55 protein-coding genes, 1 tRNA gene and 1 pseudogene (1 of these 57 only partly in view) are annotated in these 54792 nt (G+C 70.5%); 29 read left to right on the top strand and 28 right to left on the bottom strand.

The window, feature by feature from the left end:
- Positions 1-44 precede the first annotated feature (44 nt).
- Positions 45-380, bottom strand: coding sequence for a hypothetical protein (locus ACN6LD_RS15260; RefSeq protein ID WP_266718199.1), 336 nt, complete (start codon positions 378-380; stop codon positions 45-47).
- A gap of 365 nt (positions 381-745) precedes the next feature.
- On the opposite strand from ACN6LD_RS15260, the gene ACN6LD_RS15265 reads away from it, so the two are divergent.
- Both ACN6LD_RS15265 and ACN6LD_RS15270 read left to right on the top strand, forming a co-directional pair.
- Positions 746-3097 carry an immune inhibitor A domain-containing protein gene (locus tag ACN6LD_RS15265; RefSeq protein WP_445043450.1) on the top strand — a complete coding sequence of 784 codons (2352 nt, stop codon included), beginning with the start codon at positions 746-748 and terminating at the stop codon, positions 3095-3097.
- 180 nt (positions 3098-3277) lie between these two features.
- A complete protein-coding gene (locus ACN6LD_RS15270) occupies positions 3278-3634 on the top strand; it encodes a hypothetical protein (RefSeq protein ID WP_057574442.1) in 357 nt (118 codons plus the stop codon).
- A 24-nt stretch (positions 3635-3658) separates the two neighbouring features.
- On the opposite strand, the gene ACN6LD_RS15275 is transcribed toward ACN6LD_RS15270, so the two are convergent.
- From ACN6LD_RS15275 to clpS, 4 genes are all read right to left on the bottom strand, one after another.
- A complete protein-coding gene (locus tag ACN6LD_RS15275) occupies positions 3659-4081 on the bottom strand; it encodes a M67 family metallopeptidase (protein WP_057574443.1) in 423 nt (140 codons plus the stop codon).
- Positions 4082-4224: 143 nt separating this feature from the next.
- Positions 4225-5658: an amino acid permease gene (locus ACN6LD_RS15280; protein WP_319192575.1), complete on the bottom strand. Its 1434-nt coding sequence runs from the start codon at positions 5656-5658 to the stop codon at positions 4225-4227.
- 407 nt (positions 5659-6065) lie between these two features.
- A complete protein-coding gene (locus tag ACN6LD_RS15285; protein WP_319192577.1) occupies positions 6066-6674 on the bottom strand; it encodes a DUF2017 domain-containing protein in 609 nt (202 codons plus the stop codon).
- 11 nt (positions 6675-6685) lie between these two features.
- Positions 6686-7003, bottom strand: a complete 318-nt coding sequence (gene clpS / locus ACN6LD_RS15290) for an ATP-dependent Clp protease adapter ClpS (protein ID WP_057574446.1) — start codon at positions 7001-7003, stop codon at positions 6686-6688.
- Between the two features lie 56 nt (positions 7004-7059).
- Between clpS and ACN6LD_RS15295 the strand changes: the two genes are divergently transcribed.
- The 5 genes from ACN6LD_RS15295 to ACN6LD_RS15315 all read left to right on the top strand — a co-directional run bounded on the left by ACN6LD_RS15295 (position 7060) and on the right by ACN6LD_RS15315 (position 10778).
- Positions 7060-8406, top strand: a complete 1347-nt coding sequence (locus tag ACN6LD_RS15295; protein WP_445043451.1) for a nicotinate phosphoribosyltransferase — start codon at positions 7060-7062, stop codon at positions 8404-8406.
- A gap of 157 nt (positions 8407-8563) precedes the next feature.
- Entirely contained in the window at positions 8564-9148 is a 585-nt protein-coding gene (locus tag ACN6LD_RS15300) for an isochorismatase family protein (protein ID WP_319192581.1), read from the top strand.
- A 199-nt stretch (positions 9149-9347) separates the two neighbouring features.
- Entirely contained in the window at positions 9348-9443 is a 96-nt protein-coding gene (locus ACN6LD_RS15305) for a putative leader peptide (protein ID WP_319168103.1), read from the top strand.
- Positions 9444-9532: 89 nt separating this feature from the next.
- Positions 9533-9811 carry a MoaD/ThiS family protein gene (locus tag ACN6LD_RS15310; protein WP_057574449.1) on the top strand — a complete coding sequence of 93 codons (279 nt, stop codon included), beginning with the start codon at positions 9533-9535 and terminating at the stop codon, positions 9809-9811.
- Between the two features lie 16 nt (positions 9812-9827).
- Positions 9828-10778 (top strand): PLP-dependent cysteine synthase family protein, encoded by a 951-nt coding sequence (locus ACN6LD_RS15315; RefSeq protein WP_319192584.1) that lies wholly within the window; start codon positions 9828-9830, stop codon positions 10776-10778.
- Between the two features lie 186 nt (positions 10779-10964).
- Here the strand turns inward: ACN6LD_RS15315 and ACN6LD_RS15320 are convergent, their stop codons facing one another.
- A complete protein-coding gene (locus ACN6LD_RS15320; RefSeq protein WP_445043452.1) occupies positions 10965-11531 on the bottom strand; it encodes a type II toxin-antitoxin system PemK/MazF family toxin in 567 nt (188 codons plus the stop codon).
- 260 nt (positions 11532-11791) lie between these two features.
- Here ACN6LD_RS15320 and ACN6LD_RS15325 point away from each other — a divergent pair, with 260 nt between their 5' ends.
- Complete coding sequence (locus ACN6LD_RS15325) at positions 11792-12544, top strand: MBL fold metallo-hydrolase (protein WP_319192587.1); 753 nt, start codon at positions 11792-11794, stop codon at positions 12542-12544.
- A gap of 85 nt (positions 12545-12629) precedes the next feature.
- Here ACN6LD_RS15325 and ACN6LD_RS15330 read toward each other — a convergent pair whose 3' ends face one another.
- Together ACN6LD_RS15330 and ACN6LD_RS15335 are read right to left on the bottom strand one after the other, a co-directional pair.
- The gene (locus tag ACN6LD_RS15330; protein WP_319192590.1) at positions 12630-13937 is read right to left on the bottom strand and encodes a PTS transporter subunit EIIC; all 1308 of its coding nucleotides are present in this window, start codon (positions 13935-13937) and stop codon (positions 12630-12632) included.
- A 236-nt stretch (positions 13938-14173) separates the two neighbouring features.
- A complete protein-coding gene (locus tag ACN6LD_RS15335) occupies positions 14174-15472 on the bottom strand; it encodes a PTS transporter subunit EIIC (protein WP_445043493.1) in 1299 nt (432 codons plus the stop codon).
- A 179-nt stretch (positions 15473-15651) separates the two neighbouring features.
- Here ACN6LD_RS15335 and ACN6LD_RS15340 point away from each other — a divergent pair, with 179 nt between their 5' ends.
- The 4 genes from ACN6LD_RS15340 to rdgB all read left to right on the top strand — a co-directional run bounded on the left by ACN6LD_RS15340 (position 15652) and on the right by rdgB (position 17917).
- Complete coding sequence (locus ACN6LD_RS15340; protein ID WP_057574455.1) at positions 15652-15885, top strand: glucose PTS transporter subunit EIIB; 234 nt, start codon at positions 15652-15654, stop codon at positions 15883-15885.
- Positions 15886-16011: 126 nt separating this feature from the next.
- Complete coding sequence (rph, locus tag ACN6LD_RS15345) at positions 16012-16749, top strand: ribonuclease PH (RefSeq protein WP_057574456.1); 738 nt, start codon at positions 16012-16014, stop codon at positions 16747-16749.
- Positions 16750-16860: 111 nt separating this feature from the next.
- Positions 16861-17277, top strand: coding sequence for a hypothetical protein (locus ACN6LD_RS15350; protein WP_319192592.1), 417 nt, complete (start codon positions 16861-16863; stop codon positions 17275-17277).
- Between the two features lie 37 nt (positions 17278-17314).
- Complete coding sequence (gene rdgB, locus ACN6LD_RS15355) at positions 17315-17917, top strand: RdgB/HAM1 family non-canonical purine NTP pyrophosphatase (protein ID WP_319192593.1); 603 nt, start codon at positions 17315-17317, stop codon at positions 17915-17917.
- 55 nt (positions 17918-17972) lie between these two features.
- Here the strand turns inward: rdgB and ACN6LD_RS15360 are convergent.
- The 3 genes from ACN6LD_RS15360 to bcp all read right to left on the bottom strand — a co-directional run bounded on the left by ACN6LD_RS15360 (position 17973) and on the right by bcp (position 19352).
- A tRNA-Leu gene (locus tag ACN6LD_RS15360) sits at positions 17973-18055 on the bottom strand.
- Between the two features lie 10 nt (positions 18056-18065).
- Entirely contained in the window at positions 18066-18641 is a 576-nt protein-coding gene (locus ACN6LD_RS15365; RefSeq protein ID WP_445043453.1) for an HNH endonuclease, read from the bottom strand.
- A 243-nt stretch (positions 18642-18884) separates the two neighbouring features.
- A complete protein-coding gene (bcp, locus tag ACN6LD_RS15370; protein WP_057574458.1) occupies positions 18885-19352 on the bottom strand; it encodes a thioredoxin-dependent thiol peroxidase in 468 nt (155 codons plus the stop codon).
- A gap of 93 nt (positions 19353-19445) precedes the next feature.
- Between bcp and ACN6LD_RS15375 the strand changes: the two genes are divergently transcribed.
- Positions 19446-19775, top strand: a complete 330-nt coding sequence (locus ACN6LD_RS15375) for a DUF3618 domain-containing protein (protein ID WP_319192597.1) — start codon at positions 19446-19448, stop codon at positions 19773-19775.
- A 120-nt stretch (positions 19776-19895) separates the two neighbouring features.
- On the top strand, positions 19896-20198 hold the full coding sequence (locus ACN6LD_RS15380) for a GroES family chaperonin (protein ID WP_398430467.1): 303 nt from the start codon (positions 19896-19898) through the stop codon (positions 20196-20198).
- Positions 20199-20355: 157 nt separating this feature from the next.
- Here ACN6LD_RS15380 and ACN6LD_RS15385 read toward each other — a convergent pair whose 3' ends face one another.
- On the bottom strand, positions 20356-22791 hold the full coding sequence (locus ACN6LD_RS15385) for a transglycosylase domain-containing protein (protein WP_319192599.1): 2436 nt from the start codon (positions 22789-22791) through the stop codon (positions 20356-20358).
- 295 nt (positions 22792-23086) lie between these two features.
- On the opposite strand from ACN6LD_RS15385, the gene ACN6LD_RS15390 reads away from it, so the two are divergent.
- The 4 genes from ACN6LD_RS15390 to ACN6LD_RS15405 are packed head-to-tail and all read left to right on the top strand — an operon-like array spanning position 23087 to position 26497.
- Entirely contained in the window at positions 23087-23821 is a 735-nt protein-coding gene (locus ACN6LD_RS15390; protein ID WP_445043494.1) for an ABC transporter permease, read from the top strand.
- 49 nt (positions 23822-23870) lie between these two features.
- Complete coding sequence (locus tag ACN6LD_RS15395) at positions 23871-24635, top strand: ABC transporter permease (RefSeq protein ID WP_445043495.1); 765 nt, start codon at positions 23871-23873, stop codon at positions 24633-24635.
- Entirely contained in the window at positions 24632-25660 is a 1029-nt protein-coding gene (locus ACN6LD_RS15400) for an ABC transporter ATP-binding protein (RefSeq protein WP_445043454.1), read from the top strand. The genes ACN6LD_RS15395 and ACN6LD_RS15400 overlap by 4 nt, the downstream gene beginning before the upstream one ends.
- 9 nt (positions 25661-25669) lie before the next feature.
- The gene (locus tag ACN6LD_RS15405; RefSeq protein WP_445043455.1) at positions 25670-26497 is read left to right on the top strand and encodes a DUF1707 SHOCT-like domain-containing protein; all 828 of its coding nucleotides are present in this window, start codon (positions 25670-25672) and stop codon (positions 26495-26497) included.
- Positions 26498-26657: 160 nt separating this feature from the next.
- On the opposite strand, the gene ACN6LD_RS15410 is transcribed toward ACN6LD_RS15405, so the two are convergent.
- A complete protein-coding gene (locus tag ACN6LD_RS15410; RefSeq protein ID WP_445043456.1) occupies positions 26658-28019 on the bottom strand; it encodes an SGNH/GDSL hydrolase family protein in 1362 nt (453 codons plus the stop codon).
- Positions 28020-28204: 185 nt separating this feature from the next.
- Here ACN6LD_RS15410 and ACN6LD_RS15415 point away from each other — a divergent pair, with 185 nt between their 5' ends.
- Together ACN6LD_RS15415 and ACN6LD_RS15420 are read left to right on the top strand one after the other, a co-directional pair.
- Positions 28205-29557, top strand: a complete 1353-nt coding sequence (locus tag ACN6LD_RS15415) for a DUF445 domain-containing protein (RefSeq protein WP_445043457.1) — start codon at positions 28205-28207, stop codon at positions 29555-29557.
- A gap of 65 nt (positions 29558-29622) precedes the next feature.
- Positions 29623-31146: an MFS transporter gene (locus ACN6LD_RS15420; RefSeq protein WP_445043458.1), complete on the top strand. Its 1524-nt coding sequence runs from the start codon at positions 29623-29625 to the stop codon at positions 31144-31146.
- A 273-nt stretch (positions 31147-31419) separates the two neighbouring features.
- Here the strand turns inward: ACN6LD_RS15420 and ACN6LD_RS15425 are convergent, their stop codons facing one another.
- The gene (locus tag ACN6LD_RS15425; RefSeq protein ID WP_445043459.1) at positions 31420-32955 is read right to left on the bottom strand and encodes an alginate lyase family protein; all 1536 of its coding nucleotides are present in this window, start codon (positions 32953-32955) and stop codon (positions 31420-31422) included.
- Between the two features lie 242 nt (positions 32956-33197).
- On the opposite strand from ACN6LD_RS15425, the gene ACN6LD_RS15430 reads away from it, so the two are divergent.
- Positions 33198-34289, top strand: coding sequence for a hypothetical protein (locus tag ACN6LD_RS15430; RefSeq protein ID WP_445043460.1), 1092 nt, complete (start codon positions 33198-33200; stop codon positions 34287-34289).
- Positions 34290-34500: 211 nt separating this feature from the next.
- On the opposite strand, the gene ACN6LD_RS15435 is transcribed toward ACN6LD_RS15430, so the two are convergent.
- Entirely contained in the window at positions 34501-34803 is a 303-nt protein-coding gene (locus ACN6LD_RS15435; RefSeq protein ID WP_445043461.1) for a hypothetical protein, read from the bottom strand.
- A 113-nt stretch (positions 34804-34916) separates the two neighbouring features.
- Here ACN6LD_RS15435 and ACN6LD_RS15440 point away from each other — a divergent pair, with 113 nt between their 5' ends.
- On the top strand, positions 34917-35774 hold the full coding sequence (locus ACN6LD_RS15440; protein ID WP_445043462.1) for an alpha/beta fold hydrolase: 858 nt from the start codon (positions 34917-34919) through the stop codon (positions 35772-35774).
- A 43-nt stretch (positions 35775-35817) separates the two neighbouring features.
- A complete protein-coding gene (locus ACN6LD_RS15445) occupies positions 35818-36156 on the top strand; it encodes an HAD family hydrolase (protein ID WP_445043463.1) in 339 nt (112 codons plus the stop codon).
- Positions 36157-36235: 79 nt separating this feature from the next.
- Here the strand turns inward: ACN6LD_RS15445 and ACN6LD_RS15450 are convergent, their stop codons facing one another.
- From ACN6LD_RS15450 to ACN6LD_RS15460, 3 genes are all read right to left on the bottom strand, one after another.
- Positions 36236-36991, bottom strand: coding sequence for an HNH endonuclease (locus ACN6LD_RS15450; protein WP_445043464.1), 756 nt, complete (start codon positions 36989-36991; stop codon positions 36236-36238).
- 111 nt (positions 36992-37102) lie between these two features.
- Positions 37103-37867 carry a GIY-YIG nuclease family protein gene (locus ACN6LD_RS15455; protein ID WP_445043465.1) on the bottom strand — a complete coding sequence of 255 codons (765 nt, stop codon included), beginning with the start codon at positions 37865-37867 and terminating at the stop codon, positions 37103-37105.
- Positions 37868-38034: 167 nt separating this feature from the next.
- Entirely contained in the window at positions 38035-39252 is a 1218-nt protein-coding gene (locus ACN6LD_RS15460) for a DNA cytosine methyltransferase (RefSeq protein WP_445043466.1), read from the bottom strand.
- Between the two features lie 99 nt (positions 39253-39351).
- Here ACN6LD_RS15460 and ACN6LD_RS15465 point away from each other — a divergent pair, with 99 nt between their 5' ends.
- Positions 39352-39864: a very short patch repair endonuclease gene (locus tag ACN6LD_RS15465; protein WP_445043467.1), complete on the top strand. Its 513-nt coding sequence runs from the start codon at positions 39352-39354 to the stop codon at positions 39862-39864.
- A 9-nt stretch (positions 39865-39873) separates the two neighbouring features.
- Here ACN6LD_RS15465 and ACN6LD_RS15470 read toward each other — a convergent pair whose 3' ends face one another.
- The 4 genes from ACN6LD_RS15470 to ACN6LD_RS15485 all read right to left on the bottom strand — a co-directional run bounded on the left by ACN6LD_RS15470 (position 39874) and on the right by ACN6LD_RS15485 (position 44860).
- The gene (locus ACN6LD_RS15470; RefSeq protein WP_445043468.1) at positions 39874-40815 is read right to left on the bottom strand and encodes a protein NO VEIN domain-containing protein; all 942 of its coding nucleotides are present in this window, start codon (positions 40813-40815) and stop codon (positions 39874-39876) included.
- The gene (locus ACN6LD_RS15475; protein ID WP_445043469.1) at positions 40812-42695 is read right to left on the bottom strand and encodes a DEAD/DEAH box helicase; all 1884 of its coding nucleotides are present in this window, start codon (positions 42693-42695) and stop codon (positions 40812-40814) included. The genes ACN6LD_RS15470 and ACN6LD_RS15475 overlap by 4 nt, the downstream gene beginning before the upstream one ends.
- Positions 42692-43906, bottom strand: a complete 1215-nt coding sequence (locus ACN6LD_RS15480; protein ID WP_445043470.1) for a hypothetical protein — start codon at positions 43904-43906, stop codon at positions 42692-42694. The genes ACN6LD_RS15475 and ACN6LD_RS15480 overlap by 4 nt, the downstream gene beginning before the upstream one ends.
- 105 nt (positions 43907-44011) lie before the next feature.
- On the bottom strand, positions 44012-44860 hold the full coding sequence (locus ACN6LD_RS15485; RefSeq protein WP_445043471.1) for a hypothetical protein: 849 nt from the start codon (positions 44858-44860) through the stop codon (positions 44012-44014).
- A gap of 220 nt (positions 44861-45080) precedes the next feature.
- On the opposite strand from ACN6LD_RS15485, the gene ACN6LD_RS15490 reads away from it, so the two are divergent.
- Positions 45081-45860: an SDR family NAD(P)-dependent oxidoreductase gene (locus tag ACN6LD_RS15490; RefSeq protein ID WP_445043472.1), complete on the top strand. Its 780-nt coding sequence runs from the start codon at positions 45081-45083 to the stop codon at positions 45858-45860.
- 56 nt (positions 45861-45916) lie between these two features.
- On the opposite strand, the gene ACN6LD_RS15495 is transcribed toward ACN6LD_RS15490, so the two are convergent.
- Positions 45917-46945: an SEC-C domain-containing protein gene (locus ACN6LD_RS15495; protein ID WP_445043473.1), complete on the bottom strand. Its 1029-nt coding sequence runs from the start codon at positions 46943-46945 to the stop codon at positions 45917-45919.
- A 98-nt stretch (positions 46946-47043) separates the two neighbouring features.
- Positions 47044-48519, bottom strand: coding sequence for a glycoside hydrolase (locus ACN6LD_RS15500; protein ID WP_319193188.1), 1476 nt, complete (start codon positions 48517-48519; stop codon positions 47044-47046).
- Between the two features lie 265 nt (positions 48520-48784).
- Here ACN6LD_RS15500 and ACN6LD_RS15505 point away from each other — a divergent pair, with 265 nt between their 5' ends.
- On the top strand, positions 48785-49672 hold the full coding sequence (locus ACN6LD_RS15505; RefSeq protein ID WP_445043474.1) for a class E sortase: 888 nt from the start codon (positions 48785-48787) through the stop codon (positions 49670-49672).
- A gap of 45 nt (positions 49673-49717) precedes the next feature.
- Here ACN6LD_RS15505 and ACN6LD_RS15510 read toward each other — a convergent pair.
- From ACN6LD_RS15510 to ACN6LD_RS15520, 3 genes and pseudogenes are all read right to left on the bottom strand, one after another.
- Positions 49718-50479, bottom strand: a pseudogene (locus tag ACN6LD_RS15510) (DUF817 domain-containing protein); the annotation flags it as partial.
- 62 nt (positions 50480-50541) lie between these two features.
- Positions 50542-50925 (bottom strand): GntR family transcriptional regulator, encoded by a 384-nt coding sequence (locus tag ACN6LD_RS15515; protein WP_266718127.1) that lies wholly within the window; start codon positions 50923-50925, stop codon positions 50542-50544.
- Positions 50918-51676 carry a hypothetical protein gene (locus tag ACN6LD_RS15520; RefSeq protein ID WP_445043475.1) on the bottom strand — a complete coding sequence of 253 codons (759 nt, stop codon included), beginning with the start codon at positions 51674-51676 and terminating at the stop codon, positions 50918-50920. The genes ACN6LD_RS15515 and ACN6LD_RS15520 overlap by 8 nt, the downstream gene beginning before the upstream one ends.
- 438 nt (positions 51677-52114) lie before the next feature.
- Here ACN6LD_RS15520 and ACN6LD_RS15525 point away from each other — a divergent pair, with 438 nt between their 5' ends.
- The 3 genes from ACN6LD_RS15525 to ACN6LD_RS15535 all read left to right on the top strand — a co-directional run bounded on the left by ACN6LD_RS15525 (position 52115) and on the right by ACN6LD_RS15535 (position 54222).
- The gene (locus ACN6LD_RS15525) at positions 52115-52432 is read left to right on the top strand and encodes a DUF6412 domain-containing protein (protein ID WP_319198385.1); all 318 of its coding nucleotides are present in this window, start codon (positions 52115-52117) and stop codon (positions 52430-52432) included.
- Positions 52433-52528: 96 nt separating this feature from the next.
- Entirely contained in the window at positions 52529-53227 is a 699-nt protein-coding gene (locus ACN6LD_RS15530; RefSeq protein ID WP_445043476.1) for a YidC/Oxa1 family membrane protein insertase, read from the top strand.
- 137 nt (positions 53228-53364) lie between these two features.
- Positions 53365-54222 (top strand): fumarylacetoacetate hydrolase family protein, encoded by an 858-nt coding sequence (locus tag ACN6LD_RS15535; RefSeq protein WP_445043477.1) that lies wholly within the window; start codon positions 53365-53367, stop codon positions 54220-54222.
- Positions 54223-54458: 236 nt separating this feature from the next.
- On the opposite strand, the gene ACN6LD_RS15540 is transcribed toward ACN6LD_RS15535, so the two are convergent.
- Positions 54459-54792 carry the 3' portion of a heme-degrading domain-containing protein gene (locus ACN6LD_RS15540; RefSeq protein WP_445043478.1) on the bottom strand. 173 nt of this gene lie beyond the right edge of the window, so only the last 334 of its 507 coding nucleotides appear in the window; its start codon lies off the right edge, out of view — the gene reads right to left on this strand; its stop codon occupies positions 54459-54461.

Raw genomic sequence — 54792 nt, forward strand, 5'->3', positions numbered from 1 at the left:
CACGACCGAGGTCGTGGGCCCTTCACCGTGCCGCCGGGTACGGGTCAGGGAGCTGTGGGCTCCCGGACGGGCTCGGGCGCCGAGGCGACCGAAGCCGGGACGGGCAGGGTCACGGACCTGGTCGCGGACGGGTGCGCGGGAACCGCGACGGGCGCGGGCCGGCTCGCGGACCGGTTCGCCGTGGAACGGGCGACGGGGGCTCGCGGGGGCTTCGGCGTCGGCACCGTCATGGCCACGAGCACCCCGAGGGCGACCGCGGCGACGACGACGACGGCGATCCCGGGGCCCGAACTGGTCTGCGACAGCAGCAGCATGGCGAGCGTCGAGAAGATGACGGTGCAGGAACCGTACGTGAGCTGTGCGACTGTCGGACGAGGCATGGCAATCGTGTCCTCGGGAGCGGGGGCGGTCTCGACTCTATTCGGCTGCATGCCCGAGCGGAACGAACGGTAAGCGTGACCTAACCCACGGTGCCGGAGCACAGGGGGCGCACGGAGTCATGACGTCCACCAGGTGGACTGCCCCGCGCGCCTGCGGGGGGCCATGTCAAGAAACCGTCACATGTCCGCAATACGAACACCGGCTCCTAATAATGCACTTGACCTGTCCAAGTCAAGGTCTGTCTTTTCTTCTAAACCAGTAGTCAAATAGCGTCACTTGACTACACGCGTATAACAGCGCGCGGACTTTCCTTGACAGGAATCCCCCTACCGCGCGGGCTGACGCGTGCGTGGGAGGACATCAAGTGACCAGTAGATCCTGGACGTTCCGCACGGCCGCCACGGTCGTCGCACTCGCGGCGGCCACGGCGACGTTCACGACGTTCGCCGTGGCGCAGGCCGCCGAGAACAACTCGGCGCAGTCCCCGGCAGCGGGCCGGCACGACCCGCAGCCGGCCAAGGCTCGCCAGCACGACTTCGACGGGCCGCTCAGCAAGACGCAGGAGGCGCAGCGCGAGGAGGCGCTCAAGGAGGTCATAGCCGGCCGGACGTCGGTCAAGGACCGCGACGGCTCGAAGGTCGTCCAGCTCAAGAGCAAGAAGGGCGACGGCAAGTACGTCGAGCTCGGCCGCGAGAAGACCGACAAGATCTTCACGATCCTCGTCGAGTTCGGCGACCAGGTCGACAACCGCTACGGCGGCACGCCCGGCCCGCTGCACAACAAGATAGCCAAGCCGGACCGCAAGCAGGACAACTCCACTGCCTGGCAGGCGGACTACGACCAGAAGCACTTCCAGGACCTGTACTTCGGCACCGGCAAGAAGGCCGAGTCGCTCAAGAAGTACTACGAGAAGCAGTCCTCGGGCCGCTACTCGGTCGACGGCGAGGTGACCGACTGGGTCAAGGTCCCCTACAACGAGGCCCGCTACGGCTCCAACAAGGCCTCCACCGGAGCCTGGTACGCGGTCCAGGACGGCGTCAACGCCTGGGTCGCCGAGCGCGAGGCCGCCGGTGACACGGCCGCCGAGATCAAGGCGGAGCTGGCGCAGTACGACCAGTGGGACCGCTACGACTTCGACGGCGACGGCGACTTCAACGAGCCCGACGGCTACATCGACCACTTCCAGATCGTGCACGCCGGCGAGGACGAGTCCGCGGGCGGCGGCGCCCAGGGCGAGGACGCCATCTGGGCCCACCGCTGGTACGCCTTCGGCACCGACGCCGGCTCCACCGGCCCGGACGCCAACCGGCTCGGCGGCACCCAGGTCGGCGACACGGGCGTCTGGGTCGGCGACTACACCATCCAGCCGGAGAACGGCGGACTCGGCGTCTACGCGCACGAGTACGGCCACGACCTCGGCCTGCCGGACGAGTACGACACCTCCGGCGGCGGCGAGAACTCCACCGGCTTCTGGACGCTGATGTCCTCCGGTTCCTGGCTGGGCACCGGCAAGGAGACCATCGGCGACCTGCCCGGCGACATGAACGCCTGGGACAAGCTGCAGCTGGGCTGGCTCGACTACGACGTCGCCACGGCCGGCAAGAAGTCGAACCACACCCTGGGCGTCGCGGAGTACAACACCAAGAACCCGCAGGCCCTCATCGTCCAGCTGCCCGACAAGACGGTCACCACCGAGGTGGTCGCCCCGGCGCAGGGCAAGACGCAGTGGTGGAGCGGCAGCGGCAACGACCTGCGCAACTCCCTGTCCCGTTCGGTCGACCTGACCGGCAAGTCCGCCGCGAGCCTCACCCTCGACGGCTGGTGGGACATCGAGGCCGACTACGACTACCTCTACACCGAGGTGTCGACCGACGGCGGCGCCAACTGGACGCCGGTCGACGGCAAGCTGGCCGACGGCAGCGCCATCACCCGTGACGGCAGCGGCAAGCCCGCCCTCACCGGCTCGGTCGCGGCCTACCAGAAGCTGACCTACTCGCTGGACGCCTACGCGGGCAAGAAGGTCGACCTGCGCTTCCGCTACCAGAGCGACGGCGGCGTGGCCCTGAAGGGCTTCACGGCCGACGAGATCACGGTCACCGCGAACGGCGCGACCGTCTTCTCCGACAACGCCGAGTCGCAGGACGCCGCCTGGACGACGAACGGCTTCTCCCGCATCGGCGCGTCCATCACGGACGACTACCCGCAGTACTACATCGCCGAGAACCGCCAGTACACGTCGTACGACAAGACCCTCAAGGTCGGCCCGTACAACTTCGGCTTCTCGACGACCCGTCCGTCCTGGGTCGAGCACTACCCGTACCAGAACGGTCTGCTGATCTGGAAGTGGGACACCTCGCAGGCCGACGACAACACCAGCCAGCACAACGGCACGGGCCTGATCCTGCCCGTCGACTCGCACCCGACGCCGATGAAGTGGGCCGACGGCACGTACATGAACAGCCGGATCCAGTCCTTCGACTCGACGTTCACCCGCGCCGCGACCGACGAGTTCACGCTGCACAAGGCGGGCGTCGCGACCAAGGTCAAGTCGCGGATCGGCATCCCGGTCTTCGACGACGGCACGTCCACGTACTGGGACCCGAAGACCCCGCTCGCGGGCGTGAAGGTCACTGACACCAACACCCGCATCAAGATCGTCAAGGAGCCGGCGGACGGCTCGACGATCAGCCTGCAGGTCGGACCGTCGGCGAAGTAGTCGACGTCTTAGCAGGTCAGACGCGTATCGGCGGCAACCCCTGGCGGGTTGCCGCCGATCGTGTTTAGGTGCCTCCTGTGCTTCTCTTATTGACACCAGTACCGACACGGACTCTGACCAGCGCATCGGCGCCGCCTCCGGCGCCCATGCCGATACCGACGCGCACGGGGGTGTGACCGCATGGCCGCAGGAGGCTTCTGCAAGCTGCCCGACGGCATGGTGGTGGTGGCGCTGAACCTGCCCCGCCCCGCGGCCCGGGAGGGCCTTCCAGGCCCCTCCACGGACGTCCGCTTCCTCGTCCACGCCCACAATCGGGCCCGCGCCCTGACCCGGCTCCGCAACCTGGGCCTGCGGGCGGTCTACCTGCGCGGCAACGCGGCGCCCCCCACCCCGGACGAGATCACGGCCGTCCTGCACCACCCGGACGGCCTGGTCTGGCGCACCACCCCTGACAACGGTGTCCCCGTGGCCGGCGGGCCCGCGGGCCCCCAGCTGTGGCGCCCCGTCCGAGCGCTGCTCGACTCCGCGGCGGCGTAGCGCCCCCGGCCGGGCCGGGGCGGTTCAGTACGCCTCCACGACCCGGACGTCCTCCTCCGTGACCACGCCGTCCACGATGCGGAACGAGCGGAACTGGAACTCGCCCAGACCGTCGGTGTCGGCGGTGGAGACCAGGACGTAGTGCGCGCCGGGCTCGTTGGCGTAGGAGATGTCGGTGCGGGAGGGATGGGCCTCGGTCGCGGTGTGGGAGTGGTAGATGATCACCGGCTCCTCGTCGCGGTCGTCCATCTCGCGGTACAGCTTGAGCAGGTCGCCCGAGTCGAACTCGTAGAACGTGGGGGACATGGCCGCGTTCAGCATCGGGACGAAGCGCTCCGGGCGGTCCGTGCCCGCCGGTCCCGCGACCACGCCGCACGCCTCGTCGGGGTGGTCCTTGCGCGCGTGGGCGACGATCCGGTCGTGCAGGTCCTGGGTGATGGTCAGCATGGTCGCCAGGATAAGCAAAGGGGCCGTCCGTACCGATGGGTGGTACGGAACGGCCCACATCGCGGACGGTCCGGATGTCCGCCGCAGGGAGCGCCACGAGTGCTCCCTGCGGCGGACACGCCCGGCGGACGTCCGGCCGGCGGTCAGCCGACCTTCTCGAACTCCGGCTCGCGCCGGTCGGTGACCTGCGGGTTGCGGCTCTTCAGGACCGCCCAGCCGACGCCGAGAGCGACAGCCCAGCCCGCCATCACGTACAGGCAGACCCGCGAGTCGGCGTCGTACGCGATCAGGCCGGTGACGAAGAGCAGGAACACGATGGCCACCCAGCTGAACGCCGAGCCGCCGGGGGCCGGGAAGCTGGATGCGGGCAGCCGGCCCGCGACCACCGCGCGGCGGTACCGGACGTGGCTGATCAGGATCATCAGCCAGGTCCAGATGCCGGCCGCGGTGGCGACGGAGGTGACGTAGCCGAAGGCCTTCTCCGGGACGACGTAGTTCAGGATCACGCCGATGCCCATGAAGAGCACCGAGATCGTGATGCCGAAGGCCGGCGTCCTGGAGGCGGACAGCTTGCGGAACACCGCCGGTGCTTCGCCGCTGTCGGCCAGGTTGCGCAGCATGCGGCCGGTCGAGTACATGCCGGAGTTGCACGAGGACAGCGCGGCCGTGAGCACGACGAAGTTGACGATGCCCGCGCCCGCCGGGATGCCGATCTTCGCGAAGGCCGCGACGAACGGCGAGACGCCGGGTGCGAACTCGGTCCACTTCACCACGCACAGGATGACGGTGAGCGCGCCGACGTAGAACAGCGCGATCCGCCACGGCAGGGTGTTGATGGCCTTCGGGAGGGTCTTCTCCGGGTTCTCCGACTCGCCGGCCGTGACGCCGACCAGCTCGACCGCGAGGTAGGCGAACATGACGCCCTGCAGGGTCATCAGGGACGAGCCGACGCCCTTGGGGAAGAAGCCGTCGAAGGCCCACAGGTTGGAGACCGCGGCCGTGTCGCCGGCCGAGCTGAAGCCGAAGGTGAGGACGCCCAGACCGATGACGATCATGCCGATCAGTGCGGTGACCTTGACCATCGAGAACCAGAACTCGAGCTCTCCGAACACCTTCACGGAGATCAGGTTCACCCCGAACAGGATCACCAGGAAGACCAGGGCCGTGACCCACTGGGGGACGGCCGGGAACCAGTAGTTGACGTAGATCGCGGCGGCCGTCAGCTCGGCCATGCCGGTGACGACCCACATCAGCCAGTACGTCCAGCCGGTGAAGTACCCGAAGAACGGGCCGAGGAACTCGCGGGAGTACTCGGCGAACGAGCCCGAGACCGGGCGGTACAGCAGCAGCTCGCCGAGCGCCCGCATGATGAAGAAGACGATCGCGCCGGCGAGGGCGTACATCACGATGAGACTGGGACCGGCCTTGGCGATGTTCGCCCCGGCGCCCAGGAAGAGTCCGACGCCGATGGCGCCGCCGATCGCGATCATCTGGACCTGGCGGCTGCCGAGTCCGCGTTCGTACCCCTCTTCGGGAGTGTCAGTGACGGCGGTGTCAGTGACCTTCTCAGAGGACATGTGTGGTGCGCCTTTCTCCATGCCGATCCGGACCTCTCGTCGGCCTCGGATCGGGTTTCGATCCCCCCGGACTGATGGAGCGATGCCTGGCCGGCGATCAACCGGCTCGGTGGCGCACCCGGCGGAACATACGGGTGGTGTTCGCCGGGCGGTCGTGAAGATTTATCACGCCCGCAATATCGGTCAGCGGCGAGACGTGTGGCGCACGACACCAGAAGAAGCGGATGAACGTGACACAAAGAGGACACTCCCGGCCGTCGCGGTGACGCGATCGTTATCCGGATTTGAGCGCCCTCTGAGCGAACGGGAAATGCGGAGGAACCCCCGCGTAACGACTGGGGAGGCAGCGGTCACGGAGGCGGCGGCCGGTGCGGCGACCGCTGCGCAGGCGGCGGTCGCGGCTACGGCTACGGCATCAGGGTCGTCACCAGGGTCTCCTGGAGCCCGCCCAGCCACAGGTACGCCATCACCATCGGCTTGCGCGGGTCCTCGTCCGGCAGCCGGTAGAGAAGGTCGGTGTCCTCCTCGTCGGTGATCTCCAGCCGGGAGCCGATGGCCAGCCGCAGGTCGTTCAGCGCCCGCAGCCACTGCTGGGACTCCTGCGGCGTCAGCTTCAGCACCGCCCCGCCCGCGTCGGCCGCCTCGGAGGCCAGCGCGTCCAGCGAGCGGACCACCGTGAGGGCGTTCTCCCGCTTGCCGGCCCGCAGGTCGTTCTCGGTGTACCGGCGGAACTCGGCGGAGTGCGCCTTCTGCTCGTCCGCCTCCCGGGGCCCCGGGGTGGCCTCCGGGTCGGTGTAGGCGTCCGGGAACAGCCTCCTGAGCACAGGATCGGAGGGCGGCTCGCTCGGCCCCTCGGCGAAGAGCTCGGCGAGCGGGTCGTCCGGGGCGTCCTCGGCGGGGCCCGGGCCGATCAGCTCCAGGAGCTGCACGGCCAGCGACCGGATGATGGAGATCTCGACGTCGTCGAGCGCGACGGCCGCGCCGCCGCCGGGGAGCGGTTCGAAGTGTCCAGGCATATGAGGGGAGGCTACTTCCGGTCCTGCTGGAGGGTGGCCCACAGGCCGTACCCGTGCATGGCCTGCACGTCGCGTTCCATCTCCTCGCGCGAACCGCTGGAGACGACCGCCCGGCCCTTGTGGTGGACGTCGAGCATGAGCTTGGTGGCCTTGTCCTTCGAGTAGCCGAAGTACGCCTGGAAGACGTACGTCACGTAGCTCATGAGGTTGACCGGGTCGTTGTGGACGATCGTGACCCAGGGGACGTCCGGCTCGGGTACGGCGAAGACCTCCTCCGCCGACTCGGTGCGTTCGATCTCAAGGGGAGCGGGTGACGTCACAAGGCCCATGCTGCCACGCCGGACCGAAATCGTCACACCGACGAAAAGGGGGTAGCATCCTCGTCATGAACACAGCGGACCTTGGGCTGCCGGTGCGAGTCCCGTCGACGGCGCTCTTCACGGACCAGTACGAGCTGACGATGCTGCAGGCCGCGTTGAAGGCGGGCACCGCCGAACGACGCAGCGTGTTCGAGGTCTTCACCCGCCGGCTGCCGGACGGCCGGCGCTACGGCGTCGTCGCCGGCACCGGCCGGGTCCTGGACGCGGTGGAGAACTTCCGCTTCGACGCCGACCTCCTCGCCTTCCTGCGCGAGCGCGACATCGTCGACGAGGCGACCCTCGACTGGCTCGCCGGATACCGCTTCTCGGGTGACATCAGCGGCTACCCCGAGGGCGAGGTCTACTTCCCCAGCTCGCCGATCATGCGCGTCGAGGGCTCCTTCGCCGAATGCGTCCTCCTCGAGACCGTCATCCTCTCCATCCTCAACCACGACTCCGCGATCGCCGCCGCGGCCTCCCGCATGTCCTCCGCCGCCGGCGAGCGCCCCCTCATCGAGATGGGCGCCCGCCGCACCCACGAACTCGGCGCTGTCGCCGCCTCCCGTGCCGCCTACATCGGCGGCTTCACCACCACCTCCGACCTCGCCGCCGGCTTCCGCTACGGCATCCCCACCGTCGGCACCAGCGCCCACGCCTTCACCCTGCTGCACGACAACGAGCGGGACGCCTTCCAGGCCCAGGTCGACTCCCTCGGCCGGGGCACCACCCTCCTCGTGGACACCTACGACGTCGCCGAAGCCGTCCGCACCGCCGTCGAGGTCGCCGGACCCGAGCTCGGCGCCGTCCGCATCGACTCCGGCGACCTCCTCCTCGTCGCCCACCGGGTGCGCCAGCAGCTCGACGACCTCGGCGCCGCCGACACCCGCATCATCGTCACCTCCGACCTCGACGAGTACGCCATCGCCTCCCTCGCTGCGGCCCCCGTGGACGCCTACGGGGTCGGCACCCAGCTCGTCACCGGCTCCGGACACCCCACGGCCTCCATGGTCTACAAGCTCGTCGCCCGCGCCGAGTCCGACGACCCGGCCGCGCCGCTCGTCCCGGTGGCGAAGAAGTCGTCCGGAGGCAAGACCTCCGTCGGCGGCCGCAAGTGGGCCGCCCGCCGCCTCGACGCCTACGGCGTCGCCGAGGCCGAGGTCGTCGGCACCGGCGACGTCCCCGCCGAGCTGGCCGGCCGCGGACTCCTCGTCGACCTCGTCAGGGACGGCGAGGTCGTCGCCCGCGAGCCCCTCGACGCCGTCCGCGACCGCCATGTCGCCGCCCGCGCCGGCCTGCCCCTGTCCGCCACCCAGCTCTCCCGCGGCGAACCCGTCATCCCCACGGAGTATGTGCACGGCCCGTCGGGTAGCTAGTGCCGTGACCGGCACCGGGGCCTGAGCCCGGCGGCGCGGGAGCGCGCCGGGCCCTCGCCCGCCCCCTCCCGTACCGCCGGCAAAGTCTCTAGGCTCAATTACTTCACCCTCCTCCGGCTCGGAAGAACCGGTGGACCCCCACCGAAGGACACCGCCCATGCGCCGCGCCTTGATCGTCGTAGACGTGCAGAACGACTTCTGCGAGGGAGGCAGCCTCGCGGTGGCCGGCGGCGCCGACGTGGCCGCCGCCATCACCGAACTCATCGGCCAGGCCCCCGCCGGGTACCGGCACGTGGTGGCCACCCGCGACCACCACATCGCGCCCGGCGGCCACTTCGCCGACAACCCCGACTACGTCCACTCATGGCCCGCGCACTGCGTCGCCGGCACCGAGGGCGTCGGCTTCCACCCCAACTTCGCCCCGGCCGTCGCCTCCGGCGCCGTCGACGCCGTCTTCTCCAAGGGCGACTACGCGGCCGCCTACAGCGGATTCGAAGGCGCGGACGAGAACGGCGTCGGCCTCGGCGACTGGCTCCGGGACCGGCAGATCGACGAGGTCGACGTGGTCGGCATCGCCACCGACCACTGCGTCCGGGCCACCGCCCTGGACGCCGCCCGCGCGGGCTTCCGCACCCAGGTCCTGCTGTCCCTCACCGCCGGCGTGGCCGAGGGGACCACCGACCGCGCCCTGGAGGACATGCGCGCGGCGGGCGTCCACCTGACCGGAAAGCCCGTCGTCTGACGCCCCCGCGCCGGGCCGGGCCGGGATGCGCCGGGCCGCGCCGCGGGGCCGCGCCGCCGGGCCGCGCCGCGCACCTGTCGGGCGGGCCCGACCGCACCGGGAAGGCTCTCACCGGCGCGATCCCATTTACTGGACCCAATCCGTCCACCATATGGGATCACACTCCGGACGCCTGACCGGGAATCGATACGATGAGCCCATGGTTCTGAACGACGTGAGCGACAAGACGCCGGGCACACTGCTCGTGGCGCGGCTGCACGTCGACCTGTGCAGGCTCGCCAGCGCCATCTGTTGACGCAGGCCCTGCCGCCGTGGGCCGTGAGCCGCGGCGTCCGACACGCACGTTTCCGCGCTGCCCACACCTTCCGACAGGAGCCCTCAGCCATGGCCATCGAGGTCCGCATCCCCACCATCCTCCGCCAGTACACCGACGGTCAGAAGGCGGTGGAGGGCAGCGGTGAGACCCTCGCCGACCTGTTCACCGACCTCGAGACCCGGCATGCGGGCATCCACGCCCGCATCGTGGACGACGGCAAGCTGCGCCGCTTCGTCAACGTGTACCTGAACGACGAGGACGTCCGCTTCGTCGACGGCATCGACACCAAGCTGACCGACGGCGACACCGTGACCATCCTGCCGGCCGTCGCCGGCGGCATGGCCTGATCGGCCGCCGGACCCCATGCGTTACGACTCCCCGCTGGCCGCGGTGGGCAACACCCCTCTGGTGCGCCTGCCGCGGCTCTCGCCGTCCGCCGACGTCCGCATCTGGGCGAAGCTCGAGGACCGCAACCCCACCGGCTCCGTCAAGGACCGCCCCGCGCTGCACATGGTCGAACAGGCCGAGAAGGACGGCCGTCTCACTCCCGGCTGCACCATCCTCGAGCCCACCAGCGGCAACACCGGCATCTCCCTCGCCATGGCGGCCAAGCTCAAGGGCTACCGCATCGTCTGCGTGATGCCCGAGAACACCTCGCAGGAACGCCGCGACCTGCTCGCCATGTGGGGCGCCGAGATCGTCTCCTCCCCGGCCGCCGGCGGCTCCAACACCGCCGTGCGCGTCGCCAAGGAACTCGCCGCCGAGCATCCCGACTGGGTGATGCTCTACCAGTACGGCAACCCCGACAACGCGGGCGCCCACTACGCCACCACCGGCCCCGAGATCCTCGCCGACCTCCCCTCCATCACCCACTTCGTCGCCGGCCTCGGCACGACGGGCACGCTGATGGGCGTCGGCCGGTTCCTCCGCGAGAACAAGCCGGACGTGAAGATCGTCGCCGCCGAGCCGCGCTACGACGACCTCGTCTACGGCCTGCGCAACCTCGACGAGGGCTTCGTACCCGAGCTGTACGACGCCTCCGTCCTCACCACGCGTTTCTCGGTCGGCTCGGCGGACGCCGTCACCCGCACCCGGGAACTCCTCCAGCAGGAGGGCATCTTCGCCGGCGTCTCCACCGGCGCCGCCCTGCACGCCGCGATCGGCGTCGGGAACAAGGCGCTGAAGGCGGGGGAGAGCGCCGACATCGCGTTCGTCGTGGCGGACGGCGGCTGGAAGTACCTGTCGACCGGCGTCTACACGGCGGCCACCACTGAGGAGGCGATCGAGACCGTCCAGGGCCAGCTCTGGGCGTAGACGCACGGGCCTGCCCGTGGGGACCGCGGGCCGCGGGCAGCCGCCTGCGGACTGCGGACTGCGGACTGCGGGCCGCCGGGCGGGGAGCCGCCCACCGGGCGCGATGCCGCACGGCCCCGGGGCCACGGCATCCGGACCTCGGGCGGTCACGGGACCCGGACCTCAGGCGGTCCTGGCGCCCGGATCTCAGGTGGTCAGATGTCGGACCTGGTCCCACAGGACCGGGTCCACGACGCCCACCCGGCGCCGGAACTCCCGCACCCGGACCTGGCGCAACTCGTCCGTCTCCAGGAAACTCCGCCGTCCCTGCGCGTCCCCGACGGCGCCCGGCGGCAGTGGGATCACCCCGGGCCGCTCGTCGCGGTACTTGCTGGTGATCTTCGCGACGGTCACCCGGTCGCCGTGCACCGCCAGCACCAGACACGGTCGGTCCTTGGCCCGTCCGTCCCCCGTCGACGTCCGGCCCGACGCGTCCCCGGCGCCGGAGGAGCGCGGTGACCCCCGCCGCCCGTCCCCCCACGATTCCGGCCCGTCCTCGAACGGCACGTTCGCCCACCAGATCTCCGCCGGCTGCGGCCGCCCCGCGCGATCGCGTCCCCGCGCCGGCCGTCCCGTCGCGGGACGCTTCGGCCGACCGGGCGGGCGGGTCCCGCTTCCCCGCGGACGCCGCCCGCGACCCCAGCCGTCCACGAGCGTGGCGACCATCGCCAGCAGTACCACCGCGGCGAGCGCGAGCCACCAGGACGTGTCCATACGACGACGTTACCGGCGGCCCCACCAGCGCGCGACCATCAACGCGCGCCCCCTTCTGTGTCCTCCGCGCCCCTGGTCCAGCCGAACCGGTGACAGCACAGGTGAGTTCGCCCACAACGGCCCCTGGCGGAGGAGCGACCCGGGGTTTTGCGCCTTACGCTCGACGAACCGCACGACCCCTGTTTCCCCATGTGACGATCATTCGTTCACGGTCCCTCCCGGACCCTTCCCGGTTACCCGCCAGCGGAGGTTTCTGCTTTATGAAGCTCACCGTCGTCGGCTGCTCGGGGTCGTTCCCCTCCGCGGAATCGGCCTGCTCGAGCTACCTCGTCGAGGCCGACGGCTTCCGGCTGCTTCTCGACCTGGGCAACGGCGCCCTGGGCGAGCTGCAGCGCCACTGCGGTCTCTACGACCTCGACGCGATCTTCCTGAGCCATCTGCATGCCGACCACTGCATCGACATGTGCGCGTACTTCGTCGCGCGCTACTACCGGCACGACGGCGGACGCTGCGACCCCATCCCGGTCTACGGCCCCGAGGGCACCGAGCACCGCCTGACCACCGCATACGCCGACACCCCCTCGGCCTCCTCGATGAGCGAGGTCTTCGACTTCCACACGGTCAAGCCGTCCACCTTCGACATCGGCCCGTTCACCGTGCACACGGAGCGGGTCGCCCACCCGGTGGAGGCCTACGGCATCCGCGTCGAACACCGCGGCAGATCGCTGACGTACTCCGGCGACACCGGCGTCAGCCCCGCACTGCTGGAACTCGCCCGCGACACGGACCTGTTCCTCTGCGAGGCCGCCTTCACGCACGGCAAGGAGAACATCCCCGACCTGCATCTCAACGGCCGCGAGGCCGGCGAGACGGCGAGCCGGGCGGGCGCGCGCAAGCTCGTGCTGACCCACATCCCGCCGTGGACCGACCCCCAGGTCAACCTCGCGGACGCCCGCGCGGTGTTCGACGGCCCGGTGGAACTGGCCGCGCCCCGGCAGACGTACGAGATCTGATCCCCCGCACCAAGACGAAGACCCCCGGAGCAGTTCAGGGCTCCGGGGGTCTTCGCGTGCGCGTGTCCGTGGACGGGGTCTCCGCCTACGCCTTCGTGAGGTCCTCGACCTCCTCCTCGGGCTCCCGGCCCGGGGTGGGGAGGTTGAACTTGGTGATCGCGAAGCGGAAGACGGCGTAGTAGATCGCGCCGAAGACCAGGCCGACAGGGATCATCAGCCAGGGCTTGGTGGAGATGCCCCAGTTGATGAACACGTCGATGAAGCCCGCCGAGAAGCTGAAGCCCATGTGAATGCCCAGCGCCCACGTCACGGCCATCGAGATCGCGGTGAGGACCGCGTGGATGGCGTACAGGACCGGCGCGATGAACATGAAGGTGAACTCGATCGGCTCGGTGACACCGGTGATGAACGACGTCAGGGCCATCGACATCATCATGCCCAGCACGGCCTTGCGGCGCTCGGGACGAGCGGAGTGAGCGATGGCGAGGGCTGCGGCAGGGAGACCGAACATCATGATCGGGAAGAAGCCGGTCATGAACATACCGGCGTGCGGGTCACCGGCGAAGAAGCGGGGCAGGTCACCGTGGAAGACGGTGCCGGCGGCGTTCGTGAAGTCGCCGATCTGGAACCAGGCGACGGAGTTCACGAACTGGTGCATGCCGATCGGGATCAGCGCACGGTTGATGAGGCCGAAGAGCGCCGCGCCGAAGGAACCGAGACCGGTCATCCACTCGCCGAAGTCGGTGATGACGTTACCGATGGGCTCCCAGCCGAGCACGACCAGCACACCGAGGGCGGTGCCGACGGCGGAGGTCATGATCGGCACGAGCCGGCGGCCGTTGAAGAAGCCGAGCCAGTCGACGAGCTTCTTGCGGTGGTAGCGCTGCCACAGCACGGCGGTCAGCAGACCGAGGATGATGCCGCCGAGTACGCCCGGGTTCTGGAAGCTCGCCGTCTGCGCGGCTTCGTTGCCCTTCTGCCAGAAGCCCCCGAAAAGGCCGGTCGACGTATAGGCGGCGCCGTCGTGGCCGTCCTTGATCGGGTACTGGTGGATCACGGCGTAGTAGGTGAGGAAGCCGACCACGGCGGCCAGCGCGGTCGAGCCGTCGGCCTTCTTGGCGAAACCGATGGCCACGCCTATGCAGAACAGCAGGGGCAGCCCGAAGGAACTGTCCAGCAGGGCGCCGCCGGCTCCGGCGAACACCTTCGCCACGTCCGCCGGGATGTGGAACCGCTCCTGGGAGTCCGGTTGCCCCAGGCGCAGCAGCAGGCCCGCCGCCGGCAGCACGGCGATGGGCAGCTGAAGGCTTCGGCCGACCTTCTGCAGGCCTTGGAACAGGCCGGATCCCCGCTTCTTGGCAGGGGCCGCCGGGGGCGCGGTGGCGGTGCTCATAGACTTCCTCCATCGGTGATGGTCTACACCACTCAGTGGTGTAGACCATGTTCTAGCACGATGGTGGCGATATAAGGAACCCGTCAAACGTGCAACCGATGAACTACGCCCCGTGCCGGATCTTGGACGTCCGTTCCGCTGTGCACCGCGTGTGCACCGCGCACGCGAGAGGGCCCCCGGAACCGAGTCCCAGGGGCCCTTCTGCCGGTGCGACGACCGGTGCCGCAGACCTCCGCTCACGCCTTCGTGACGTCCTCCCGCTCCTCCTCCGGCTCTCGCCCCGGCGTCTTCAGATCGAACCTCGTGATCGCGAACCGGAAGATCACGTAATAGACGGCCGCGAAGCACAGACCGATCGGGACGATCGCCCACGGCCGCGTCGCCAGGTTCCAGTTGATGACGTAGTCGATCAACCCCGCCGAGAAACTGAACCCGTCATGCACCCCCAGCCCCCATGTCACCGCCATCGACACACCCGTCAGCACCGCATGCACCGCATACAGCAACGGCGCGACGAACAGGAACGAGTACTCGATCGGCTCGGTGATGCCCGTCACGAACGACGTCAACGCCACCGACAGCATCAGGCCCCCGACCTCCTTGCGCCGCCCCGGCCGCGCGCAGTGCGTGATCGTCAGCGCCGCCGCCGGCAAGGCGAACATCATGATCGGGAAGAAGCCCGAGGTGAACTGGCCCGCGTCCGGATCGCCCGCCAGGAACATGTTGATGTCACCGTGCACCACCGAACCGTCCGGCTTCGTGTAGCTCCCGAACTGGAACCAGATGGGCACGTTCAGGAACTGATGCAGCCCGATCACCAGCAACGCCCGGTTCGCCAGGCCGAAGATGCCCGCACCCCACGCGTCCAGCCCGTCCAGCCAGTCGCTGAAGTTCTCCAGCGCGTCACCGATCGGCGGCCACACCCACAGACACAACGCGGCGAACGCGATCGCGACGAACGCCATGATGATCGGGACCAGCCGCCGCCCGTTGAAGAACCCCAGCCAGTCCACCAACTTCGTCCGGTGGTACCGCTGCCAGAGGAACGCCGTCAGCAGACCCATCACGATCCCGCCGAACACCCCGGGATTCTGATACGCGAACGCCCCCACCGTGTTGTCGGTCGCCTGGCACCCGATGTTCGGAATCACCTTCGAACCGGGCGCGCAGTCCTCCGGGAACTGCCGCAACACGTTGTAGTAGACGAGGAATCCCGCCACCGCGGCCAGCGCCGTCGAACCGTCCGACTTCTTCGCCATGCCGATGGCCACACCGATGCAGAACAGGAGCGGAAGTCCGAGCGAACCGTCGAGCAGCGCCGCGCCCGCGCCCGCCATCACCTTCGCCACGTTCGTCCAGCCCAGCCCGTCGTCCCCGAACACATCAGGCTGACCGAGCCGGTTGAGGATGCCCGCGGCCGGCAGCACCGCGATCGGCAGCTGCAGACTCCGGCCCATCTTCTGCAGACCCTGGAACGCACTCTGCCAGCGCCTTCGCGCGGGACTGGCCTCGGACCGGGCGCTCTCGGCACTCATCGTTTGGCGACCGCCTGTCAGGTGGTGTAGACCAGCTACGGACGATTGGGGCTGCTGTGACGCCATCCTTCGGCACGCAGGCCGCAATCGCTCGCGAAGCTGGGCCAACTGTGGGTTACTGCCACCAGTGGTCCGACTTGCCATCACGGCCGGCACCAGGGAATTCAGGGAGACCGAACATGGCCACCAAGGCTGAGAAGATCGTCGCCGGACTCGGCGGGCTCGACAACATCGAAGAGATCGAAGGCTGCATCACCCGCCTGCGCACCGAGGTCAGCGACGCCTCACTCGTCGACGAAGCCGCCCTGAAGGCCGCCGGCGCCCACGGCGTCGTCAAGATGGGCACCGCCATCCAGGTCGTCATCGGCACCGACGCCGACCCCATCGCAGCGGAGATCGAAGACATGATGTGAGCCTCCGCGCCCACACCGGAGGAGATCCCCGGCGGCCGCGCCCAGCGAGTCCGCCCGGCGACTCCACCCCAGGGGCTCCTCCCGCCACGGGAGGAGCCCCTCGCGGGTGCGGCTAGGCTCAGCGCCATGTCTCGCATCGACGGCCGCACCCCCGAACAGCTCCGCCCCGTCACCATCGAACGCGGCTGGAGCAAGCACGCCGAAGGCTCCGTCCTCGTCTCCTTCGGCGACACCAAGGTCTTCTGCACCGCCACCGTCACCGAGGGCGTCCCCCGCTGGCGCAAAGGCAGCGGCGAAGGCTGGGTCACCGCCGAGTACTCCATGCTGCCCCGTGCCACCAACACCCGCGGCGACCGCGAATCCGTCCGCGGCAAGATCGGCGGCCGCACCCACGAGATCTCCCGCCTCATCGGCCGCTCCCTGCGCGCCGTCATCGACTACAAGGCCCTCGGCGAGAACACCATCGTCCTCGACTGCGATGTCCTCCAGGCCGACGGCGGCACCCGCACCGCCGCCATCACCGGCGCGTACGTCGCCCTGGCCGACGCCGTCTCCTGGGCCCAGGGCAAGAAGCTGATCAAGGCCGGCCGTCAGCCCCTCACCGGCACCGTGTCCGCCGTCTCCGTCGGCATCGTCGGCGGCGTCCCGCTCCTCGACCTGCGCTACGAGGAGGACGTCCGCGCCGAGACCGACATGAACGTCGTCTGCACCGGCGACGGCCGCTTCGTCGAGGTCCAAGGCACCGCCGAGGCCGAGCCGTTCGCCCGCGACGAACTCAACTCCCTTCTCGACCTCGCCGTTTCCGGCTGCGCGGAACTGACCGCGCTGCAGCGCACGGCACTTGCCGCAGTCCTCGAAAAGTAAAGAGCGCACCAAGAACGGCGGCGGGCGCGGGCAACCGGTCCGCCCGCCGTCGCGTCTAGGCCAGTACACCGACGGGGGCCTCCTGGGCCTGACAAGGGGAGGAACACAGTTATGTCCACGGCCGCGAGCCGACGCCCACTCCGGCGTCGCCGAACCGTCATCGCCGCCGCCACGGCGGCCGTCGCCCTCACTCTGGGGCTGACGGCCACCGGCTGCGACGCGGTCAACAAGGCCCTCGACTGCGTCCAGACCGCGGACACGATCGCCGACAGCGTCACCGACCTCCAGCAGGCCGTGGAGAACGCCGCGAACGACCCGACCCAGACGCAGGAGTCGCTGACCTCCATCGAGAACAACCTCGACAAGATAGGCGACAAGACGGACAACGCCGACGTCAACAAGGCGGTCGACGACCTCCAGAAGGCCGTCGCGAACGTCCGCACCGCCGTCAAGAACGGCGACAACACCCCCGACGTCAGCCCGGTCACCGACGCGGCGGGCGAACTGACCAAGGTCTGCACGCCGTAGGGCCGGGCCGGCCGGGCGGGCCGGGATACTGGTGGACATGACCCGCCTGATCCTCGCCACCCGCAACGCCGGAAAGATCACCGAACTCAGGTCGATCCTCGCCGACGCAGGCCTGCCCCACGACCTCGTCGGCGCGGACGCCTACCCCGACATCCCGGACGTCAAGGAAACCGGCGTCACCTTCGCCGAGAACGCGCTCCTCAAGGCCCACGCCCTCGCCCGGGCCACCGGCCACCCGGCCGTCGCCGACGACTCAGGCCTGTGCGTGGACGTCCTGAACGGCGCCCCCGGCATCTTCTCCGCCCGCTGGTCCGGCACGCACGGCGACGACAAGGCCAACCTCGACCTCCTTCTGGCCCAGCTGTCCGACATCGCGGCCGAACACCGCGGCGCCCACTTCGCCTGCGCGGCCGCCCTGGCGCTGCCGGACGGCACGGAACGCGTCGTCGAGGGCCGGCTGAGGGGCGTCCTGCGCTTCGCGCCCACGGGCACGAACGGCTTCGGCTACGACCCGATCCTCCAGCCCGACGGCGAGACGCGCACCTGCGCGGAACTGACGGCGGCCGAGAAGAACGCGATCAGCCACCGCGGCAAGGCCTTCCGAGGGCTGGTACCGGCGGTACGGGACTGGCTGGGCTGAAGCTGCCCGCAGAAACGGCCTGTGAATCATACTTTCGATTCACAGGCCGCTTGTGTGCGGCGGAAGGGATTCGAACCCTCAAACCCCGTCGGGGTCACAGATCCTAAGTCTGCTGTGTCGCCATTGCACCACCGCCGCTAGCCGTCTGTCATCGTACCGGGAGTTGCTTCCCGACTTCTGCCTCCCCTGCACCAGGTGCTGGTGATGGCGTGGCAGTTGGGGCACAGCAACCGCAGATTCTCCCGTCGATCGTCGCTCCAGTCCCCGTTGATGTGATCGACCTCCAGGGGCAGCGGTTCCCCGAGCCACACCCCCTCGATCCCGCACAGGTGCACCGCACCTCCATGCCCAACTCGCTCATCGCCCGCTTCAGCCGACTGCTCGGTACCCGCCTGGCGTGTGCGGAGGTGTTCTCGGTGAGGATGTCCTCGGGATTCTGGCGGCGCTGATTGAACCGCTGTCGCTCGGTGCGGACCATCGATGTGAAGTGGGACGTGTCGATGTCGTACGCCTTGATGCGCCGGGAGACGTTCGTGTGGTGGCCGCCGACGACGTCGAGCCCGATCCGCCGCAAAACCTCGTGGACGCTCGTCGACGCCGCGACCGCGGGCTCAAGGATTTCCTTCGTCCACTCGGCCCCCTCCCGCTCGAAGTGCGACACGTCGACGCCGAGCTTCTTCATCCGTTGATATGCATACCGCCGTTTCCAGTCCTTCGGATCCACCCCCCAGCCGCTCCAAGGCCTCCGACAGCGTCCGGGCCCCTCGAGCCGCCTCCTCGAGCCGCCTCCTCGAGCCGCTCCTTGGTGTAGGCGCTCGCGCCCATCCGCATCCCCTCCGTCCTCCGGCCACCCGTTCGTGGTCTCGTACGGAGTGACGAACCGTTTATCGGACAGTCACGCGTGAAACGTGAGGCGGCCCGCGTCGGGGTGTCCGAGGCGGGCCGCTTGTCCGGGGACGAGGAGACCTCAGATGCCCAGGTCCTTGATGATCTTGGCGACGTGGCCGGTGGCGCGGACGTTGTAGAGGGCGTGTTCGACCTTGCCCTCCTCGTCCACCACGATCGTGGACCGGATGACGCCCATGTACGTCTTGCCGTAGTTCTTCTTCTCGCCGAACGCGCCGTACGCGTCGAGGGCGGTCTTCTCGGGGTCGGCCAGGAGGGTGACCTTCAGGGACTCCTTGTCGCGGAACTTGCCGAGCTTCTCGGGGCTGTCCGGGGAGATGCCGAGGACGTCGTAGCCCGCGGCGGTCAGGAGGTCGAGGTTGTCGGTGAAGTCGCAGGCCTGCTTCGTGCAGCCGGGGGTCAGGGCGGCCGGGTAGAAGTAGACGATGACCTTGCGGCCCTTGTGGTCCGACAGGGACACCTGGTTGCCGTCGGCGTCGGAGAGGGTGAATGCGGGGGCCACGTCCCCGGGCTGGAGTCGCTCGCTCATCGGTCCAGCGTAACCGGGGGTCCTGGCGGTGCGGGCGAGGGTGGAGCTGACAGACTGTCCGGAACAGGACCCAGGTGACTTCGGAGGCTGACCGTGGCGGAGACGTCGGACACCAGGACCCCGGCGCAGATCGAGGCGGACATCAGGGCCCGTCGCGAGGCGCTGGCGGAGACGCTGGACGAGATCGGGGTGCGGGTGCACCCGAAGACCATTGTCGGGGACGCCAAGGCCAGGGTCGTCGCCAACGTCGATCACACCCTCGGCAGGGCGTATGTCCAGGTGAACCGGGTGGTGAGTGAGGTGAAGGCGCAGTTCGTGGACGAGGAGGGCGCGCCGCGGCTGGAGCGGGTGGTGCCGGTGGCGCTCGTGGTCGTCGGGGTCGTGGGCCTGCTGGCCTTCGGCCCGCGTCGCCGCCGGGGCTGATCCGCTCGGGGCGTCACCGCCCCCCGCTCGCTCACGGATGCGTCGTGGGCAGGTAGGTTCAGTGGTGTGAGCGCCAAGAGAGACGACCTCGATCCGCAGCACGACAAGCTGCCCATCCGGATGCTGCACGACCGTGTGCTCGTGCGGCAGGAGGCCGGTGAGGGCGAGCGGCGTTCGGGCGGCGGGATTCTGATTCCCGCCACGGCGGCGGTCGGCCGCCGGCTGGCCTGGGCGCAGGTGGTCGCGGTGGGGCAGAACGTGCGGACGGTGGAGCCGGGCGACCGTGTGCTGTACGACCCGGAGGACCGTGCGGAGGTGGAGGTGCGGGGCGTCGCGTATGTGCTGATGCGGGAGCGCGATCTGCACGCCGTGGCCGCGGACCGGTTCGAGGGGTCGGAGGACTCCACAGGGCTGTATCTCTGATCGCAGGGTGGCAAAGGGCCGGTGACTGTCGTCACCGGCCCTTTGCGTTGCGCCTTGGCCACCCACCGGTGGTCGCCCGGGTCGTCGCCCCGGTGGTCGCCTGACCGGCCGCCGAGGTGAGGTCACCTGGCCGGCGGGGAGCCGGGGGCTCCGGGCGTCATTCCCGGCGGGTGGGTGTGAGCTGGGGGCCGACGGTCGTGCCGGCCGAGTTGCCGGCGTCCCCGCCCCCGCCGCCGTCGGCGCCGCCGCTCGACGCGCCGCCGCTGTCGGTGGTGCCGGAGCTGGTGCCGCTGGTGGTCCCGTTGGTCGCCGTTCCGCCGTTGGCGGTGCCGGTCGTTGTTCCGCCGTCGGCGGTGCCGCCCCCGGTGGCGCCGGTGGTGGTGCCTCCGGTCGTGTTGCCGTTGGTCGTGGTGCCGCCGCCGGTCTGCCCCTGGGACTGGCCCTGGGTCTGCCCCTGCGTCTGTCCCTTGGCGGGGTCGCTCGGCGTGCTGGCGCCGGTCTGGTCGTCGGAGGGCTCGTCCGGGTCGTCGGCCGGGTCGGAGGGGGAGGCGGAGTCGCCGCCGCCTTCCTGGAGGGTGAGGTCGAAGTCCTTGGCGGGGCTGCCCTTGAGGGCTTCCTCCGTGAACTGGGCCCAGATCTGGGTGGGGGCGTCGCCGCCGTTGATGCGGGCCAGGCCGAGGGCGCCCTTGAGGGACTTGTGGTGTGCGGTGACCGGGTCCTGGCCCATGACGGCGACGACGGTCGCGAGGTCGGGGGTGTAGCCGGCGAACCAGGCGGCCTGGTCCTCTTCGGCGGTGCCGGTCTTGCCGGCCGCGGGGCGGCCGGCGGCCTGGGCCTTCCTGGCGGTGCCGTTCTGGACGACGCTGCGCAGGACGGAGGTGGTGGTGTCGGCGGCTTCGCGGCTGACGACCTGGGAGGCCTTGTACGCGGGCAGTTCCACGACGTCGGAGCCGTCCTTGGTGACCTTGCTGATCATCGTGTACATGCCGTGCTTGCCGTGGTTGGCGAGGGTGGCGTAGGCCTGTGCCATGTCCAGGACGCTTGCGGTGGCGGTGCCGAGCGCGATGGAGGGGTAGGGCTGCAGGTCGGGGGTGTCGGTGGGCAGCCCGAGGCCGATGGCGGTCTGCTTGACCTTGGCGGGGCCGACGTCGACGGCCATCTGCGCGTACACCGAGTTGACGGACTTGTCGGTGGCGGTGCGCACGTTGATGTCGCCGTAGTTGACGTAGTCCTCGTTCTCGGGCGCGTAGGCGGGGCCGCTCCAGCCCTGGACGGGGCGTTTGTCGGTGCCGTCGTAGATCGTGTTCGGCGTGATCCTGCGGTTGTCCTGGGTGGTGGAGTCGTTCTGGACGGCGGAGGTGAAGACGAAGGGCTTGAAGGTGGAGCCGACCTGGAAGTCCTGGCGGGTGGCGTTGTTGGTGTACTGCTTGACGTAGTCGACGCCGCCGTACAGGGCGAGGATCTTGCCGGTCTTGGGCTCGACGGCGGCTCCGCCGGCGCGGACGTAGGTGTCGACCTTGCGGTTCTTCTTGTCGAGCTTCTTCATCAGCTGGTCGTTGACGGCGTCGACGAAGGCGTTCTGCTTCTTCTTGTCGAGCGTGGTGGTGATGCGGTAGCCGCCGGCGTCGAGTTCCGCCTGGGTGACCATCTTGTTGTCGCGCAGGTAGTCCTTGATGGCGTTGACGAGGTACCCGCGCTGTCCGGACATGCCGTTGTCGGCGCCGGAGGTCTCCTTGGGGTTGGGGAACTTCATGCCGGTGCGCTGGGACGCGGTGAGCCAGCCCTTGGTGACCATGCCGTCGAGAACGTAGTTCCAGCGGGCCTCGGCGGCCTTGCGGTTCTCGGGGTGGGCGATGACGTCGTACTCGCTGGGCGCGTTGACGAGGGCGGCGAGGTAGGCGCCCTGGGCGGGGCTGAGCTTGAGGGCGTCGACGCCGTAATAGGCCTTGGCGGCGGCCTGGATGCCGTAGGCGTTGCGGCCGAAGTAGCTGGTGTTGAGGTAGCCCTCGAGGATGTCGTCCTTGGACTTCTCGCGGTCGAGCTTGATCGCGATGAAGAACTCCTTCACCTTGCGCGTGGCGGTCTGCTCCTGCGCGAGGTAGTAGTTCTTCACGTACTGCTGGGTGATCGTGGAACCGGACTGCTTGCCCTTGCCGGTGGCGGTGTTCCAGCCGGCCCGCAGCATCGCCTTGGGGTCGATGGCGGACTCGGTGTAGAAGTCGCGGTCCTCGGCGGCGAGCACGGCGTGCTGGGCGTCCTTGGAGATCTGTGCGAGGTCGACGTTCTCGCGGTTGACCTTGCCGTCGCGGGCGATCTCGGTGCCGTCGGCGTAGAGGTAGACGTTGGACTGCTTGGTGGCGAGGGCGTTGGCCGGCGGGATCTCGACCATGGAATAGCCGAGGAAGAACAGGCCGACGAGGAGCAGCAGGCCGAGGACGATGGTGCTGAGCACCATCCGCCAGGTGGGCAGCAGACGGCGCCAGCCGGTGCGCTTGGGTCGCTTCACCTTCTTGCTGCTCCCTCCGTCACCAGCCTCGGGCTCTCCGGGGGCGGTGCCCTCGGTCGGCTGCTGCGGCTGCGGCTCGTCGCTCATGTGTTGCCGGACTCCTGTTTCGCGTCGTACGTGCCCGTACGCCTCGTACGCCTCGGTATTTCTCTGCGCCCCCTGTTGAAGACTCTCGCACCGGGCGTTCCGTTCCCGACAATCCACGCGTGTTGTGCCGGAAAACGCGTGGCATGCGGCGGGGGCGGCGCACTAGGCTCCTGCGCTTCGGTGTCGCAGGGGGCACCCAGGTGACTACTGGGCGAGGAGGAGGGTTGCCTTGGGAACGGCGCGGTTGTACGCGGCCGTCGCGGCGGGGGGCTTCAGAAGGTACGCGACGTACCGGGTGGCGACGGCGGCAGGGGTGTTCACGAACACCGTTTTCGGCCTGATCCTCGTCTACACATATCTGGCGTTGTGGGACGAGCGGCCGCACCTGGGGGGTTACGACCAGGCGCAGGCGGTGACATATGTGTGGCTGGGACAGGCGTTGTACGCGACGCTGGCGATCCAGGGCGGCGGTTTCGAGACGGATCTGATCGAGCGCATTCGCACGGGTGAGGTGGCGGTCGACCTCTACCGGCCGGCCGATCTTCAGGCGTGGTGGCTGGCGACCGATCTGGGGCGGGCGTTGTTCCAGTTGCTGGGACGGGGGGTGATCCCGTTCGTGTTCGGGGCGTTGTTCTTCCCGACGGCGTTGCCGGCGGAGGCGGGAGTGTGGGTGGCGTTCCTGGTGGCGGTGGTGCTGGCGATGGTGGTGAGTTACGCGATCCGGTTCCTGGTGGCGTTGAGCGGGTTCTGGCTGCTCGACGGGACGGGGGCGTTGCAGGTGCTGATGGTCACCGGGGTGTTCTGTTCGGGGATGACGTTGCCGTTGAACGCGTTTCCGCAGCCGCTCGGGGACATCGTGATGCTGCTGCCGTGGTCGGCGTTGTTGCAGACCCCGGCGGACGTGCTGATGGGGCGCGTGGACGTGTGGTCGGCGTTCGCGTTCCAGGCGGGGTGGGCGGTGATGTTGCTGGCGGTGGGCCGGCTGGTGCAGGGGGCGGCGACGCGGCGGGTGGTGGTGCAGGGTGGGTGAGGGCGGCCGGCTGGCGGAGGGGGTGCGGGCGTACCGGTTGATCGCCGGGATGTGGATCCGGTCGACGTTGACGTACCGGATGTCGTTCGCGATGACGGTGGTGGGCGGTCTGCTGGTGACGGGGCTGGACTTTGTCGCGATCTTGTTGATGTTCTCGCAGGTGGACGTGTTGGGCGGGTACACGCTGCCGGAGATCGCTTTGCTGTACGGGCTGTCGGCGACGTCGTTCGGGATGGCGGATCTGGCGATCGGTTCGGCGGGGCGGCTGGGCACGCGGGTGCGTGACGGGACGCTGGACATGTTGCTGGTACGGCCGGCGCCGGTGCTCGCACAGGTGGCGGCGGACCGGTTCGCGTTGCGCAGAGTGGCCCGGATCACTCAGGGCGGCTTGGTGCTGGGGTGGGCGCTGGTGTCGCTGGACGTGGCGTGGACGCCGGTGAAGGTGCTGCTGGTGCCGGTGATGCTGGTGTGCGGCGGGGTGATCTTCTCGGCGGTGTTCGTGGCGGGTGCGGCGTTCCAGTTCGTGGCGCAGGACGCGGCGGAGGTGCAGGCGGCGTTCACGTTCGGCGGGCAGACGTTGTTGCAGTACCCGCCGACGGTGTTCGGCAGGGAGTTGCTGCGTTCGGTGACGTTCGTGCTGCCGTTGGCCTTCGTCAACTGGGTGCCGGCGGCCTATGTGCTGGGGCGGTCGTATCCGTTGGGGTTGCCGGAGTGGGCGGCGTTCGCCTCGCCGGCCGCGGCGCTGTTGTGCTGCGCGGCGGCGGGGCTGGCGTGGCGGGTGGGTCTCAGGTCGTATCGGAGTACGGGGAGTTGAGTGTGACCGAGGACGCTTTCATCGAGGTGGACCGGGTCGAGAAGGTCTTCGACGTGCGCAGGCGGACGGGGTTCCTCAGGCGTGAGCTGCGGCAGGTGCGGGCGGTCGACGAACTGTCGTTCTCGGTGGCGCGGGGGGAGATGGTCGGTTACATCGGGCCGAACGGTGCGGGGAAGTCGACGACGATCAAGATGCTGACGGGCATCCTGACGCCGAGCGGCGGCCGGCTGCGGGTGGCGGGGATCGATCCGTCGCGGGAGCGGACGCGGCTGGCGCACCGGATAGGGGTGGTTTTCGGGCAGCGGACGACTCTGTGGTGGGATCTGCCGCTGATCGATTCGTACCGGCTGATGCACCGCATGTACCGCATCCCGGACGGACGTTACCGGGAGAATCTCGACCGGCTGGTGGAACTGCTGGATCTGTCAGCCCTGTTGGAGGTGCCGGTGCGGCAGTTGTCGCTGGGGCAGCGGATGCGCGGTGACATCGCGGCGGCGCTGCTGCACGATCCCGAGGTGCTGTATCTCGACGAGCCGACGATCGGTCTCGACGTGGTGTCCAAGGCGCGGGTGCGGGAGTTCCTGCGCGAGCTGAACGTCGAGCGGGGTACGACGGTGCTGCTCACCACCCATGATCTGCAGGACATCGAGCAGTTGTGTTCGCGGGTGATGGTCATCGACCACGGGCGCCTGGTGTACGACGGCGCGCTCGCGGGGTTGCACGAGGTGGGGGAGAGCGAGCGGACGCTGGTGGTGGATCTGGAGCGGGAGTCGCCGCCGATCGAGGTGGGGGACGCGGCAAGGGTGGTGAGGGTGGAGGGTCCGCGTCAGTGGCTGGCGTTCCCGGCGTCGGGGTCGGCGGCGGCGCTGGTCGCGCGGATCGCGGCGGAGTATCCGCTGGTGGACCTGTCGGTGCGGGAGCCGGACATCGAGGCGGTGATCGCCAGGATGCTGTACGGGGCGGGGGGCGGCGGCGGGTCCTCGGGGGAGCGGGAGACCGTAGTGCCGGGGGCCGGGAACTCGTAGGCTGCGGGCATGACCGACGACGCAGTCCCGGACCGTTCGGACCTCCGTGCCTCCGACGCCGATCGTGAGCGGGTCGCCGAGGTGTTGCGCGACGCGGTCGCCGAGGGCCGGCTGGACATGGCGGAGTTCGAGGAGCGGCTGGAGCAGACCTACGCGGCGCGCACGTACCGGGAGTTGGCGCCGATCACGCGCGATCTGCCGGTGCCGGGGGCGGCGGCGCCGCCGGTGGTGTCGTTGCACAAGGAGCCGTCCCGGGACGGGGGTTGGGCCGGGCGGATCGTGGGCGGCGAGGGCTCGTCGACGTGGGCGGTGGCGGTGATGTCGGGCTTCCAGCGCAAGGGCCGCTGGACGGTGCCGCGGCGGTTCACGTGCGTCGCCTTCTGGGGCGGCGGGGAGATCGATCTGCGGGAGGCGGACTTCTCGGCCGGGGAGGTCGAGATCAACTGTTTCGCGGTCATGGGCGGGGTGCAGATCACGGTGCCGCCGGGGGTGGAGGTCGTCGTGCGCGGCATCGGCGTGATGGGCGGCTTCGACCAGCGGGAGAGCGGTGTGGTGGGCGAGCCGGGGGCGCCGCGGGTCGTGGTGACCGGGTTCGCTTTCTGGGGTGGCGTCGGCGTGGAGCGCAAGATGACGCGGGCCGCCCGGCGCCAGGAGAAGCTGGACCGCAAGGCGGCGAGGCGCGAGCTGCACGCCTCCTTCCGGGACGACGTGCAGGAGGCGCACCGGCGGATGCTGGACGGCCACAAGGATCTGCTGCGGGGGCACGGGCTCGGGCTCGGTCCCGGGGAGCGGCGCGGGCGCCGGGAGGAGCGGAGGGAACGCCGCCACGAGGAGTAGGCGGGGCGGCGCGCCGACGCTTCGGGTCGTCGTCGCGGTCGTCGTCGCGGTCGGATCGGGTCGCAGCTCGTCGCGGTCGCGGTCGGTCGTGTCGCAGCGGGTCGCCGTCGCGGCCCGTGGTCGTCGCGACCGGCGGACGCCGGCTGGGCGCCGGTCGTCGTCACAGGCGTGCGGGGGCGGCCGGGCCGCCGAGTTCGCTCAGGTCGACGGTGCGCGCCATCGTCCGGTAGCCGCGGTCGCTGGGGTGCAGATGGTCCCCGGAGTCGTACTCGGAGCGCAGGCTGCGCGGGTCGTAGGGGTCGCGCAGCGCCTTGTCGAAGTCGACGACCTCGTCGAACAGGCCGCCCGCGCGGATCGCCGCGTTGACCTGCTGCCGGACGCGCTCGCGCGCGGCGCTGTAGCCGCGGTGGCCGCGGAACGGCGTGAGGGTGGCGCCGACGACCCGGACGCCGCGGGCGTGGGCGCGGTCGACGAGGGTGCGCAGGCCGGCCACGATCGCCTGCGGGCCGGTGGGGTTCGGGTCGCGCAGGATGTCGTTGATGCCGAGGTCGACGACGACGGCCTTCACGTTGGGCCGGTCGAGGACGTCCCGGTCGAAGCGGTGAATGCCGCCTGCGCCGCGCAGCGGGTCGTCGACGAGGACCCGGTTGCCGCTGATGCCCTGGTTGACGACGCCGTAGCGGGGCGTGTCGCCGTCGACGGATCCGCCCGCGGCGAGCGCCGTGCGCAGCCGGCCGGCGAGGACGTCGGGCCAGCGGCGGTTCTCGCCGGCGGTGGAGGTGACGCCGTCGGTGATGGAGTCGCCGAAGGCGACGAGGGTGCCGTCGGCCTCGTTGCTGAGCACGTCCAGCGCGGTCAGGTAGCGCCAGTACACGCTGGTCGCGGTGAAGGAGGCGCCGGTGACGTCCTCGGTGGACTCGCCGTCGGCGACGTAGCTGGTCTGCCGGGCGCGCGGGTGGTAGGTCACCGGGCCGGCGGAGGCCGGGGAGTAGGTGCTGACCAGTATGTCGGCGTCGTGCGGGACGACGACGGCGACGGCATCGCTGACGGCCTGCTCGCCGGCTGCGACGACGACGGTGGTGGCTCCGCCGAAGGTGAGCCGGCGCAGCGTGGCGGGGTCCGCGGCCGCGCTGTCGTCGGCGGCGGCGACGGCGAGCGTGGCGTGGGTGACGGTCAGCGGCCGGCTGCCGTAGAGGTTGGAGAGCGTGATCCGGGCGCTGGTGCCGCCGACACCGGTGTGGACGACGTTGCGGACGGTGCGCCCGGCCATGCCGTGGGTCTCGGTGCCCGGTTCCCCGCCGGCCGGTGCGGCGGCCCAGGCCCCGACCCATACGCCGGTCGAGACGGGAGCCGCGTTGCCCGGGGCGGGGCCCGCGGCGACCGTGTCCCCGGCGGAGCGGCGCCCGGAGCCGGAGCCGTCGCCGTCTCCGGAGGCGACGCCGAGGTATATGGCGGCGGACACGCCCACGACGAGGGCGACGATCGCCGCCAGCAGGGCATAACCATGATGCTTGGCGGTCATGCGGGTGTGGTTCTCCTCGTGAGGGGAGCGGTGCTGCTCCGGATGGTGCGTGCGTGCGCCGATGGGGCACGCGTTCATGCAGGAGTTCACCGTTGAGCTCCCCCGTCTGACAGACGACGGGAACTCTTGTTCCGTTCCAGGAGTCGGTCAGGCAGGGACCATTATCAGCGTGCGGGACGCCGGCGGTGCACGGCCGAACGGAACGGGTGGAGCGGATGGATCGTACGGAGGAACCGGCGGGCGCCGGGGCGGCCCGTGCCGGAGCGGCGCGCGCGATGACCGTGTTCAGCGCCGCCGACGAGGAGAAGCGGCGCGGGGTGCGCCGGATGAAGCTCACCGCGGCGGGGCTGCTGCTGTTCGTGGCCGTGGTGTACGTCCTCGCCGAGTGGGCCGCGCACCGGGGGGCGGGCGCGTGGGCGTCCTATGCGGCGGCGGCCGCGGAGGCGGGCATGGTCGGTGCGCTCGCCGACTGGTTCGCGGTGACGGCGCTGTTCCGTCACCCGCTGGGCCTGCCCATCCCGCACACGGCGATCATCCCGAACAAGAAGGACCAGCTGGGCGTCTCGCTGGGTGAGTTCGTCGGGGAGAACTTCCTCTCCGAGGACGTGGTGCGGCAGCGGCTGCGGTCGGTGGGCATCGGCACCCGGCTGGGCGCCTGGCTGGCCGAGCCGGAGCACGCCGACCGGGTGACGGCGGAGCTGGCGACCGCCCTGCGCGGCGCGCTGACGGTGCTGCGCGACGCGGACGTCCAGGCGGTGGTCGGCGAGGCGATCACCCGGCGCGCCGACGCACAGGAGATCGCGCCGGGCATCGGGAAGCTGCTGGAGCGGATCGTCGGGGACGGCGGTCACCGGCGGGCCGTGGATCTGGTGGTGTCCAGGGCGCACGACTGGCTGGAGCTGCACGCCGACTCGGTGATGGACGCGGTGCAGGGCGGTGCGCCCGGCTGGACGCCCCGGTTCGTCGACAAGCGGATCGGTGAACGCGTCTACAAGGAGCTGCTGCGGTTCTGCGCGGAGATGCGGGACATGCCCTCCCATCCGGCTCGGGGCGCCCTCGACCGCTTCCTCCGGGACTTCGCCGTCGATCTCCAGTCCGACACCGACACGCGCGCGCGGGTGGAGCGGCTCAAGGGCGAGGTGCTGGGCCGTGGCGAGGTGCAGGACCTGATCGCGTCGGTCTGGACGGCCGTCCGCTCCATGATCGTGGCGGCCGCGGAGGACGAGCGCAGCGAGCTGCGGCTGCGGGTGCGGGCCTCGCTGCTGTCCCTGGGGGCGCGGATGGCCACCGAGCCCAAGGTGCAGGAGAAGGTCGACAGCTGGCTGGAGGGCGCGGCGGTGCACGTCGTGACGACGTACCGCAAGGAGATCACCTCGCTGATCACCGACACCGTGGCGGGCTGGGACGCGGAGCACACCACGCGCAAGATCGAGGCCAACATCGGCCGTGACCTGCAGTTCATCCGGATCAACGGCACGGTGGTGGGTTCGCTGGCCGGGCTGCTGATCTACACCGTGGCGCGCTCGCTCGGGGCGTAAAGGCGTCGGCGGCGGGAACCCGAACCGCGTTCCGCTCGATGAGGAGCGTGCCGAGGAGGGAGCCCATGACCAGCGCAGAAGCCGCCGTGCAGGCCGAGAGAGGCCGCACGATCACCACCGACATCCCTGCCCGCCTCGACCGGCTGCCGTGGTCGCGCTGGCACTGGACCATCGTCTTCGGACTCGGCACGGTGTGGATCCTTGACGGCCTGGAGGTCACGGTCGTCGGGAACATCGCGAGCCGGCTGTCCGAGCCGGGCAGCGGCCTGCCCATCACATCCGGTCAGGTCACCGGCATCGCGGCGGCGCTGTACGTGGCCGGCGCCTGCGCCGGCGCCCTGTTCTGGGGCCGGCTGACCGACAAGTGGGGCCGCAAGAAGCTGTTCATGATCACCCTGGCGGTGTATCTGGCGGCCACCGCCCTGACCGCGATCTCCTTCGACACCTGGTGGTTCCTGCTGTTCCGGTTCCTCACCGGCTTCGGCATCGGCGGTGAGTACGCGGCCATCAACTCGGCGATCGACGAGCTGATCCCGGCGCAGTACCGGGGCCGCGTCGACCTGATCATCAACGGCAGCTTCTGGCTGGGCGCGGTCGCCGGTTCGCTGCTGTCCATCGTCGCGCTGAACACGGACGTCTTCGCGGCGAACGTGGGCTGGCGGCTGACGTTCGCGCTGGGCGCCGTCCTCGCCCTGGTGATCCTGCTCGTCCGGCGGCACGTCCCGGAGAGTCCACGCTGGCTGCTGATCCACGGCCGGGACCGGGAGGCCGAGGAGATCGTCGGTGCGATCGAGCGGCAGATCGAGTCGGACCAGGGGGAGCGGCTGCCGCGTGCCGAGGGCGAGCTCACCATCCACCAGCGCCGCAGCGTCTCCTTCGTCGAGATCGCCCGCACGGTGTTCTCCGACTACCGGCGCCGCTCGATCCTCGGCTTCTCCCTCTTCATCGGGCAGGCGTTCCTCTACAACGCGATCACCTTCGGCTTCGGCGCGATCCTCACCAAGTTCTTCGACGTGCCGAGCGGCAACACCGGCTACTACTTCGCCGTCATCGCGATCGGCAACTTCTGCGGCCCGCTGCTGCTGGGCAAGCTCTTCGACACGGTCGGCCGGCGGGTGATGATCTCCTCGACGTATCTGCTGTCCGGTGTCCTGCTGTTCGGCACGGCCTGGCTGTTCGACCAGGGCTCCCTCGACGCGACGACGATGACGGCCTGCTGGTGCGCGGTGCTGTTCTTCGCGTCGGCGGGTGCGTCGAGCGCCTATCTGACGGTGTCCGAGGTCTTCCCGATGGAAACCCGCGCGATGTCCATCGCCTTCTTCTACGCCCTCGGCACCGCCGCGGGCGGCATCAGCGGCCCCCTGCTGTTCGCCAAGCTCACCGACACGGGCAAGGTCGGCGACACGGTCCTCGCCTTCTCCATCGGCGCGACCCTGATGTGCCTGGCGGGCCTGGTCGCGGCGTTCCTCGCGGTCAAGGCCGAGCGACGGTCCCTGGAGGACATCGCCAAGCCGCTGACGGCGGCGGCGACGAAGGCCCGCGAGGCGACGAAGCCGGGCGACGGCGGCCCGCGAAAGGCGACCGCCTGAACCGCGGCTGAGCCGCGCGTGAGCCGCGCCTGAGCTCCGACCGGGTGCATCTCGGCGGGCCGGGCGCGGGCGGCCCGAGCCGCGCCTGCCGCCGCCCGCCCGGTCCGTCGCCCGCTCGGCCCACCCGGTCGCCGCCCGCCCGGTCCGTCGCCCGCTCGGCCCACCCGGTCGCCGCCCGCCCGGTCCGGCCCCCGCGACCGCTGGTCTGCGGGTGCCTGGTCTGTGAGTGGTTGGCCTGTGAGTGCCTGGTCTGCGGGTGCCTGGCCCCGCGAGCTACTCGGCCGATTCCGGCGCGCGTCCCCGGCGGCGCAGCAGCAACAACCCGCCGGCCACGGCGGTGATCCCGGTGGCGGCGCTCCAGGCGGCGAGGTCGGCGGCGCCCGTGGTGGCGAGACCGCCGCCGCGCCCTGCGGCGGCGGTGTCGTTCGCGGAGGCGCGGCCACCGGGGGACGCCTGAGCTCCCCGGCCCGCCGTGTCCGCCGGCGACGTCGAGGCGGACGAGTCCGCCGCCGGGGCCGGGGCCCCGCCCGAGCCGCTGGAACCTGAACCGGACGCCCCGGCCGCCGCCGACCGGCCCCGGCCCCCGTCCGGGTCCCGGTCGCGGGTGAACGTCAGGGTGCCGAAGCCGAGTTGGTCGTATCCGCCGCTGTTGGGGCCGTAGTCCCCGCCGCCGCCCTCGGGCGCGGCCTTCGCGGCGGCACGGGTGAGGTAGGGGGCGGAGAGTCCCCGGCGCCGGGTGTAGTGGTTGGCGATCATCGCCCAGATCGGCCGGTTCATCGCCGGGTCGACACCGGCCGCTCGGGGTGCGGTCTCCGTCCCCGACCAGCCGCCGACCGCGCCCTTCCTGCGGGTGTTGGCGGTGTAGCCGACGTCACCGCCGAGGCTCCATCTGGCCACGTACTGCGCGCCCTTGAGGAAACGGCTGTCGTCGTAGCCGTACAGGTCGATGCCCTGGTTCCAGGCCATCTCGCAGAACGTGCCCATCAGGCCGACGCCGAGCAGCGCGTGGCCCTGGTCGCGCCCGGCCTCGAGCCACTCGCCGAGACCGTCGTCGTGCACGACCGGGATGGCCTTCCGGACGGCGCCGAGCCCGGAGCCGCTCTTGAAGTACTCGACGGCCTGCTCCACCCTCGCGCCGTCGTCGCAGAAGACGCCGGTCGCGAGGACGCAGGCCATGGCGGCGAGATCCCAGTTGGGCCAGTAGTTGGTGACCACGGCGCCGTTGTGCCCGACGAGGAAGCTCTCGCTGAGCGGGGAGAAGACGGTGGTCAGCGTCTTCTGGAAGCGTTCGAGCTCGAAGCCGGCGTGGTCGCGCACGAGTTCGGCGGCGTTGGCGGCCTGGTAGCCGTAGAGCCCGGCCGCGAGGAACCGGTCGGCGGAGCCCTCGATGGACGTCAGCCTCGCGGACCAGGCGTTGAGGATCGCGACGGCGGTGTCGGCGTACGCGCGCTCACCGCTGACGTGGAACCGCAGGCCGTTCTGGTAGGCGGCGTGCAGGTCGTGGTAGAGGACCGCGTAGTTCTGGGGTGAGCCTCCGCCGCGGTACACGGTCGCCTGCGGGTTGGCCGTCCAGCCGCTCTGCGCATGCCGGTTGGCGGTGAGCCTGGCGTATCCGGCCGTGCAGGGCGCGGCGCCGGCCTTCACCTCGGCGGCCATCCGGGCCAGGTCCGCGCCGGTGTGCAGGAGTCCGGGGTGGGCGTAGCCGACCGCCGTCGCCGACGGGGCCGCGGTCGCCGACGGGGCCGTGGTGACACCGACGGCGGCCGCCCCGCCTGCCGCCCCGGCGACCGCGCCCGCGGCCTTCAGCATGCTCCGGCGGCTGACGACGCCGTCCTGTCGAGGTCGGTTCAGATGCATGCAGCGGAGACGGGCGAGGACGGAACCGATAACGAAAACCGGGCCGCGGCCGCCGCCCGGAAGGCCGTCGAGGGGTGATCCGGTGAAGGCCGGCGGGGGGCTGATCACGGGGCGGGTAAGGGTTGGATAAAGTGTCCCGCCGTGGCACGTGCGAACACGTGATCCACCGTCACGTACTCGGGGGAGACGTCACCTTGCCCACCCGTCATTCGACCCTGTCGTCCAGGCTGCGCGCCGCGCCCAGCCCGCTCGCCGCCGCCGCCGCGATGGCGGCCGGGTCCCGCCCCGACCGCGTGGGGGACCCGGTCGTCCAGCGCCTCCAGTCCGGTCGCACCTGGGCGGGCGTGGCGGCGTCGGCGGGACTGCTGTTCGCCTACCCGTTGGCCGAGAGCGGCGAGGACATCCTCCTCGGCAAGGTGATGGACGTCGTCGTCGGCTGCGGGATCGCCCTGGTCGCCGGACTGATCACCCTGAGCGTCTTCATCGGCATGGCCCGCCCCTCGGTGCGCGGCGTCTACGCCCGGCGGCTCACCGGCCCCGGCACGGCGCTCGGCGTCATCGCGCTCGGCGTGGGCGTGTGCGGCGGCGGCGTCGTGCTGGGCGTGAAGCTGCTGCACGCGGAGATCATCCCGTGGGCGGACATCCGGGCCGCCGGCAACCTCGCCTGGCTCGCGTCGTTCCTGGTGTTCGTCATCGTGATGCTGATCGGCGCGATCGTCCTGGCCGTGGTGGCGGTGTTCACGCTGGCCGCCGGGGTGTTCGCACTGAACTCCTGCTTCCGCGTCGGCGACGTCCACGATCTGCTGCCCGCGCTGATCTCGCCGTTCCTGGTGTGGGCGCTGTTCGCGCTGAGCTACTCCGACGGTCCCGAGGTGGCCGCCCCGCCGCTGGTCCGCCTCGCCTTCCTGCTGGGCGGCCCGCTCTCGGTGACGGCCCTGTCGGTCTGGGAGATACGGCGGCTGAGCCACCGTTACGGCGTGACGATGCGCTCGGCGCTGGGCCGAGGCGGAGTCCCCGAGCCGACGTACACCCCGGAAGCCGCGCACACCCCGCAGCCGACGCACGCACCGGAGCCTGCGCAGACGCCGGTGCCTGCGTACGTGCCGGAGCCCGCGCAGACGCCGGTGGCTGTTCACGCGCCGACGCCGACGCCGACGTACGCACCGGGAATGCCCCACTTCCCGGTCCCGGCCCCTCTCCCGGGGCAGACCCACCTCACGGGTCAGACCTATGCGCCGGGGCCGCAATACCCGTCGCACGCCCCGAACTTGCCGTACTCCCCGTAGCCCTTTGGAGCTAGTGGCCCCCGTAGTAGGGCTCGTGGAGGCGGCGTCCGGCGGCCGGTCACGGCGGACTCTGGACCTTGTGAGCCTTGCGGGGCCTGTGGACGTTGCGGGCCTTGCGGAGCCTGTGGGCCTGCGGACCTTGCGAGGCCTGCCTTACGGGTCCTGCGGGCCTTGCGGGGCCTGTGGACCGGCGGAGAGCCGGTCCGGCACCTCACCCGCGGCGGTCGGCGACCGCCCACGAGGCCAGAGCGACGGCCCCTGCCACCCCGAAGACCGACGGCCAGGCCCCCACCTTCTTCGCCAGCGGATGCGACGCGGCGAAGGCCGCGACATACGCGGCGCTCAGCGCCCCCGCGGCCTTCCCGCCGGCCTGCTGCCGCCACTGCTGCGCGGCCGCGGCCCCCGCGACGGCGAGGACGGCCCCGCCCAGCGGCCGCTGCCGCGTCCACCGGGCCACCCCGTACCCGCCGACCAGCCCGCCCGCCGCGATCACCGCACTGGGAACCTTCGTCATGTCTGCCGCCTCCTCGCCCTGATCATCAAGCTCGCCCCCGAGGCTAACGCGCCCGTCACGTCCCCCGAAGCCCGAGCCCCGTGGACCCTCCCCCAGCGAGAACGGACCCCGAGTTGCCCGCCCTCACCACCCTCACCACGCCCGACGGCACGACGCTCGCGTACGCCGACGAAAAGCCCCCTGCCGCCACCGTGCCGGACCCCTCGCTCACCTCGGACGCGGCGGACGCCGCCGTACCGCGACCCCCCGTCCTGCTCCTGCACGGCCTCGCGGGCCACCTCGGCGAATGGGACGACCTGTCCGCCCGGCTCCTCGCCGACGGCCACCGCGTGGTGCGTCACGACGCCCGGGGCCACGGCGCGAGCACGCGCGCACCGGCGGACATGACGCGAGCGGCGGCGGTACGGGACACCGTGTCCCTCATGGACGCGCTCGCCCTGCCCCCGGCGATCCTCCTGGGCCAGTCCCTGGGCGGCCTGACGGCTCTGCTGACGGCGGCGGCCCATCCGTCCCGCGTCGCCGCCCTGATCCTGGTGGAGGCGGGTCCGCAGGGCCGGAACCCGCAACTGCCGGCGCAGATCGGAGCCTGGCTGGACAGCTGGCCGACCCCGTTCACGAGCTTCGGCCAAGCCTCCGCCTTCCTGGGCCACGAGGCGTGGGCACGCGGCCTGGACTGGCGCGAGGACGGCACCGGCCACGCCCGGGTGGACCGCGACACGATGGTCGCGGCGGTGGCCGAACTCGCCACGCAGGACTACTGGGAGCAGTGGTCCCGGGTGACCTGCCCGACCTTGGTCGTGCGCGGGGAGCGGGGCACGATGCCGGCGGCGGAGCACACGGAGATGCGCACCCGCAGACCGTCCGCCACCAGACTGACGGTCGTCCCGCAGGCCGGCCACGACGTCCACCTGGACCGCCCGACCGCCCTGCACGAGGCGGTGACCGCCTTCCTGGCCGCTGGACGAGAATGAGACGACGACCGCACTTCCTGAGCTCTCTACCGAGAATCAGACCGTGCGGGCCGGCGGTCTGCTGCGTGGGCTGGACCTTCCTTCCGGCCTCGTCGCCACCAGTGACGACTGGGGGGCGGCAAAGCCGGAAGTGGGGTTCTTCGAGCACGTCACCGAGGCAACGCCTGCGGAGCCCGGCGAGATCCTCTACGTCGGTGACCGGCTCGACAACGACATCCGCCCTGCCGTGCACGCGGGGCTCTTGACCGCTCTCATCCGGCGCGGTCCGTGGGGCAGGATCCAGCAGCGCGACCCAGACGCGGATGCGATCGCGACCATGCGCATCGACTCACAGGCGGAACTGCCGGAAAAAATCGCCAAGTTCAACGCTGAAGGGCGCTGACCGTCGTGCGCCAGTCGTAGAGACGGTCATCGGTCTTCAATGTCGAGAGGTGTGAATGAAGGCAGACAAGCCGCAGTCCCTAAAAGGCGTCCTCGTCCTCGGTACCGGCCTTGCCGATCAACTCTCGCAGGGCAGTCGGCGTGCGCCAGGACTCTCCGGGGCCGGACCTGTGGCACATCCGATGGCAGTTGGCGCATACGCATGCCATGTCGTCGAGCTTGGTCTCTCGGGTACCGGAGATGTGGAGAGGGGTGACGTGGTGCACTTCGATATAGCCCTCGCCCAGGTCTCCGTATGTGCGGGCGAAATCGAAGCCGCACACTTCGCATCGGAGAGGCCCCCCGCCTCGCCGTGCCTGGGCGATCTTCTGAGCGCGGAGTTTCGGATTCCGTTCGCGGAAGAGCGCCCAGCGGGCGAGGAGTCGTCCCTCAACGGCGCTGGCACCCGTCTCGTCGACTTCGTCAGGCTGCGGGGGGATGAGATGCAACTCGCCCGAACCGATGCCCTCTTCGATGGCTTGAGCAGCCTGGAGCATCTCCGCCTCGTGCTGAGTGAAGGCGTCGATCATGACCAGCGTGGGCTTGCCGCACCGAGTGGCCTTGCCGGTGTAGGCCCTGTGATTGGTCATGAAATCGGTTGTCTTGCGGCTGACGCTGTCAGGAGAGCGGAAGCTCGGCAGCGCGAGTGCGTCAGCCTCGTGGATGGGAAGTGAGCGGAGGAGATCCGACAGTTCCTGCACCCGGGGATCGCTGGTCCGCAACTCGCGCCAGCCGTTCTGCACCACGAGCGCTCCGGCCAGCACAAGTTCGTCCTCGGTCCACGAAGGTATTCGCATGCCCGATATCGTATGAGTGTTCGGTGGTGCGGGGTGTGTGATTTTCGGTGGACGGGGCGAATCGGAGGTTCCCCGGAAGGGGGGTCTTCAAGGGCGTGTCGGTCTGGAGCATCACTCGGCGTCTTCCAAGGTCGGCTGTTCCCGGTGCTCCTGGAGGACGGTTCCCACCAGCCCTTCGACGCTGATGGCGGCGGCGTCGGGTTCGGGTCGCCCTTCCACGAACGCCAGTCTTGAGGCGGCCAGATAGGCAAGGCGCACTGCTTGGATGACGAGTGCTCGACGCAGTCCGTCTGAGACTTCGCCCCGTTCGTGCGCCACGGCCGCGAGCCGGGAAATCGTTTCGGCGCGACGGGCTATGCGAATGTCTGGATGGCCGCGCTCGCGACGGGTCTCCTCGCTGATCAGAGCGAACCTTTCGGACGCCGGCAGTTCGACTCTTTGCGAGCGTGGCGGGATCTTCTCGTTCAGAATCGCATGGAAGCGGCTTCTCTCAATGGCTTGGAGGTAAGCCGAGTACTCGACCGCGTCGAGGTGCTTCTTGGCATCGCTGTCGTCCTTCTTGACCCCCTCGAACTCCCAGAGTGGCCAGAGCTCCATCTCCGCCACCTCGAAGACGTCGAGGATGCGCATCGCGACTGCGTCCGTCCTCTGGTTCGTCAGATGGCGGCGCACTCGCGCCCGAAGCCTTTCGTTGGTCTGCCCGACGTAGATCGGCTCACCCTCATAGTCGTAGAACGCGTAGCAGCCCCACTGGGCGTCGGACCACTTCCTGCCCTGAGGGTCCTCTGCTCCAAGGGCTCCGCTGAGCAAGTCCCGGAAGTCTTGGACCTGGGGAGCAGGCAGCGCAGAGCGCTTCGGGCCGGAACGCTTCGTCATGCGATGCAATCCTCAAAGCTGTCAGAAATCAGATGGTCGGACCGAGGGAGACTAGCTCTTCCGTATACGCATTGACCCGGGGACTGCTCGCACTGCCTGCCATGGGCAGCCGCGACCACGGTGGACGTCCATGCTCGGCCACGGCGTAGCAGCCGTAGCCGGGTTGTCTACTGAAGGACTGCGGCTCGCTGCGGCGGAACCGACTTGTGGCCCCCGGCGCCTGATAGCAGCGGCTGGAGATAGTTCTCCGTGAGCCAGGCCACCGCGTCGACGCAGACCGCGTCTCCGAAGCCCATGATGGCCTGGTTGCGTTTGGCGGGGAGGGTGTATCCAGGGGCGCCCATGAGCTTGGCGTACTCCTGGGCCGTCATCCAGCGCACGCGCATCCGCTTGCCCTTCTGCATGCGCACGACAGCTTGCTTAGAGGAGCCGCCGCGGGCGGTGCGCAGGCAGCCTGCCACGTCGTCTTCGCGGATCTCCCAGGCGGGGACGCCGTTTCGGGTGCGGCGGTAGGCCGTGCGGTAGGAGGGCTCGGGTTCGCTGCTGAGCTTCTCGACGCGGGCCTTGTTGAGGTCGGAGAGCTGGTTCTCGAAGTGGGTGACTCGGTTGCCGTCCCACCAATCGACCTCGTCGTCAGGGTCGACGAGGTCTGTCCAGCCCGTGGTGCGCAGGGCAGGGGGTTCGTGGAGGCGGGAGCGGTAGGTCGTCAGGCCTTTGTCGTCGAGGACGCGGTCGAGCCAGGAGGGGCGGAGCGCGGTGTCCCGGCGATCGTCGACGGCGAGCTTGGTCAGTTCCTCGCGTCCGGCGACGACGAAGAGACGCGGTCGGGACTGGGGGACGAAGCGGCGGCCGTCCAGGGTGACCACGTCAGCCCAGTAGCCGAGGGCGTTCAGTCGCTCGATGGCGGCCTTCATATCGGCGCCGTTGTGGCTGGTGGCGAAGCCGTTGACGTTCTCCAGCGCGATCACGGCGGGCTTCTTGCCGTCGCGCTCGCCCATGGCTTCGATCACGTCGGTGAAGTCCCAGAACGTGCTGGAATGCTTGCCCGCGAGGCCTGAGCGGCCCCCTGCGAGTGAGAGGTCTGTGCAGGGGAAGGACGCCCAGGCGAGGTCTACGGGGCCTGGGGCCAGCTCGGAGCGGATGTCGCTCGCGATCTCCCGGATGTCCCGTAGGACGTAGTGCCCGTCGGGGTCGGCGAAGTGCCTCTTGTACATGTCGTGCTTCTGGGCGTCCAGGTCGTTCGCCCAGGTGACCTTGAATCCTCCGGCGTGCTCCAGCCCCAGGCGGGCGAGGCCGATTCCGGCGAAGAATTCGGCGACCTCGAAAGGCGCCGACGCGGTGTCGGAGGCAGCGGAGTCAAGATCAGACGGGAGCTCTGTGGTCACCCGGCGATGGTACGGGAGGGCTCCGACAATCACGGTTTTGCGGACGGTTTTCAGGAGTCTCCTGGGACGGAGGCGTCGCGCCCGCACTACGGTGTGGACATGGATGGGGACGAGTCCGAGGCCGTTGAGAAGGGCACGATGGCCGAGAGGGGATCCTGGGCCTCCTCCGACGCCGTGCGGGCCAGCATGCAGGCGAACAAGAGCCGTGACACCAAGCCGGAGCTGGCCCTGCGCCGGGCGGTGCACGCACGCGGGCTGCGCTATCGGGTCGCCGCCCGCCCCATCAAGGAACTGCGCCGCACCGCCGACCTGGTGTTCACCAAGGCGCGGGTCGCCGTCTTCCTCGACGGATGTTTCTGGCACGGCTGTCCAGAGCACCACACCGTCGCCGTCCGCAACGGCGGCTACTGGGCGTCGAAGGTGGAGCGCAACCGTACGCGTGACGTGGACACGGACCAGCGGCTTGCGGAGGCGGGCTGGGCGGTCGTACGGGTATGGGAGCACGAGGACCCGATTCAGGCGGCGGCCCGGGTCGAGAAGACCGTCGCCGAGGCGAGGCGGGCGCAGCAGAGGGGCCCCGCGCTTCCGTCGGACGGCTCGAAGAGCGACTGATCGGCGGGATCAGCGCCTGCGCTGCTGATGCGGCACGGTCCGTCGCCGCAGGCCGGGCGCGCTGAAGTCCGCCGCCGGCTTGAGATCCACGGCCTTCCAGGCGGTCGTGGGCGGCGTGATCAGGGCAGACTGTTCCCAGACGAAGGCGTCGGTGTCTTCGGGTACGACGTCACGCAGTGTTTCCGGAGTGAGGCAGAGCACCTCCCCGACGTGGGCGGGGCCGAGCACGGCTGCGGTGAACGCAGAGGAATGGAAGACGACCTGCACGAGGCGCCACGTGCCGCGGCGGCGCTGAGCGGTCTCGTATTCGTGACGGGTGAGGTGGAAGCTTCCCCGCGTCTGCGGCCCGACCCCTTTCACCTCGATCTGTGCGGTGGGCGGATCACACACTTCGATGTCGTAGCCATAGGCGTCGGAGATCAGGGAGACCTGCACGGCCTCGCGGCCTGCTTGGCGCAGAGCGGAGAGGACCGCCGCCTCGGCCGCCGCTCCCAGACGTTCGCGCCAGGCGTCCTCGTCTGCCCGGCGCTGTTGGGCGGCGGCGTCGAGCAGCAGCGCGTCCAGCTCCGGCTCCAGCCAGGCGAGTGTCTTGAGGTCAGCGGCGGGAACGTAGTCGCGGACGACGGTCGCGGAGCGGACGGCCAAGGGCAGCCAGGGCGGGGGAGCGGCTGCCAGCAGTACCCGTGCCGTCGCCTGAAGGGCGCTCGACTCCAGCCCGGCGAGCATCTGCAGCTGTTCCGACGGCTGTATTCCCGTCTCTGTCTCTGTGGCGAGACCGTGCCGGGCGAGGGCGTGAGCCGTAGCACGCAGGTTCAGCGAGCGAGCCCAGTAGGGAGCCTGATCGGCGGCCGCTGCCGCCCAGGACGCGGCGTCGGCCCGTGGTGAACGGATCGCGGCATGCGCCAGGAGCAGCACGCCGAAGGCCAGGCCATGGCTGGGCAGCAGCGTCATGACCGGCGCTGCAACGCTCGCAGGAGCGCCGTCGCGTCGTCGTCCACGACGGCCGGCACGCTCTCGTCGGTGTCGGGTTCGGGCAGCGCGGCCGTCACCAGGCCGGGGTCGTTCATCAGCTGCGACAGGACGACGATCTTTTCGCGCAGTCTGTTGCTGACCGTCTCGTCGACGCTGTCCTGGCTGAGCAGAAGCGTGAAGCGGGTGACGATGTCCTCGCGTAGCCCGAGACGGTGGATGCGGTCCTGGCTCTGCAGGTAGTGACCGGCGTTGAAGGTGCGGTCGAGGTACACGGCGTGATGACACCAGTGGTGCAGGCTGACGCCCTCGCCGCAAGCGGCGGGGTTCGCCAGGAGCACATGGCAGTCGGGATCGTTGCGGAAGCGGTCGAACTCAGCGTCCCGGGTCAGCGCACCGGACGGCGCGCCGTCGGCGGGGCGTACCCCGCCGTGTACGACTGCCGGGCTGAAGCCCTTCAGCACAGCGCTCAGCAGCTTCAGGTTCCGCACGAAGGTCGACCAGACGAGCACCTTCTCGCCGCGGGCGGCCGCATCCTCCACGATCTGCCGGACCCTGCGGTACTTCCACGGGGACTCGTATTCGGCGTACTGGCGCAGCAGGTCGGATAGCGCTTCGTCGCCGCGCAGTTCCAGCGGTGGGTGCGCAAACTCGGACTGGTCGTGTTCATCAGAGCCGGCGACCAGCAGCGTCGGGTTCGTTGCTGCCTCCAGCAGATACATCATGATCCGCCCGAGCCTTGTGAAGTCGCGCCGGTCCTTCGTCGCAAGCGAGAACTCGCCCCGGTAGCGGCCCTCCAGCGCTTCGTAGATCGCCCGCTGGATGCGCCCCATCGGCTCGGCGACGATCTCGAACTCGGTGGGAGGCAGCCCCAGCCGGGACTTAGGGGTGCGGACGAAGTACCGGTGGATGGCGGCACTGGTCTCGGCTACGACGTCGGGGTCCCGTCCGTTCGCCTCGGTGTACGCGCCGCGTGGCAGGATCTTGCGGTCTTGGCCTGGATAAAGGAAGCGCATGGGCGCCACCAGGTCGTTCGCTCCCTGGGGCGCGGGGGTGCCGGTGAGGACGTCACGCCGGCGGGCGGCGAAGGCGAGGTCGAGCACGGCCCGGCCGTGCACCCCGGCCTCGCCCTTTTTGATGCGATGCGCTTCGTCGAGCACGACCTGGGTCGGGCGGCGGCTGACATAGGCGCGGATGCGGTCGTAATCCGAGGCCACCCGGTTGTAGTTGGTGACCAGGATGTCCAGATCGTCCCGCAGCAGGGTGCGCGGTCCGGTGTGGACCTCCAGCACCGGCGCCGGGTTCAGACACGCGGCCGCGTCCTCCTTCCAGGCCTGGAAGGCGGCGATCGGGCCGATCACCAGAAGCTGTTCGACGTCTCCGCGCGCCCGGCTCAACGCGAACCCGGCCAGCGCCACGGTCGTCTTGCCCGCGCCGGGCACCGAGAAGTCGGCTCCGTGCGGAAGGCTCGTCAACCGAGCCAGGTTCTCCAGCTGGAACGGCTTCAGTAGACGTTGGAATCCCGTCGCGGCGAGCTCGGCCGCCAGTGCGTCCAGGTTCACGACGGACGCGTCCCCCAGGACCCTGTCCCGCTTCCTGCGGTCCTCGGCGAGCGCGCGCAGCTGCCGACCGAGTTCGTCGCCGAACTCGATCGGCTGGCGAAAGCGCCGCCGAGCGTCCGCGACGGCCTCCAGCTCTGCGAAGAAGACGTCGACCCGGGCTTCGATCACGTCGTGCGAGCCGCCGACGACGCCGCGCTGCAACGCCTCCTGCAACAGCGCCCACGCGCCGGGGTTCGCTCCGTCATGCCGGCGCAGGACGACGACCGGACGGTCGTGCAGCTCCAGCTCGGCAGAGATCACGAGTTCTCCCGGAGCTCCGCGACGAGCTTCGCGATCCGGTTGATCTCGCTCTGGAACGCCTCCTCGTCCCACGCCGAGTGGGCGCGGCTCTTTCCGAGCAGCGACGGGATGCGCTCGAGCTCCCTGAACGCCTTGTCCGCCCGCTGGAACGGCGCATCCACCGTGTTCTGCTCGCGGTTGCGCTCCTCCGCCTCGCGGGCGGCGGCGTTGACCGCGCCGGACAGACTGCCCAACACGCTCTTCATGGGAACGGAGGAGCCGTCGGGCAGCTGCACGACGGCTTCAGGACGCCGGGTGATGACGAGACTGAGCACGTCCTCGACCACCGACTCATGGGAGCCGTCCTCTCCCATGAAATCGCTCAGCGGATCGCTCTCGTCGGTCGCTGACTCGGCGCTCTTCGCCGTGGCGAGAACCCCCTCGAGGGCCGACTCGCCCAGGAGCTCCCGCTCGACCAGCGTCTCGGCGTCCTCGCACCGCAGATGCCTCAGCTGACGGTAGTTGGCGCCCGAGAGTATGCCCAGGAAGTAGCTCTTCTTGACGCTCTCGGCCTCGTCGCGGGGCTTGTTGCGGATGTGCTTCGCCAACTCCTCGAAAGCCGACTCGTTGTCGGTGAAGTCGATGGGCAGACGCGTGCCCTGGGACTGGTTCACCAACTGGTGCACCAGCAGGAGCTTTTCGTACTGCATCCGCACATCCCCGGCCTTGCGGTGCATGCGCTGGGCGGTCTGGTCCCAGTCACGACCTGACAGCTCGTAGAGCTCCTCGATCATCATCGCCTCGTTGATCCAGGAGTAGTCCTCCCGGAAGTCCCGCGCGACCTGGAGCTCGGCCTCCAGGACCAGGATCTCCTCGGGAGTCGCGTCGGCGGGCAGCACGAGGCAGCGCACGTAGCCGAACTGCTGGTGACCTTCACGGCGAAGTGTGCGCAGTGCGGCGGTCCGGCGGTTTCCGTTGATCAGCACGCCGTCGGCCGTGACGATCGCGGGCTCTTTCTGGCCGCGCGCCAGGAGGTCCTCCTTCAGCTCGTCGAACTTCGACTGACCGGACAGGATGAGGAACTGCACCTCCTGCGCGGGCGAACCGAGGGGGTCGGAGGTGAACAGGTCATCTTGACCGCGCTGTTGCGCCTCACGCTGCTGCTCCGCCTTCGTGCGGTGGTTCTGCGTCGAGAAGCGAACCCATTCGGTGTCGAGCTCAACGAGGGGCATGCTCTTGTTCGTTCGGGGCCAAGCCGACAACGGGACGTGCCCTTCCGGCTGACGCGCGGCCAGGAAGGAACGACGGTCGGGGTCTCCCAGGGGAATGCTCACAGCTCAGCTCCTGAACGCAGTGACTTGGGCGGGGCCGAACCGCGAGGTGATGACCGTGCGCTTGGTATCGCGCTCGCCGTTCTGGAACCCCACGTGACCAGTGAAGAAAGGGGCCTTCTCCGCGGGGATGCCGAAGGCGCCGAGCAGCAGTTCGGGGAACCGTCGCCGGGTCGCGCCGTCCCAGTTCCACGACGACCCCTGAGGCGCGTGGTCCGGCATCACGTAGACGCAGGGAGGCGGCACACTCTGGCCGCCGAAGTCCGCGGCATACTCCGACTTCGGGCAGCGTCGACCGGCGGTCCCGCACAGACCGCTCTGGAAGATCACTCCGTCCAGCATCCTGCGCGGATCCTCGAAGAACACCTTGCGCAGCCGGCCGACGCCCTTGACCACGTCGCTGCCGGGGTTGCGCGTCATGCCGTCGCTGACCCACCAGAGGTAGGCCTCCTGCGCCCAGTCCGGGACCGCCCAGTTCACGCTGCTGTGCACGCCGTCCGGGGCGCCCTTCTGGATGATCGCCACGTTCCCGAGCCCCTTGACGGCCAGCCGATAGACGGTGTCGTCGCCCTGCTTCGGCACCTCCAACGCCGTGGCGACGCCCCTGTTCACGAGCCCCTGCAACATCGTCGTCACGAACTCGCGTCGGCCGCCGCCGCCCCCGGCGCTTTTACGACCCCGGATCTGCTCGATGGCGGCGGGCAGGGCGCCTGCGAACTCCTGCTGGCTCAGCCCATGGCTGGCGAGCAGGTCGGGATGCGCTCCAAGGTTCTCGATGAGGCGGACCACAGAGCCCACCACGGCGGCCGGCGGCACTCCCGCATGGCGGCAGGGCGCGGCGTTGTCGGTCTCCATACAGCTCAACCCCCTGTTCGTCTCGGCCGCGGCGTCTCAAGAGAGTCACCGCGGCCGTTGCACACTCGCAGGCATACGAACGGGCCTGCGTCCCCATTGTTGCGTCCTTACGCTCGGCGCGATGGACTTTCTTGATCAAGCGTCAGCGACCTGACCGGCAAGCGACCTGACCGGCAAGCGGCCTGACCGGCGCTGCGCATGCGCGGCTAAGTTGGCCGCCATGAATTCCACCCCCCAGGGCGGCCCCCAGATCCCGCGGCCCCTCACCGGCAAGGTCGTAGTGGTCACCGGGGCCGCGCGAGGTCAAGGTGCTGCTGAGGCCCGGGCTCTCGCTCAGGCCGGGGCGGAGGTGATCGCCACCGACATCCGGCCCGAAGGCGATTGCCGTCGGCTCGACGTCGCGAGTGAGGACGACTGGGCCGGGCTCGCCGCCGAACTGAGCGAGACGTACGGGCAGGTTCACGGGCTGGTCAACAACGCGGGTGTCATCCACCGGGCCCGGCTCGGGGAGGTGCGCGCGGAGGACTTCGGGCGGGTGCACGCGGTGAACGCCACCGGGCCGCTGCTCGGCATTCAATGCCTCTCGCCGTTGATGCCGCCGGGCTCGTCCATCGTCAACGTGGGATCGTCCACCGCGTACACCGGCTACTACCCGGTGGCCTACACCGCCAGCAAGTGGGCGCTGCGGGGCGTCTCGAAGATCGCGGCCACGGAGTTGGGGCCGCGGGGGATACGGGTCAACACGGTGCACCCCGGCTACATCGAGACGGAGATGACCGCCGCGGCGACCCCGGCATTCCGTGAGACCACCATCCGCGAGACGCCTCTGGGGCGCAGCGGCACCGTCGACGACGTCGCGCCCCTCGTCGTCTTCCTTCTCAGCGACGCGTCCTCCTTCATCACGGGAGCGGAGATCCCCGTCGACGGGGGCTTCAGCGCGCACGGCGGCGTGAAGTCCATCTCGGACGCGTTGCGGCCCGACGGGCCGAGCGCCGGCTGAGCGGTCCGTCGGCTGCGCAGTCCGTCGACTGAGGCGTGGTCGGCGGGCGGGCGGTGCTACGCGCTCGCCCCGTGGCACGCCTCGTAGCTGTTCCCCGACCCGCACCAGCAAGCCGCCCCCCGTTCCGGCGGCCAGTTCACGGCCCTGCCCCTTGCTGCCAAGGTCGTCGCGTACTGGGGGAGGAGGTCGGTGTCGGCCGGGGTGGTGCCCTCGGAGGCCGCGAAGGCCTCGTAGGAGGGGACCGTGCCCGTCACGATGCCGAGGTTGGCCGTGCCGGAGGCGGCGAGTTCGCGCAGGGACGCCTCTATCGTCGCCAGGTGCTCGTCGTGCGAGGGGTACTCGTCCGACAGCGTCGGGTACGCCCCCACCAGTTCCGCCAGCTCCCCCGTGGGCCAGTGCAGGACCGCCACCGGGAACGGGCGGGACAGCTCCTCCCGGTACGCGCCGAGCTCGGCGCGCAGGCGGGAGATCTCCGCCTGCAGTTCGGCCGGGTTGTCCGAGCCCAGGGACCAGACGCGCTTGGGGTCGTGCAGCTCGTCGAGGGGGACGGGGGAGGAGTGGAGGGTGTCGGCCAGCACGTCCCAGTCGTCGTGGGCGGCTCCCAGCATGCGGCGTACGCGGTGGCGGCCGAAGAGCAGGGGGTGCGAGGAGTGCGGCGGGGGTTCCGGGACGTCCGCCAGGAGCAGGGTGACGCCCTCGGTGAACGTCTTCTGCGCGGCCTCCAGCTCGTCGTGGGACTCCAGCGACTCCGCGACGATCACCCAGGGGGCCGGGTCGCGGGGGGCGGCGGCGCGGATGCCGTCGATGATCGCTCTGGCCTCGGCCTCGTGACCGTACTCCCACAGGTTGGAGGCCTTCAGGGCGCGGATCAGGTGGGGGCTCTCCAGGTTCTCCGGACCCTCCGAGGAGGACAGGAGCCGGTCGTACAGGGTCGTCGCGGCGGGGCGGTCGCCGGCCAGTTCCAGGTGTGCCGCGGCCTGCAGCAGCAGGGCTTCCGCGTCCTCGGGATACAGGCCGGCGGTCCGCTCCAGGCGTGCCGCTTCGGCGGTGTGGTCGACGTTCTCGGCAGGCGTGTCGGGGCGCATGGGTGACACCGTAGCGCCGCCCGGCGACAAAGGAGAGATACCTGCAGGCCAGCGACCACATCGCCGCCCCGCCCACCCGGAAGCCGTGTCGGACGTCCCTAGATCGTCACCCCGTCCACCTGGAGGGTCTGCACCGCGCCCGCCGCGAACGGCACGCTGATCGACTTGCCGCTCAGGTGCGTGTCCGAGTGGGACGTGTAGAGGTCGCCGGAGCCGCTGGTCACCGTGTTCCAGCGGGGGACCAGTCCTCCCGATCCGCCGCTCACCGTGGTGAAGCGGGACAGGTCGAAGGTGAGCGTCTGGGCCGACGACGACGTGTTCGCCGCGACGATCACCAGGCGCTTCGCCGTCCTGTCGATGGCGGCCGCCGCGTAGCTCACGCCCGTGTCGAGGATCGTCATGCCGGGCCGTATGTGGCGGCTGAACTGGGCCATCACGTAGTACTTCGTGGTGACCGCGCCGGCCGCCAGGGTGTCCGGGTCGTACCGGATCATCGCCCAGCCCGCCGACGGGTCCATGACCTGCCAGTAGACCCAGGCCGTCGGGTGCAGCCAGCGGAAGTCGTAGAGCAGGTTGCTCGCCATCGTGAGGCCGGTGCCGTCCTTGTCGCCGGTCTCGGAGTTCCACAGCGCCTTCTTGGCCGTCGTCACGACGTCCGTGTACAGCAGGTCGCGGCGGCCGCCGGAGCCCTGGTAGCCGTGGACGTTGACCCGGTTCACGTACCCCTTCGTCGTCGCGGAGAAGGAGTTCCAGGTGGTGCGGGCCAGGTCGTAGCTCGTCTCGTCCGAGGCCGAGATCTTCGTCGCCGTCAGACCCCGCGAGTCCAGTTCGCTGCGCATGTACGGAAGGACGGCGGCCTGGACGGTCGCGTCCATGTGGCAGCCCTCCTGCGTCCCGGTCGCCGTCCACCAGGACGAGGACGGTTCGTTGAAGGGGTCCACCGTCGCGAAGTTCACGCCCCAGTTGTTCTTCGCGCGCAGGGCCACCGCCGCGAGGTGGGAGGCGTGCTGCCGGTAGTTCCAGGACTGGAGGTTGTTGCCGCCGCCCGCCGCGCCCGACGGGTTGTGGTTCAGACACATCCACCACATGGGGGAGTTGGCGAACAGCTCGGACGTCGCGCCGCGCGACACGGCCTTCTGCAGCATCGCGCGCTGGTTGGCGTCCGCCGTCCAGTCCCAGGCCGAGGACGCCGGGTCCTCGTTGTTCCAGTCCTGCCAGTAGCCCTCGATCTGCTTGAACCCGGGGATGTTGGGGGACACCGCCATCGAAGCGCCGCCCACGGTGTTCCAGCTGCAGGCCCCCAGGTTGTAGCGGGCGATGTTGAGGCCGAGGCCGGGCAGGGTGCTGCCGTTGTAGGACACCGACTTGGTCGTGAAGAAGATGTCGGCGAAGTCGTCCCGGGCGCCGAAGACGTTCGCCCACCAGGCCAGGGAGGTCCCCCAGCCCTCCCAGGCGCCGTAGGTCGTCGAGGGGTTGACGGCGATCGTGGAGTCGGCGCGGGCGGTGCCCGTCGCGAGGGTGCTTCCGAGGAGCGCGCCGCCCGTGGCCGCCAGCAGTGTTCTGCGTCGGATCATGACTTCTCCGCTTCATGACAGCGATCGACCGCCGGTCGTCCCCGCCGGCGTCGTCGGAGTGCGTCAGTGCGTCAATGCGTGAATGCGTGAATGCGTCACGAAGCATCGGGTGTGGTCCGTGGAGTTGTCGAGAGTTCTGACAGCCCTTTCTCAAACCTGTGGAGAAAGGGGCGGAATGGGTTCGAGGGGACGAACGGGCGGGGCGGGAACGGTCCGTGTATGTACGGGTCTGGAGACCTTGTCCCCCTCCCCTTATCGTGCCCGCGTGCGGACTTCCCCCGGGCAGCGGACCCCCCTCGGCCGGCGCGTCGCCCTCGGCCGGCGCGTCCCCGTCGTTCGGCACGGCACCCGGCGGCGGCGCGCCCGGTGCCGGCGGGTGCTGTGGACCGGCGCCGAACTCCTCGTCACCGCCGGGGTGCTGGTGCTCCTCCTCGTCGTCCACCAGCTGTGGTGGACCAACCGGGAGGCGAGGGCCGGGGCCGAGCGCGGGGTGGCGGCCCTGGAACGGGAGTGGGGGAGCGGTGCGGCGGACGGTCCGCAGGGCGCCGCCGGCGACGGCGGCCCGGGCGCCGACACCGCCGCCGGCGACCCGTCCGCCGGCGACGGAGGCGGCGCCGACGGAGGTACCGGCTCGTCGGCAGGGGGCGACGCGGGGAGCGGCGTCCCGCGCGCCTCCCAGGCCTACGCCGTCCTGCGCATCCCCCGGCTCGGCCTCCGGGTGCCGGTCGCCGAAGGCACCAGCAAGCGGAAGGTCCTCGACAAGGGGTACGCGGGTCACTACAGCGGCAGTCAACAACCCGGGCAGCAGGGCAACTTCGCGGTGGCGGCGCACCGCAACACACACGGTGAGCCCTTCCGGTACCTCAACCGCCTGGGGAAGGGCGACAAGGTGGAGGTGGAGACCCGCGACGCCACCTACACCTACCTCGTCGACAAGGTCCTGCCGCAGACCTCACCCCGCGACTCGGGCGTCATCGGGCCCGTGCCCCGCTCCCTCGCCAAGCCCGGCCACGGCTACGGCGTCCCCGGCCGCTACCTCACCCTGACCACCTGCACGCCCGAGTACACCTCCCGGTACCGGCTGGTCGTGTGGGGCGTCCTGGTCGCCGCGCAGCCCCGCGGACAGGACGCCGTCGCGCCTGCGCTCCCGTAGCTCGCGGCGCTCTCTGCGGGCCCCGCAGACGACGAAGGTGACGCTGATCAGCAGCGCCCACGAGACCCACTTGGAGAGGGCGACGGGCTCCCAGCCGTCGAGCTGGTACGGGTAGGTCCAGGCGCCCAGGTAGGTGGCGATGTTCTCGGCGAGCCAGAGGAAGAAGCCGATCAGCGTGAAGGCGAGCGCCAGCGGCATCCGGTGCCGCAGCCTGCCGACCGTGAAGTGCGCCCACGTGCCCGCCGTGGCGGCCAGCAGCAGCGCGCCGAGCGGCAGCCGCAGGTCCGGCAGCCAGTGGTGGGTCAGGAAGTTCACGTACAGGCCGACGGCGAGCACGGCGGTCGAGCGGGGTCGGTAGCGGGTCAGCGACAGGTCGAGCAGCCGCCAGGACCGGCAGACGTAGCTGCCCACGGCCGCGTACATGAAGCCGCCGTACAACGGCACTCCGGCGATCTTGGTGAGGCCGGGCTCGGGGTAGCTCCACGAACCCACCCGCACCTTCACCAGCTCGAAGGCGAGCCCCAGGACATGGCAGACGGCCACCACCGCCACCTCCCGCCGGGACTCCCAGCCAAGGAGCCACGCGCCCGCGGTGAGCAGCACGCCGTAGGCGAGGAGGAGGTCGTAGCGGGCCACCGGGAGGACCGGGAGCAGCCGGGAGACGGCCATGCCGCCGAGCAGCGCGACCGCGAAGGCGCAGCAGCGCGCCTGGACCCAGCCGAAGCGGGTCAGCTGGCCGGCGAACCTCCCGACGGCGCCGGCCACCCTCTCGTGCATGTCGTGCATGTGGTGCAGGTGCATGGTCATGTAGAGCCGCAGGGCGGGGTGTGCGGTTGCGGACCGCGCCGCGGTGCTCCCTTCCGGGGCTGCTACGCACCCTCCTCGAGCGCTTCTCGGACGGCGGTCAGGACGGCGTCCGTGTCGGCGCCGAGGGCGCGGGCGGATGCGGTGAAGTCTCGTGCCAGCGTCGCCAGTTGCTCGGGATCGGGGCGGCCCGGACGGGGCCGGGGAGCCGCCACCCGGGAGCCGGCGCCGCGCCGGGTGCGGATCAGCTCGGCGGCCTCCAGTTCCCGGTAGGCGCGGGCCACCGTCCCCGGCGCCAGACCCAGGTCGGCGGCGAGCTGGCGCACGGTCGGCAGCCGCTCGCCCTCCGTCAGCCGGCCGGTGACGATCAGCGCGGCGAGCTGGGAGCGGATCTGGTCGTACGGGGGCACCTGGCTGGTGGTGTCGACGCGTACCGCGGGCTCACTCATCGCCGACGGCCCGGGGTGCGACGACGGTGAACAGGCACCAGCCCAGACTGAACAGGGCCAGCAGCCCCAGGGGGTAGATCACCAGCGCGGTGACGTTGCCCAGCATGCCGGCGCAGGTGGTGTACGACAGCACCCGGCCGATCATGCCGAGGACGATCAGCAGCTGGCTGGAGACCAGCAGCCCCCAGGCGCCGGTGATCGCCCAGCTGCGGTCGTGGCGCCGCAGGTTGTCGCCGGGGCGGTGGGCTATGCGCCGCAGCGCCCAGACGCAGGCGGCGGTGCCGAGGGCGAGGGCGGCGAGGGCGGGGGCCGCGTAGTGGACGCCGGGCCAGGGGCCCAGGAGCCGGGGTCTGCCGGTGGCGCAGGTGACGGTGAGGGTGCGGCCGGCCCGGCCCTGGGCGTCGGGGGAGGCCATGAGGGTCCCGATCGTCAGCAGGACGGTGATGCAGGCCGCCTCGAAGACCAGCAGCGGCGCCATCCGGGGCGGGACGTGGTCCCGGACCCGACGCGGGGCGAGGGCGGCGGTGCGGACCGCTTCGAGGGGCGCGGGGGTGAGGGAGTCGCCGAGCAGGACCCCGCCGACGGCGCACAGCCCGAAAGCGGTGACCGCGCTGAGGAAGCGCATGGCGAGGTCGTCGCTGTCCATGGCCGCCAGCGGCTGTGCGACGACGACGCCCAGGGTCAGTCCGGCCCAGCGGGCGCAGAGGTCGGCGCGCGCCAGTAGTCGCTCGGGCGTGACGGTGTCGAGCATGGCGGGCCCCCGGTCGTACTTGTATCAAGTGGTGAGTACAAGATGCCGCGAGACCGAATCTTGTGTCAATCGCCTGATACAAGTTGCCTCACCGGCGAGTTCGACGAGTTCGCTGCGCCTGCTGCGCCTGCTGCGCCTGCTGCGCCTGCTGCGCCTGCTGCGCCTGCTGCGCCTGCTGCGCCCGCGTGTCCAGCCGGGTGCGGTTGCGGCTCAGGTGGCCGGCCCCCGGCCACGGCTCCGCCCCGGCCTCCGCGCTCCGCCCCCCTGCCTCCGCGCTCCGCCCCCCTGCCTCCGCGCTCCGCCCCCCGGCCTCCGCGCTCCGCCCCCCGGCCTCCGCGCTCCGCCCCCCGGCCTCCGCGCTCCGCCCCCGGTTTCCGGCCCGGCCCCGGAACCATCGCGGGGTTTCGGACGTCCTCCTGGGAGCAGGGGAGGAGAGGCATGCCGCACAACCGGTTCGACGCGCGTCGCGCCGCCATGCCCTTCCTGCTCCTCCTGGTCCTCGACGTCCTGCTCCTGGACTCCGGCAGTCTCACGGCCGCCGTCGCCTTCGCCGCGACCGCCGCCGCGTCCTCCGCGCTCACCGTCTGCACGGTCGTCGCCGCGCGCAGCGCACCTCGCGTGCCGCCCACCCGGGTGCGCACGGCGATCAGGGACCGGGCGCGGCGCACGGCCTTCCTGCCGCAACGCGATCCGGACGCGTCCGGCCGGCCCCGCCCCCGAGCGCCCGGTCACGCCCTCCCGGCGACCGCCGCGTAGGGCACGTCCGACGTCGTCCTCGTGACCCCGCGCGGGTCGTCATGCCGCCAACCCCGTTGTCCCGGCACGACGAGACCCCCGGAGGGCTCCTCACCCATGTCCGTTTTCGCCAGCCTGGTCGAGCACCTCGCCGACCTGCTCCAGCCCCTGTTCGGCGCCGCCGCCGCGGCCGCCGCGATCGTCCTGTTCACCGCGCTCGTCCGGCTCCTCGTCCACCCGCTGTCCCGGGCGGCCGCCCGCGGGCAGAAGGCCCGCACCGCCCTGCAGCCGAGGATCGCCGAACTGCGCAGCAAGCACGCCAAAAACCCCGAACGGCTCCAGAAGGCCGTGCTGGAACTGCACGCCGCGGAAAAGGTGTCGCCGCTCTCCGGCTGCCTGCCGAGCCTGCTCCAGGCTCCCGCGTTCGTCGTGCTCTACCACCTCTTCTCCAGCACCTCCGTCGGCGGTGAGAGCAACGGGCTGCTCGGCCACCGACTGTTCGCCGCGCCCCTCGGCGACCACTGGGCGGACGCACTCTCCCGGGGCGGCCCGGTCGGCGGGGCCGGGCTGGTCTACCTCGCGCTGTTCACCGTCGTGGCCGTGGTCGCCACCTTCAACTACCTGCGCGCCAAGCGGATGCCGCTGCCCGTGACCGGGGGCCAGGACGTGCCCGGCGCCGGCGCCCTCACCAAGGTCATGCCCTTCATGTCGTTCTTCACCCTGGTCACGGTGGCGGTCGTCCCGCTGGCCGCCGCGCTGTACGTGATCACGTCGACGACGTGGAGCGCGGTCGAACGGGCCGTCCTCTACCGATGACCGTCCGCGCGTACGTCCGGTGACGGTCCAGTACGTGAACCGGGTATTGCGGAGCGGACGCGGAGCTTGGACGATCGACCAGTCCTCCGATGGCTGCACCCGTCGGAGGGCGCCCGCGATCCAGGGAGACGATCATCATGAAGTTGCTGCGAGTCGGTGCGAAGGGAACGGAGCGTCCCGCGCTGCTCGACTCCGAGGGGGTCCTGCGGGACCTCTCCGGGGTCGTCCAGGACATCGACGGGGCGCTGCTCGCCGACGACGCGGCGCTCGGCCGGGTCCGGGCCGCCGCCGAGTCCGGGGCCCTGCCGGCGCTGGACGCCGCCGGGTTGCGGATCGGGCCGCCGCTGGCACGGATCGGCAAGATCGTGTGCATCGGGCTGAACTACCACGACCACGCCCGGGAGACCGGGGCCGAGCCGCCCGCCGAGCCCGTGATCTTCTTCAAGGCGACGGACACCGTCGTCGGGCCGCACGACACCGTGCTGATCCCGCGCGGGTCCGTCAAGACCGACTGGGAGGTGGAGCTGGCCGTCGTCGTCGGGCGTACGGCCCGCTACCTGGAGTCCGCCGAGGAGGGGCTCGCGCACGTCGCCGGGTACGCGGTGGCGCACGACGTGTCCGAGCGGGAGTTCCAGATCGAGCGCGGCGGGACCTGGGACAAGGGCAAGAACTGCGAGACGTTCAACCCGCTGGGGCCGTGGCTGGTGACGGCAGACGAGATCGCCGACCCGCAGGACCTCTCCCTGAGGCTCTGGGTCAACGGGGAGCTGAAGCAGGACGGCACGACGGCCGAGCAGATCTTCGCCGTCGGGGAGGTCGTGCGGTACGTCAGCCAGTTCATGACGCTGTACCCCGGGGACGTGATCAACACGGGGACGCCGGCCGGGGTGGCCCTCGGGGCGCCCGACCCGAAGCCGTTCCTGCGGCGCGGGGACGTGGTGGAACTGGAGATCTCGGGGCTGGGGCGGCAGCGGCAGGTGTTCGCCGTCGCGTAGCGCTCCGCTGGGTCGGTGGGGGACTGCCGGGCCGGAGCGGGGGTCGGGGGTGCGGTTGTTCGTCGGGTGCGGGTGCGGGTGGGGAGGCGGGTGAGGGGCGGCTGGTCGCGCAGTTCCCCGCACCCCCGGGGGGTGGTTCGGCCGTGGATGTCACGGGCGCTCGCGTCCCTGGGGGCTTCCTGGGCGGGGGCACGGGGCCCGTGTTCTGGCCCGTTCCGCCCCCTCCCCGCGGCCGGCTACAGGTATTTCTCCAGGAACTGTTCCAGGGCTGCCACCACGAAGCGGTGGTCCTCGAGTTGGGGGAGGCCCGAGACCGTCACCGCGCCGACGACGCCCACGCCCTCGACGTTGATCGGGAAGGAGCCGCCGTGGGCCGCGTAGGCGTCCGGGTCGAGGCGGGAGGATTCCTCGAAGGTCGTCCCCCTGGCGCGGAAGCGGGTGCCGACCAGGTACGACGAGGCGCCGAAGCGTTCCACCACCCGGCGCTTGCGGGCGATCCAGGCGTCGTTGTCGGGGGTCGAGCCGGGCAGGGCGGCGTGGAAGAGCTGCTGGCCGGCCCGGTGGATGTCG

The organism is Streptomyces sp. SAS_272 (assembly GCF_052543235.1).

Excerpts from the sequence above, each read along its gene's own strand:
- ACN6LD_RS15260 (WP_266718199.1), bottom strand. The coding sequence starts at position 380 with ATGCCTCGTCCGACAGTCGCACAGCTCACGTACGGTTCCTGCACCGTC.
- ACN6LD_RS15270 (WP_057574442.1), top strand. The coding sequence starts at position 3,278 with ATGGCCGCAGGAGGCTTCTGCAAGCTGCCCGACGGCATGGTGGTGGTG.
- ACN6LD_RS15275 (WP_057574443.1), bottom strand. The coding sequence starts at position 4,081 with ATGCTGACCATCACCCAGGACCTGCACGACCGGATCGTCGCCCACGCG.
- ACN6LD_RS15280 (WP_319192575.1), bottom strand. The coding sequence starts at position 5,658 with ATGTCCTCTGAGAAGGTCACTGACACCGCCGTCACTGACACTCCCGAA.
- ACN6LD_RS15285 (WP_319192577.1), bottom strand. The coding sequence starts at position 6,674 with ATGCCTGGACACTTCGAACCGCTCCCCGGCGGCGGCGCGGCCGTCGCG.
- clpS (WP_057574446.1), bottom strand. The coding sequence starts at position 7,003 with ATGGGCCTTGTGACGTCACCCGCTCCCCTTGAGATCGAACGCACCGAG.
- ACN6LD_RS15295 (WP_445043451.1), top strand. The coding sequence starts at position 7,060 with ATGAACACAGCGGACCTTGGGCTGCCGGTGCGAGTCCCGTCGACGGCG.
- ACN6LD_RS15300 (WP_319192581.1), top strand. The coding sequence starts at position 8,564 with ATGCGCCGCGCCTTGATCGTCGTAGACGTGCAGAACGACTTCTGCGAG.
- ACN6LD_RS15305 (WP_319168103.1), top strand. The coding sequence starts at position 9,348 with ATGGTTCTGAACGACGTGAGCGACAAGACGCCGGGCACACTGCTCGTG.
- ACN6LD_RS15310 (WP_057574449.1), top strand. The coding sequence starts at position 9,533 with ATGGCCATCGAGGTCCGCATCCCCACCATCCTCCGCCAGTACACCGAC.
- ACN6LD_RS15315 (WP_319192584.1), top strand. The coding sequence starts at position 9,828 with ATGCGTTACGACTCCCCGCTGGCCGCGGTGGGCAACACCCCTCTGGTG.
- ACN6LD_RS15320 (WP_445043452.1), bottom strand. The coding sequence starts at position 11,531 with ATGGACACGTCCTGGTGGCTCGCGCTCGCCGCGGTGGTACTGCTGGCG.
- ACN6LD_RS15325 (WP_319192587.1), top strand. The coding sequence starts at position 11,792 with ATGAAGCTCACCGTCGTCGGCTGCTCGGGGTCGTTCCCCTCCGCGGAA.
- ACN6LD_RS15330 (WP_319192590.1), bottom strand. The coding sequence starts at position 13,937 with ATGAGCACCGCCACCGCGCCCCCGGCGGCCCCTGCCAAGAAGCGGGGA.
- ACN6LD_RS15335 (WP_445043493.1), bottom strand. The coding sequence starts at position 15,472 with ATGAGTGCCGAGAGCGCCCGGTCCGAGGCCAGTCCCGCGCGAAGGCGC.
- ACN6LD_RS15340 (WP_057574455.1), top strand. The coding sequence starts at position 15,652 with ATGGCCACCAAGGCTGAGAAGATCGTCGCCGGACTCGGCGGGCTCGAC.
- rph (WP_057574456.1), top strand. The coding sequence starts at position 16,012 with ATGTCTCGCATCGACGGCCGCACCCCCGAACAGCTCCGCCCCGTCACC.
- ACN6LD_RS15350 (WP_319192592.1), top strand. The coding sequence starts at position 16,861 with ATGTCCACGGCCGCGAGCCGACGCCCACTCCGGCGTCGCCGAACCGTC.
- rdgB (WP_319192593.1), top strand. The coding sequence starts at position 17,315 with ATGACCCGCCTGATCCTCGCCACCCGCAACGCCGGAAAGATCACCGAA.
- bcp (WP_057574458.1), bottom strand. The coding sequence starts at position 19,352 with ATGAGCGAGCGACTCCAGCCCGGGGACGTGGCCCCCGCATTCACCCTC.
- ACN6LD_RS15380 (WP_398430467.1), top strand. The coding sequence starts at position 19,896 with ATGCTGCACGACCGTGTGCTCGTGCGGCAGGAGGCCGGTGAGGGCGAG.
- ACN6LD_RS15385 (WP_319192599.1), bottom strand. The coding sequence starts at position 22,791 with ATGAGCGACGAGCCGCAGCCGCAGCAGCCGACCGAGGGCACCGCCCCC.
- ACN6LD_RS15395 (WP_445043495.1), top strand. The coding sequence starts at position 23,871 with ATGTGGATCCGGTCGACGTTGACGTACCGGATGTCGTTCGCGATGACG.
- ACN6LD_RS15405 (WP_445043455.1), top strand. The coding sequence starts at position 25,670 with ATGACCGACGACGCAGTCCCGGACCGTTCGGACCTCCGTGCCTCCGAC.
- ACN6LD_RS15410 (WP_445043456.1), bottom strand. The coding sequence starts at position 28,019 with ATGACCGCCAAGCATCATGGTTATGCCCTGCTGGCGGCGATCGTCGCC.
- ACN6LD_RS15420 (WP_445043458.1), top strand. The coding sequence starts at position 29,623 with ATGACCAGCGCAGAAGCCGCCGTGCAGGCCGAGAGAGGCCGCACGATC.
- ACN6LD_RS15425 (WP_445043459.1), bottom strand. The coding sequence starts at position 32,955 with ATGCTGAAGGCCGCGGGCGCGGTCGCCGGGGCGGCAGGCGGGGCGGCC.
- ACN6LD_RS15435 (WP_445043461.1), bottom strand. The coding sequence starts at position 34,803 with ATGACGAAGGTTCCCAGTGCGGTGATCGCGGCGGGCGGGCTGGTCGGC.
- ACN6LD_RS15450 (WP_445043464.1), bottom strand. The coding sequence starts at position 36,991 with ATGCGAATACCTTCGTGGACCGAGGACGAACTTGTGCTGGCCGGAGCG.
- ACN6LD_RS15455 (WP_445043465.1), bottom strand. The coding sequence starts at position 37,867 with ATGACGAAGCGTTCCGGCCCGAAGCGCTCTGCGCTGCCTGCTCCCCAG.
- ACN6LD_RS15465 (WP_445043467.1), top strand. The coding sequence starts at position 39,352 with ATGGATGGGGACGAGTCCGAGGCCGTTGAGAAGGGCACGATGGCCGAG.
- ACN6LD_RS15470 (WP_445043468.1), bottom strand. The coding sequence starts at position 40,815 with ATGACGCTGCTGCCCAGCCATGGCCTGGCCTTCGGCGTGCTGCTCCTG.
- ACN6LD_RS15480 (WP_445043470.1), bottom strand. The coding sequence starts at position 43,906 with ATGCCCCTCGTTGAGCTCGACACCGAATGGGTTCGCTTCTCGACGCAG.
- ACN6LD_RS15485 (WP_445043471.1), bottom strand. The coding sequence starts at position 44,860 with ATGGAGACCGACAACGCCGCGCCCTGCCGCCATGCGGGAGTGCCGCCG.
- ACN6LD_RS15490 (WP_445043472.1), top strand. The coding sequence starts at position 45,081 with ATGAATTCCACCCCCCAGGGCGGCCCCCAGATCCCGCGGCCCCTCACC.
- ACN6LD_RS15495 (WP_445043473.1), bottom strand. The coding sequence starts at position 46,945 with ATGCGCCCCGACACGCCTGCCGAGAACGTCGACCACACCGCCGAAGCG.
- ACN6LD_RS15500 (WP_319193188.1), bottom strand. The coding sequence starts at position 48,519 with ATGATCCGACGCAGAACACTGCTGGCGGCCACGGGCGGCGCGCTCCTC.
- ACN6LD_RS15515 (WP_266718127.1), bottom strand. The coding sequence starts at position 50,925 with ATGAGTGAGCCCGCGGTACGCGTCGACACCACCAGCCAGGTGCCCCCG.
- ACN6LD_RS15520 (WP_445043475.1), bottom strand. The coding sequence starts at position 51,676 with ATGCTCGACACCGTCACGCCCGAGCGACTACTGGCGCGCGCCGACCTC.
- ACN6LD_RS15525 (WP_319198385.1), top strand. The coding sequence starts at position 52,115 with ATGCCGCACAACCGGTTCGACGCGCGTCGCGCCGCCATGCCCTTCCTG.
- ACN6LD_RS15530 (WP_445043476.1), top strand. The coding sequence starts at position 52,529 with ATGTCCGTTTTCGCCAGCCTGGTCGAGCACCTCGCCGACCTGCTCCAG.
- ACN6LD_RS15535 (WP_445043477.1), top strand. The coding sequence starts at position 53,365 with ATGAAGTTGCTGCGAGTCGGTGCGAAGGGAACGGAGCGTCCCGCGCTG.